Source organism: Agrobacterium radiobacter, assembly GCF_040801995.1.
In the GTDB taxonomy this organism is placed as follows: Bacteria; Pseudomonadota; Alphaproteobacteria; order Rhizobiales; family Rhizobiaceae; genus Agrobacterium; species Agrobacterium radiobacter.
Window position 1 is genome coordinate 1 of record NZ_JBEGHX010000001.1, and the last position, 55,324, is coordinate 55,324.

A 55,324-nucleotide genomic window follows, 5' to 3' on the forward strand; every position below is an offset into this window, starting at 1 on the left:
ATGATTGGCAATTTGAAAGGCGGCAATATGCAATTGAATTTGGCGATGGGTGCGGTGGCTGATGGGGACCGCGCACCAAAGACGCGTGATGCAGCTTGCTCAGATGCGGCAGGGGACAAATCGGCTATGACGCACGATGCGCTGTTTGAACGTTTTAGCGCGCGGCTCAAGGCACAGGTTGGTCCGGAGGTCTATGCAAGCTGGTTCGCACGGCTCAAACTCCATACCGTTTCGAAAAGCGTCGTCCGTTTTACCGTTCCGACGACCTTTCTGAAGTCCTGGATCAACAACCGTTACATGGACCTGATCACCAACCTCGTCCAGAGCGAGGATCCGGATGTGCTGAAGGTGGAGATTCTGGTCCGCTCGGCCAGCCGCCCGATCCGTCCGGCTCAGACCGAGGAGAGGGTGCAGCCCGTTGCGGAGGTTGGTGCGGCTCCGCGGAACAAGTCCTTTATACCGTCGCAGCCCGCCACGCCTGCCGCGCAGCCCGCGGCTTCGCAGGCGACCCTGCGTCAGGGCGGTTCCGGGCCGTTGTTCGGCTCGCCGCTCGACACACGTTTCACCTTCGATACCTTTGTTGAAGGCTCATCTAACCGCGTCGCGCTTGCGGCGGCAAAGACGATCGCCGAAGCCGGTGCCGGCGCCGTGCGCTTCAACCCGCTGTTCATCCATGCGGGTGTTGGTCTCGGCAAGACGCATCTTCTGCAGGCAATCGCCAATGCCGCCATCGACAGCCCGCGCAATCCACGCGTGGTCTATCTGACAGCTGAATATTTCATGTGGCGTTTTGCGACCGCAATCCGCGACAACGATGCCCTGACGCTGAAGGACACGCTACGCAATATCGACCTGCTCGTCATCGACGACATGCAGTTCCTGCAGGGCAAGATGATCCAGCATGAATTCTGCCACCTGCTGAACATGCTGCTCGACAGCGCCAAGCAGGTCGTGGTCGCTGCTGACCGTGCGCCATGGGAGCTGGAATCGCTCGATCCGCGTGTCCGTTCCCGTCTTCAGGGCGGCATGGCGATCGAGATTGAAGGTCCCGATTACGACATGCGCTACGAAATGCTCAACCGCCGCCTCGGCTCAGCGCGTCAGGACGATCCGTCTTTCGAGATTTCGGACGAAATCCTGACCCACGTTGCCAAAAGCGTGACGGCGAGCGGACGTGAACTGGAAGGCGCCTTTAACCAGCTGATGTTCCGTCGCTCTTTTGAGCCGAACCTCTCGGTTGACCGTGTCGATGAACTGCTGTCACATCTCGTCGGGACGGGTGAGGCCAAGCGCGTGCGCATCGAGGATATTCAGCGCATCGTCGCCAAGCACTATAATGTGTCGCGGCAGGAACTGGTGTCCAACCGTCGCACCCGCGTCATCGTCAAGCCGCGCCAGATCGCCATGTATCTGGCCAAGATGCTGACGCCGCGTTCTTTCCCCGAGATCGGTCGCCGTTTCGGCGGTCGCGATCACACCACGGTTCTGCATGCCGTGCGCAAGATCGAGGAACTGATTTCCGGTGACACCAAGCTTGGCCATGAGGTTGAGCTGCTGAAGCGCCTGATCAACGAAAACAACGCATAAAAAGAAGCGGCCTTCGGGCCGCTTCAGTCCGTTGGCAAGCCGCTCTCGTATTCGACGTCGTCCTCGGGACTGTCCCGAGGATCCAATCACGTATGGTAAAATCAATAGGTTGCAGATGCTCGGGATTGGCCAGAGCATGATGAAGGCAAGTTTTCAGACTTCGTCATCACCCTCAAGCGGCTTTCGGGCCGCTTTTTTTATTGGTGTTTCGAGGCGTGTCGATGCTGTGGATCAGCAGGCGAGGTCGGCCACCACGGCATCCAGAATAAGCATGCCTGAAGGGGTGCAGCGCAGGCGGGAATTGCCGAGCCTTTCCACGAAACCATGCTGCAGAAGGAATTCCTCCTTCTCCGGGTCGAGATCGCGGCCGGAAAGGTCGCTCCAGCGGGCGAGATCGATGCCCTCGCGCAGGCGAAGGCCCATCAGCAGCAATTCGTCGGCCTGTTCGTCGACGCCGAGCAGTTCCTGATCGACCATGCCGTGGCCTTCCCGCTCAACGGTTTCGAGCCAGTTTTCCGGGTGGCGTTCGGTGGCGGTGGCGAGCTTGGAAGCGCCTCTCGTCAGGCGTCCATGCGCGCCGGGGCCAATGCCGGCGTAGTCACCATAACGCCAGTAGGTAAGGTTGTGGCGGCTTTCGGCGCCGGGCCGGGCGTGGTTGGAAACCTCATAGGCCGGCATGCCGTAACGCTCGGTGATTTCCTGGGTTGCCTCATAAAGCACGGCCGAATGCTCGCCATCCGGCACGATGAGCTTGCCGGCCTTGTGCAGGCCGTAGAAAGGCGTGCCTTCCTCGATGGTCAGCTGGTAGAGCGACAGATGGTCGACGGCATAGGAGACAGCCTCCTTCAGCTCCGCGTCCCATTCGGCCACCGTTTGGTTCGGGCGGGCATAGATGAGATCGAAGGACATACGCGGAAAAATCTCCCGCGCCAGCCGAATGGCTTTCAAGGCATCGGCAACATCATGCAGGCGGCCGAGGAACTTCAGGTCCCGGTCGTTGAGCGCCTGCACGCCGAGTGAGACACGATTGACGCCCGCCGCGCGATAACCGCGAAAACGTTCCGCCTCGACGCTGGAAGGATTGGCCTCCATGGTGATCTCGATACCGTCAGGCACATGCCAGAAGCGCGCGACGCCATCGAGAAGTGCGCCGACCGTCTGCGGGTCCATCAGTGATGGCGTGCCGCCGCCCATGAAGATACTGGTCACAACGCGCGGGCCGCTCAGCGTCCGCATATGTTCCATTTCACGGAGAAAGGCAGCCGTAAACCGTTCCTGATCCACCGGCCGGTGGCGGACATGGCTGTTGAAATCGCAATAGGGACATTTGGCCGCGCAGAAGGGCCAATGCAGATAGATCCCGAAACCGGGATCGCCCGTATCCGGCAGAAGCGATGCGCCGGGGGCAGAAAGTTGATGCTCCCCGACCATCGGGTTCATGCCTCCAGGCAGGTTTCTACGAATTTCTTGAAGGCACGGGCACGGTGCGACAGCGCAAAGGCATCGCCGTGTTTCCAGCCGTGTTTTTCATCCGAGCTCATCTCGCCGAATGTAGTGTCATAACCTTCGGGCTTAAAGATGGGATCATAACCGAAGCCGCTCGTTCCGCGCGGCGGCCAAACGACAGCGCCCTCCACCTCGCCACGGAAATATTCGACATGCCCGTCCGGCCAGGCAAGGCACAGCACGCTGACAAAGCGGCCGGTGCGGTCTTCCAGCTTCGATGCGCCACGCTCGGCAAGCGCATCCTCGACCTTCTGCATGGCCATGGCGAAGTCGCGGGTGCCGTCGGCCGTCTCCGCCCAATTGGCGGTATAGACGCCAGGCGCACCGTCAAGCGCGTCGATGACCAGACCGGAATCGTCGGACAAAGCCGGAAGACCGGATGCCTTTGCGGAGGCAAGCGCCTTGATGGCGGCATTTTCCTCGAAGGTGGTGCCCGTCTCGTCCGGTTCTGAGAAATTCAGCTCCGCCGCCGATTTGGCGGAAAAGCCGAAAGGCCCGATCAGATCGGCGATTTCGGCGATCTTGCCCTTGTTGTGGCTGGCGACGACGATCGTTCTGGTATCGAGCTTGCGCATCACGTTTTCCTGTCGGCTCAGGCGATAGCCTGTTTCTGAAGGGCGACCAGTTCGCTGCATCCGGCCTTGGCAAGACCGAGCAACGTCAGGAATTCTTCCTCGGAGAAGGGCGCGCCTTCCGCCGTTCCCTGAACCTCGACGATGCCGCCGGAACCGGTGATGACGAAATTTGCATCGGTCTCGGCGGAGGAATCCTCGAGATAGTCGAGATCGATCACCGGCTGGTTGGCGAAGATACCGCAGGAGATCGCCGCGATATGGTCCTTCAGAACCTTCTCGACCTTGATCATGTTGCGGGTTTCCATCCACTTCAGGCAATCGTGGAGCGCAATCCATGCGCCGGTGATGGAGGCAGTGCGGGTGCCGCCATCGGCCTGGATGACATCGCAGTCAATGCTGATCTGTCGTTCGCCGAGTGCCTGCAGATCAACAACGGCGCGCAGCGAGCGGCCGATGAGACGCTGGATTTCCTGGGTGCGGCCGCCCTGCTTGCCGGAAGCGGCCTCGCGCTTCATGCGCTCATGGGTGGAGCGCGGCAGCATGCCGTATTCGGCGGTGACCCAGCCCTTGCCGCTGTTGCGCAGCCATGGCGGCGTCTTTTCTTCCAGGCTTGCGGTGACGAGCACATGCGTGTCGCCGAATTTTACCAGACAGGAACCTTCGGCATGTTTCGAGAAATTGCGCTCGAAGGAAACCTTGCGCATCTGGTCGGTTTTTCTGCCTGAAGGCCGCATATGATCCACTCTCCATGTTGGTTCCTGCCTTCTAAGGCGCGCCCCGGGCTTTTGCAAAGCCAATTTCCATTTTGCCGCGGCGTTGCAACGCATTATATTGATGCGAGCTGGTTTGAACGACAAAGAACGGACGAAATGGGTTTTTCCGCACCGCTATCAAAAGATCAGGCATCATTGCTGGATGAACGGTCTCGGGAAATTTTCCGGCGCATCGTTGAAGGCTATCTCGATACGGGTGAGCCGCTCGGATCCCGCAGCCTGTCGCGGCTGTTGCCGATGTCGCTTTCGCCCGCCTCCGTCCGCAATGTCATGAGCGATCTTGAGGAACTCGGCCTCATCTATTCGCCGCATATCAGCGCTGGGCGCCTGCCCACCCAGACGGGGCTGCGCTTTTTCGTCGACGCCTTCATGCAGGTGGGTGATCTGCCCGCGGAAGAAAGGGCGAATATCGACCGTCAGATCGGGCCGGTCGCCGGCCACGAGCAGTCGTTGGAAGGGTTGTTGACCGAGGCAAGCCGCATGCTGTCAGGCATGTCGCGCGGCGCCGGCCTGGTGCTGACCGCCAAGAATGATGTCATCCTCAAACATGTGGAATTCATAAGGCTGGAGACCACCAAGGCGCTCGCCGTGCTAGTCGGCGATCACAATCAGGTCGAAAACCGCATCATTGAATTGCCCGCCGGCATTTCGTCATCGCAATTAATCGAGGCGGCGAATTTCATCAATGCCCATCTGTCCGGCCAGACGCTGCAGGAATTGCGGACACAGTTCCAGAAGCAGCAGGCGGAACTGCAATCGGAACTCGGCACGCTGGCGCAGGATCTCATCGAGCGCGGTCTGGCCGTCTGGGCGGGTGATAACGAGGAGGGCAAGCTTGGCCGCCTCATCGTTCGCGGACGCTCCAACCTGCTGGAGGGTCTCGCCGGTGAAGAAGATATCGATCGGGTGCGCCTGCTGTTCGATGATCTGGAGCGCAAGGAAAACCTCATCGAAATCCTCAATCTCGCGGAAAGCGGCTCCGGGGTCAGGATTTTCATCGGCTCTGAAAACAAGCTGTTTTCGCTCTCCGGTTCTTCTCTGATCGTCGCGCCCTATCGCGATGAGGACAATCGCGTCGTGGGCGCGGTCGGCGTTATCGGCCCCACCAGGCTGAATTATGCCCGTATCGTGCCGATGGTGGATTATACCGCGCAGATCATGGCGCGCCTTTCCCGCAAGCAAAGATAGGACAAGCCCGCAAAGGTCAGAGAATGCGGCAAGCTTTTCGCCGCAAGCCTTGATTTTTGCCCGTCAAAGCTCGATATCGGGCGCAACCAACAATATTCAAATCTGGAGAACGTCATGACCGACGATACAAAAAAGCCCGGACCTGACGCGGACGTCGCGGAAGATTTTGTCGATCTTGCCCAGGCAGGTGAAGAACAGGCCGAAACGGCAGAACCCGATCCGGTCGAGCTGCTCAAGGCTGAGAACGCCGATCTGCGCGATAAATTCCTGCGACTTGCGGCCGAGATGGACAATCTTCGCCGTCGCACTGAACGCGATGTCAAGGATGCCAAGGCCTATTCCCTGGCCGGTTTTGCACGCGATATGCTTGCCGTTTCCGATAATCTTCGCCGTGCGCTCGAAGCCATTCCCGATGAGCTCAAGACCAATGGTGAAGCCGGTCTCAACGGCCTCATCGAAGGCGTCGAGATGACGGAACGTTCGATGCTGTCGACGCTGGAACGCCACGGCGTGAAGAAGATCGATGCCGAGGGCCAGAAGTTCGACCCGAATTTCCATCAGGCCATGTTCGAAATTCCGAATACGGCGGTTCCGAACAATACGGTGCTGCAGGTGGTCCAGGCTGGTTTCACCATCGGCGATCGCGTGCTGCGCCCCGCCATGGTCGGTGTCGCCAAGGGTGGCCCGAAGGTGGAGACAGCCGCCTCTGCCGAGCCGGGCACCTCGTCTCTCAATGAAAAAGATGCGTAAGGCATCTGTCTTTACGTCATAAAAAACGCGCCTTCAGGGCGCGTTTTTTATTGCCGTTAAACTGAGGGGGCGGGTTGCGATCAAGCCGCCGTCGCCTGTTCCTGATTGAGGAAGGCGTAGATTGCTGTGTCGGAATCGGTCGCACGCAGCTTGGCCACCAGTTCAGGGTCGCGCAGGGCGCGTGCAATTCTGGACAAAGCCTTCAGATGATCCGCGCCGGCGCCCTCGGGCGCAAGCAGCAGGAAAACCAGATCGACCGGCTGGTCGTCCAGCGCTTCGAAATCGACCGGCGTTTCAAGGCGTGCGAAAACGCCGGTGATCTGGTGAATACTGTTGAGCTTGCCATGCGGAATGGCAATGCCGTGGCCCACACCGGTGGAGCCGAGCTTCTCGCGCTGGAGGATGACGTCGAAAACTTCCCGTTCCGAGACTCCGGTAATTCTGGCTGCCTTTGCAGCCAGCTCCTGAAGCAATTGCTTTTTGGAATTCACCTTGAGGGCGGGAATAATCGCATCTTGTTGCAGCAAATCTGCCAACGCCATTCTCTTTTTCCTTCATGCCATCGAGACGATGCAGGAGGCAGATGCATTTTCGCGCTCTGCCTCCCACGTCTTGTCAGACTGTTCAGCTCTTGATCGTTTCCGCGTCGATCCAGCCAATATTGCCGTCATGACGCCGATAAACGATGTTGAGATATTCTTTGCCGGGGCTGCGGAAGAGCAGAACCGGTTCGTCGGTCATGTCGAGCGCCATCACGGCGCTGGCGACTGACATGGTCTTAATCTGCTTCGAACTCTCCGCCACAATGGTGGGTGCGTAATCTTCAGGAACCTCGTGGTCCTCATCGGGAACAGCATCCATCACCGTATAGGCGATTTCCTGCGACACGCCATTCAAACCACTGTGGTGGTCCTTCAGCTTGCGCTTGTAGCGACGCAGGCGCTTCTCGATCCGCTCGGCGGCGGCGTCGAAGCTGGCTTGCGGATCATTTGCCTGACCCGCCGCATGCAATACAACGCCCGTATCGAGATGCAGCTTGCAGTCGGCGGCAAAACGCGATCCGGACTTCTCCACGGTCACTTGGCCTGAATACCCCCCATCGAAGTATTTGGTAACTGCCAGACCTATATTGTCCTCGATCCGCTGACGGAAAGATTCACCGATCTCCATATGTTTACCAGATACACGCACACTCATGGAAATTTTCCTTTTTGTAGTGATTTGCGAGTACCAGCTTACGTCAAGCCGCGCGCGCATCCAAGCGTTTCGAAGACCTTAAAAAGCCTCCATTTGAATTTTACGCCCATGGACGGTGGAGATGAATCCGTTACAAATGACCTTGCTTACGTGTGCGGCGGGCTTCTAGCCCCTGGCGTGGCAAGAGTCAATGGTGCGGCAAAAAACCGCCATAAACGTGAATGGGCTCGTTGCTCAGAAGGCGGAAAGCTTGGCCTGCGCCTTCTTTTCCCGACGCCTCTGCACGGAGGAGGGGATGTTCATCGCCTCGCGATATTTGGCGACCGTGCGGCGGGCGATATCGATGCCGCTCTTTTTCAGATTGTCGACGATGTCGTCGTCGGAAAGGACTGCCTCGGCGGCCTCCTGCGCGATCATGGCCTTGATGCGGTGACGCACCGCTTCCGCCGAATGGCTGTCTCCGCCTTCCACGGCGCTGATTGAGACGCTGAAGAAATATTTGAGCTCAAACAGACCGCGTGGCGTCAGCATGTATTTTTTGGACGTTACCCGGCTGACGGTGGATTCATGCATTTTGATGGCGTCGGCCACCGTCTTGAGGTTCAGCGGGCGTAGCTGGTCGACACCATTGACGAGGAAGGCATCCTGCTGGCGCACGATTTCCGTCGCCACCTTCATGATTGTCCGGGCGCGCTGGTCTAGGCTGCGGGTCAGCCAATGGGCCGTCTGCATGCATTCGGCCAGAAAATCCTGATCCTCGCCCGCGCGCGCCTTATGTTTCGATACCTCGGCGAAGTAACTCTGGTTGATGAGCACGCGCGGCAGGGTCTCGGGGTTGATTTCCACCAGCCAGCCGCCGGTGGAGGAGGGGCGAACGATAATGTCGGGAACGATGGTCTCCGAAACCATCGAGTCGTAACCTGCGCCGGGGCGGGGGTTGAGCGTGCGGATTTCCGCCAGCATATCGAGGAGGTCTTCCTCATCGACGCCGCAGATTTTTTTCAAGGAGGCGAAGTCGCGTTTCGCCAGAAGTTCCAGATTATCGACGAAAGCCCGCATGGCCGGGTCTAGCCGATCCTTCTGGGCCAGCTGGATCGCCAGACATTCGCTCAGGGAACGGGAAAATACACCCGGTGGGTCGAAGCCCTGAAGCGTCTTCAGGACGTGCTCGACCGCCGACGGCGGCGCTCCCAGCCGTTCGGCGACATCATCGACGGCATCAGCCGCAATATAGCCGGTTTCATCGAGCTGGCCGATCAGCGCATCGGCGATCATCCGGTCCTCGGCGGCTGATATGGCGAGCGGCAATTGCTGATTAAGGTGGTCGCCGAGGCTCTGTCTGGCCGCGACGAAATCATCGAGGTCATAACTTTCCCCGGACTCCTGGCCGGGCATGGATTTCCATTGGCCGGCCAGTTCGGGCGCATCGGCTTTTCTGGGCTCCGCATCGTCGGGAAAGACGTTTTCGAAGCTGGTATCCAGTTGCTCGCCGAGATTTGCGGCGCGATCGCCATACCAGTCGTCACTGTCTGATGTCACCGTGGCGGATCTCTCCGAGCCTTCGCTGTCCGCGTCGCCGAAACTCTCCGCCTCTACCGGGGCATCGCTGCTCAAATCGCCATCGTTTGCCGCAATTTCCAGCAATGGATTGCGCTCCACCTCCTGCGCGATGAACTGCGTCAGCTCGAAATGCGTCATCTGAAGCAGCTGGATGGACTGCATCAGTTGCGGTGTCATTACAAGAGACTGGTTTTGACGCAGCAAAAGGCTGGCAGACAATGCCATGGCGGACGCGAAACTCCCCTTACAGCTTCTCCATGGCCACAGTTTTCATAAATTTTGCGGAGGCGATGGAACTTGGCCCAAAAATTGCTTTTTTATCTTGTTTGGTCAAGCGTCAGGGCGGGGCGCGATGAAGAATCTTTCGCGCGCCGATCATGATGATTTTAGGTCGAAACGACCTAAAATCTTAAATCATGATCTAGATCATATAATTAGAGCGGGATTTCAAGCGAAAACCGCACACACTTTTCGCTATCCCGCTCTGGGTTCAAAGGCTAAAATTGTTGCCGAGATAGAGACGGCGTACATCCGGATTGTTGACGATATCGTCTGGACGCCCATGCGTCAGAACCTCGCCGGCATGGATGATGTAGGCGCGGTCGATGAGACCGAGCGTTTCACGGACATTGTGGTCGGTCACGAGAACGCCGATGCCGCGCGCTGTCAGGTGTCTCACCAGATTCTGGATATCGCTGACAGAAATCGGATCAACGCCCGCGAAAGGTTCGTCGAGCAGCATGAAAGTCGGATCGGTCGCAAGAGCGCGCGCGATTTCCAGACGCCGCCGCTCGCCGCCCGAAAGCGCCACGGCAGGGGATTTGCGCAACTGCGCGATGTGAAATTCTTCCAGCAGCTCATCAAGCTTGTGGTTGCGCTTGGCTGCGTCCGGCTCATGCACTTCCAGCACGGCGCGGATGTTTTCCTCAACCGTGAGGCCGCGGAAAATCGATGCTTCCTGCGGCAGATAACCGACGCCGAGACGGGCGCGACGATACATCGGCATGGTGGTGACATCATTGCCGTTGATGGCGATCTTGCCGGTATCGACGGGTACCAGGCCCGTGATCATGTAAAAACAGGTGGTCTTTCCGGCGCCGTTCGGGCCGAGCAGTCCCACGGCCTCGCCACGGCGCACGACCAGCGAAACGCCGTTGACGACACGACGCGTATTATAGGTCTTCGTCAGGCCATGCGCGATCAGCGTGCCCTGATAGGGGGTCTTGTCCGCCGGTGGGACCGCGTCCGCGGATCGGCTGCGTCCGCCGCCGAATATCTTTGAGATCGAGGGTATCTTCACGAGGAAAGACTACTGTTTTTTCTGGGATTTCGGATCAAGCATGATCCGAACAGGGCCGCCGCAGCTTTCGAGCTTGGCCTGTCCCGTATTCATCAGGACGGTCAGCTTGCAGCCGGTGAAGACATTCGTGCCCTCGGACAGCACGACCTGCTTGCCCGTGAGGATGAAGGTCTGCGCCGCCATGTCGAATTCGCCGTGATCGGCCGTCGCCTTCTGGGTCTCGGACGTCAGATAGACATTATTGTCGACGAAGATTTTTTCGATATTGGCGTCGCCGCTGGTGAGCGATGAACCCTCGCCCTTGTAGTTCACCGTCATCTTGCCGGCCTGAAGGGTGGTCGTTCCCTGCACCACCTTCACATTGCCGGTGAAATAGGCCTTGCGCTCCTGATCGCGAATCTCGAGCTGATCGCTTTCAATTGCGATCGGCTGGTCGCCGGAGAGCTTGACGCCCTGCATGTTGCTGGTGGTGTTCTGGGCGAAAGCCACAGTTGCAAGACACGAAAAAACAAGACCTGCGGCTGCGAGGCCGGCGGATTTGCCAAGGGAAACGGGACGGGAAATTTGCATCATCTGGACCGGGCTCTCACTTGCCTTCATTCTTGATATTGGATGCAGCGATACGTGCCCGTACCTGCCCCGAAAATGTAATTGTCTTGCCATTATCGGCGATGTCAATCGATTGCGCAACAATCGAGCCGTCGTTTGTTTTGATCGAAACCGGCTCCTGGCTGCTCATTTTCCCGGCCTTCAGATCGACATCCGCAGACTGGAACTTCGCTTGTATGCCATTGCTGAGATTGATGTCAAAAGGGGCGGTCATCTTCAGCTTGTTGGTGGCCCGGTCAAAAATGCCTTCATGGGCGATCACCTGGGCGATACCGTCATTCACCGGCACTGCGGCCAGAACCTTCTCAAGCGTCATCAGGTTGGGGTTGGCGATGTCCTGCAACGCACGGTCGGCGTTCATGGAATAATCGATCCCCTTCTCGTTGCGGCCCGCAACGGCAGGTTTTTCCATCACGATCTTGCCGTCTTCAATTCGCGCGCTCTCAAGCGAGACCTCATCGGGCGCCCAGGTTCGGATAACCGAGACGGCGATGAAGGCGAGCGAAACGATGGCTGCGCCGAGCGGCAGAATGATTTTCAGCCGTTTCACGCGCGCAGAATGCCTCAGCGCGGTGTCATAGGCACCGTTCTGGTCATTGGGCAGCGAGAATGCTGGCGCGGGTTCGCGGAGTCTTTCGAGCATAAGAGTGGGTCCGGAATGCTTCCCCGGCGCCATTCTGGCGCACAATCGAAGCTTGTGTCTCTATCTAAATGTCTTTGGCATGAGTGCTTTGTCCTGCCAATATGGTTTTTGTCTGGAGAGGTGCAAGGGAAATGCGAATTTTATCGTAATTCTGGTTTCCTTATTGTTTCCTTGCGGCTTCGCGTTAGAAGAACCATATGGCCTGAAACGCAAAAGCGCATGACAGAGGTTTCTATGGACAATATGGCGATAGCGGATCGCAGGCGGTTGCGCCGCAAGCTGACTTTCTGGCGGATTGCCGCCGTTCTCCTGCTCGTCGCCGGCGCTTTCGGTCTTTACCGGTTTTTATGGGATGGACCGCAGCAAAGTGCGAAGCCCCATATTGCCCGCGTGGAGGTCTCCGGCCTGATCACCGACAATACCGAACTTCTCGAGCGGCTCGACAAGATCGCCAAGAGCGACAATGTCAAAGGGTTGATCGTGTCGATTTCCTCGCCAGGCGGCACCACCTATGGCGGTGAGCGCATCTTCAAGGCCATTCGAGGCGTGGCGGAAAAGAAGCCGGTTGTCTCGGATGTGCGCACGCTCGCCGCTTCCGCAGGTTACATGATCGCGTCCGCGGGTGATGTCATCGTTGCCGGCGAAACCTCGATCACCGGCTCGATCGGCGTGATCTTCCAGTATCCCCAGCTTGGCCAGCTGATGGAAAAGCTCGGCGTTTCGTTGCAGGAAATCAAGTCGTCGCCGATGAAGGCGGAGCCTTCGCCGTTCCACGAGGCGCCGGAAGAGGCAAAGTCGATGATCCGCGCCATGGTGATGGACAGCTATGGCTGGTTTGTCGACCTTGTGGCTGATCGCCGCAAGCTGCCGCGCGAAGACGTGCTGACACTGGCGGATGGATCGATTTTCACCGGCAGACAGGCGCTCGCCAACAAGCTGGTCGATACGCTGGGCGGCGAAAAGGAAATTCGCAGCTATTTCGAAACACGCGGTGTTGCCAAGGATTTGCCGATCGTCGAATGGCGCGCGCCATCGTCCCGTTCGCCTTTTTCGCTTTTCAGTGTTGCGCAAATAGCGAAGTTTCTGGGATATGACGATTTAATTCCCTTCGCAGGCCCCGGCCAGCTCGGTGCGGACAAGTTGTTTCTTGACGGTCTTGTTTCCGTTTGGCAGGTTGAGCCGCGTTAAAAATCCAATTCTTTCAGGGGGCAACCGTGATCAAGTCTGAACTGGTGCAGATCGTTGCTGCGCGTAACCCGCACCTTTATCACCGTGACGTGGAAAACATCGTCAATGCGGTGCTGGATGAAATCACCGACGCCCTGGCGGCAGGAAATCGTGTCGAGCTTCGTGGTTTCGGCGCATTTTCGGTGAAAAACCGTCCTTCGCGTTCCGGCCGGAACCCGCGCACGGGTGAGTCGGTTTTCGTCGAGGAAAAATGGGTGCCTTTCTTCAAGACGGGCAAGGAACTGCGTGAGCGCCTGAACCCCGGTATGGGCGACGAAGAGGACGATTGATCGTCCCTGCCGCCTGGCGACTGAAAAGGAGCCGGTGGAACGCCCGCTGCGATGGAGTATTGTCGGATGTCGAAAAAAATCATCAATCTCATCATCCTGCTTCCGCTGGCGGTCATCCTCGTCATTCTGTGCGTGGCCAACCGCCAGTCCGTGACGCTGGCGCTCAATCCGTTCCGGCCGGAAGACGACGTTCTTTCCTTCACCGCGCCGTTTTTCGTCTTCCTGTTCCTGGCGGTGATTTTCGGCGTGCTGCTGGGATCGGCGGCCACCTGGTTTGCGCAGGGCAAACATCGCAAGCGTGCCCGTATCGAAGCCAAGGAGGCTGTGCGCTGGCATGATGAGGCGAACCGCCAGAAGGCGGCCGCCGCCGGACAGCTGCCGCAGGCGGGCCAACTCCCGGCAAAGTGATGGCGCCGACATTCGTTCCGGCTCTAGGCGAGCGGCGCGTGGAATGCTATTTGCTGGCGCAATAAGACGCGGGCAAAAGCGGAAAGATTTCCATTGAAGAAAAAAGACAGCCGGCCGGGCAATCGTGTGCGAGCCGGGAACGAGAAAAAACAGGTTCATGCCGCAAAGCCGGCGCGTCGCGCGGATGCCGCGCCGAAAAAGCGCGAGCCGGATGCCGTGCGCAGCGTGCAGAAGGCCGCGCCGAAGGAAAAACCCGTCGTAGCGACCGCCGTTGAACAGGTCCCTGCGCGCGCACTTATGCAGCGCACCGGGGCGCTTCCCGCGGAACAGGTTCCGGTCATTCTGGAATCGAGCGGCGCGGGTGATTTTCATCTGATCGATAGCGGCAACGGCCTGAAGCTTGAACAATATGGCGATTACCGCATCGTCCGTCCCGAAGCGCAGGCTCTCTGGAAGCCTTCGATCCCGGACCGCGTATGGCAGAATGCGGATGCCGTCTTTACCGGCGATACCGATGAGGACGGCATGGGCCGCTGGCGCTTTCCGAAGGAAGCGCTCGGCGAGACATGGCCGTTGTCCTTGCTCGGGGTCGAATTTCTCGGCCGCTTCACGGCCTTCCGGCATGTTGGCGTCTTTCCCGAACAGATCGTGCATTGGGAATGGCTGAAACATGCCGTCGAAACGGCCGACCGGCCGCTGAAAGTGCTGAACCTCTTCGGTTACACCGGCGTCGCCTCGCTGGTTGCGGCCGCAGCGGGCGCGGAAGTGACCCATGTCGACGCCTCCAAGAAAGCGATTGGCTGGGCGAAGGAGAACCAGGCGCTTGCCGGGCTCGAACAGGCACCGATCCGCTGGATTTGCGAAGACGCCATGAAGTTCATCCAGCGTGAGGAGCGCCGCGGCAACAACTACGATATCATCCTCACCGACCCGCCGAAATTCGGCCGCGGCACCCATGGTGAAGTCTGGCAATTGTTCGACCATCTGCCGCTGATGCTGGATATCTGCCGCGAAATCCTCTCGCCCAAGGCGCTCGGCCTTGTGCTGACGGCCTATTCGATCCGGGCGAGCTTCTATTCGATGCATGAACTGATGCGCGAAACCATGCGCGGCGCCGGTGGCGTCGTCGCGTCAGGCGAGCTTGTCATTCGTGAAGCCGGGCTCGACGGCAAGACGCCGGGCCGCGTGCTTTCCACATCGCTGTTCAGCCGCTGGGAGCCGAAATGATGAAGGATATGCGTGAAAACACCGCGCGCCGGGTTGGCCAGGTCAAGGAAGTGACCAGCCTTGCCAATCCCATCATCAAGGATATCAAGGCACTCACCCAGAAAAAGGGCAGGGAAGAGACCGGCACCTTCATGGCTGAAGGCCTGAAGCTGGTCATCGACGCGCTCGAACTCGGCTGGACGATCAAGACGCTGGTTTATGCCAAGGCCGCCAAGGGCAAGCCGCTGGTGGAGCAGGCGGCGGTGAAGACGGTCGCCACGGGCGGGCTGGTGCTCGAAGTCAGCGAAAAGGTCATCGCCTCTATCACCCGCCGCGATAATCCGCAGATGGTTGTCGGCATTTTCGAACAGAAATGGAAGCCGCTGAAGGATATCCGCCCGGAAAAGGGCGAAACCTATATCGCGCTCGACCGGGTGCGTGATCCCGGCAATCTCGGCACCATTATCCGCACGGCGGATGCGGCGGGCGCTTCAGGCGTCATTCTCGTGGGTGATTGCACGGATCCGTTTTCGCTGGAAACGGTGCGCGCCACCATGGGTTCGGTCTTCGCCACGCCCGTTGCCCGCGCTTCGGTCGAAGAATTCCTGTCCTGGAAAAAATCGGCGCAGGTCAGCGTCGTCGCCACCCATCTGGCGGGTTCGGTTGATTATCGAAAGATCGATTATGCCGGCAAGCCGGTCGTGATCTTAATGGGTAACGAACAATCCGGCCTGCCGCCGGAACTCGCCGGGAAGGCCGACCAGCTGGCGCGCATTCCCCAACAGGGCCGCGCCGACAGCCTCAATCTCGCCATCGCAACCGCCGTCATGCTGTTTGAAGCACGGCGGCATCTCCTCGAACTCGCACCGGTGACGTAATGGCCAAAGCGGCATTGTTCTCGAAATTCGGTCCGGCCTTTGCGCTGATCGTTGCCGCACTGGTGCTGGACCAGATCGTCAAGCAGCTGGTCGAAGCCTATCTGCCGCTGCAGGAGATGGTTCCGGTTGCTCCATTCCTGGCGCTTTACCGCACCTACAATCTCGGCGTGGCCTTTTCGATGCTGGAGGATATGCACGGCTGGTTCATCGTCAGCATGCGGCTCGTCATCGTGGTCTTCGTTCTGTGGCTGTGGCGCAAGACGGCGGCGGACCGCACCTTTGCCCATCTTGGTTTCGCCTTCATCATCGCAGGTGCTGCCGGCAATCTTCTCGACCGCTTTTTCTACGGTCACGTCATCGACTATATCCTGTTTTACACGCAGACATGGTCCTTCGCGGTTTTCAATCTGGCCGACAGTTTCATAACCATCGGCGCAGCCTGCGTCATTCTCGACGAGTTTTTGCACGCCCGGGCGGCTAAAAAGTAAAATTTTAAGGTTTCAGCCAAACATATCAAAACCGCTGCCGTGGTAGCGGTTGCCTATGAGCGAACTGGCAAGACTTCGACAGAAAGTTTCAGATGGCCTGGCCGCCACGGCGGCGCAGCCGGCGGATCGTGTCGATACGACAACGCACCATGGGGATGAAGAACATGCGACCGATGCCAGATCGATTGCGCTTTATGTCGCCGTTTCACTATCAGTTGGGGCTTTTTCCGCAGCCCTGATCGCGCTTGCGGTGCCCTATGCGGTTACCGTCGCGCTGGCAACCTTCTTTGGCGCAGTGCTTGTCGGTGTCCTCCTCTACGCGCTCTTCGGCGAATCCTCCCGGCATCCCGGCGCACTGGTTGCAGATTCCGATCTCCGGATGCGGCAAACGCAAAACCGCTCGCTGATTGCCGAAATGCAGGAATTCATGGGCGATATCGTCGTGATCCGCGACATGAACCGGCGCATCGTTGAGGCGAACCGGGTCTTTCGTGAAATGACCGGCTGTGCGGCCCCCGAAGGGCTGAGCTGCGAGGAAATCGGCATCGCTTTCCGCCCGGGTGACAAGGTCCACGCCTATGATGTCGAGATCGCGACCCCGTTCGGTCAGCGCATCTTTTCCTGGCATGATGTCGTGACCCGCGATCTGGCAAGCAGCCGGCTTCTCATCAGCAGTATCGCCAGAGATGTGACCGAAGAGCGGCTTGCGCTCGGTGAGCGGGAAGATGCCCGGTTGCGGGCCGAAAAGGCCGATGCCGAAAAAGCAAGGCTGCTTGCCACCGTAAGCCACGAAATCCGCCTGCCGCTTTCCGGCATGCTCGGCATGAACCATCTTCTGTCGCAGACGAAGCTCAATGAGGAGCAGCGCAATTATCTCGATGGCATGAAGCAGTCCGGCCAGTCGCTGGTGCAGCTTGTCGAGGATCTGCTGGATTATTCGACGATGGAAGCGGGTCGCTTCAGGCTCAATCCGCGCGCGGAAAACCTGCGGCGGATGATCGAGAGCGTCGTTGAGATGCTGGCCCATCGGGCCCATGAAAAAGGCATAGAAATCACCTCCTTCGTTACGCCTGACGTGCCTGATCATCTCGATTTCGATCCGGCAAGGCTGCGTCAGGTCCTCTTCAATCTCCTCGGCAATGCCGTCAAATTCACGCGGGAAGGCGGCGTCGTCATCCGGGCGCGCATGGTCGACAGCGAATTGCACATCACTGTCGAAGATACCGGTCCGGGCATGAGCCAGGCCGAGCAGGCCCGTATTTTCGGTGAATTCGAACAGGCAGGCCCGCTGTCGCAGCGAAGCGCAGGCACAGGTCTCGGCCTTGCGATTTCCGCCCGTATCGTGCGGGAATTCGGCGGCAGCCTCACGGTTTCCAGCCGAAAGGGCAAGGGCAGCACTTTCAAACTGACGTTCCGGCCGGGCGGCGCACCCGCCGAAATGGCGGATCCCGGACGGCGTCATTGCCTGCGGCATACAAATGTCCTGCTCATCGCGCCAAAGGGCGTGGCGGCGGCGGTGACGATGGAGGCTATCGAAGCCTTCGGCGGTCAATGTACTCTCATCCACCAGTCTGAAGATCTTGAAAAGCTGCGGAAGGAGTCTGCCACCCGGGCGGATGATCTCACCGATATCATTGTCGACCGACGCATTTCGGCGCTGTTCAGGGACGCGCTCAAGGATTGGCCGCAACAGAATGTTCGCCGCACGCTGCTGGTCAGCCCGGAAGAACGGCCGTCGACGATGCATGTTTCCTTCGATGCCTGGTTGATCCGGCCGCTGCGCGAAAAATCGCTGATCGACGTCCTGTGCGGCCGTCTGCGCGGCATAGAGCGACGGGACGCGATCAACGACAACCATCCGGATGTGGGATTTTCGGCGCGGGTGGCGGAGGGTGCGAGCGGTATCGAGATACTCGTGGCCGAAGACGATGCCGTCAATCAGCGCATCGTCCGCGCCGTTCTGGAGAAAACCGGTTTTATCGTCCGTGTTGTCGAGAACTTTGAGGCGTTGCGGCAATCGTTGGAGCCAGGCGCATCCCGTTTGCCTGACCTCATCGTCTCCGATCTCAACATGCCGGGCGGCGAGGGGCTGGACGTGCTTCCCGACCTGCTCCATACGCTGAAGGGGGAAAGGAATATTCCCGTCATCGTGCTCAGCGGAGATACGAGTGACGCGACCGCCGAAATCCTGCTGAAGGCCGGTGCCGGCGCAGTTTTGACCAAGCCTGCCGACCCGCGACGGCTGGTAGAGGAAATCCGTCGGCTGCTCGAGGCGAAACGCCTGTTGCCATCATAACTTGACAGACTCGCGCTGGTGACATTTTGTCACTATTCTGTCGTCAATTAGTGATTTATGACAGGAAAATTCTTTGGTGGCGGAGCGATTCCCCATGGTTGCCGAAATCCTCAATCACGACATTTGTGAAAGCAATGTTGTCATTAGTCCTCGTCCCGAGACAGCTCAGGACAATGAGGGTCTTTTCGGTCGTATAGGCACGCTGGAAACACGGCTCGCCAGAAATGAACGCGAAATTGATGCCGCGCAATCCGTGCGTTACCGGGTTTTCGTCGAGGAAATGAAGGCGCGCCTTCCCGCAGATGCGATGCGCCGCAAGCGCGACATCGATGCCTGGGACAGCGTCTGCGATCATCTGCTGGTGCTCGACAAGGCGATCGAAGGCGACAGCGAAGACCAGATCGTCGGCACCTATCGTTTGCTGCGGCAGGAAACGGCGCTCGCCAATAACGGCTTCTATTCCGCAAGCGAGTTCGACATTGCCGGGCTCGTTGCGCGCCATCCGGGCAAGCGCTTCATGGAGCTTGGCCGCTCCTGCGTGCTGCCGGAATATCGCACCAAGCGTACCGTCGAGCTTCTTTGGCAGGGCAACTGGGCCTATGCCGTGAAACACCGCATGGATGCCATGATCGGCTGCGCTTCCTTCCCCGGCGTGCAGCCGGAGGCCCATGCGCTTGCCTTGTCCTTCCTGCATCATAATTGCGTGGCCAAGGGCGAGTGGGCAGCTTCCGCCCTTCCCGAGCTTTATCATGAGATGGACCTCGTGCCGGCCGAGGCGCTCAACGCCCGCAAGGCGCTGAACGCCATGCCGCCGCTGATCAAGGGCTATATGCGTCTTGGCGCCATGTTCGGCTCCGGCGCGGTTGTTGACCATGCCTTCAACACGACGGACGTTCTCGTGGTCCTGCCGGTATCGTCCATCGCCGGCCGCTACATCAGCTATTATGGCGGTGAGACCGAGCGCATCAACGGCTGACCGGTTTTTGATCGGAACCTTTCGGGATGTTCCTGTGGGCAGCTGTTCGGTGCGTGTTGTGCAGGGGCGGGCATTGCCGCTAGTGTCGGCGCTCCTTTTCCGCAACACGATATGACATCGGCAGGCCATTGACGGACGTTCTGACAACCGCTTCCCTGATCTCGGAAGAGAGCCGCGCGACGGCCACTCCGATGATGGAGCAATATATCGAGATCAAGGCGAACAATCCCGGTTCGCTGCTGTTCTACCGCATGGGCGATTTTTACGAATTGTTCTTTGACGATGCGGTCGAAGCCTCCCGTTCGCTCGGCATCACGCTGACGAAACGCGGCCAGCACATGGGGCACGATATTCCCATGTGCGGCGTTCCCGTCCATGCGGCGGATGACTACCTGCAGAAGCTCATCCTGCGCGGCTATCGCGTCGCCGTCTGCGAACAGGTGGAAGACCCGGCCGAGGCGAAGAAGCGCGGATCGAAATCCGTGGTCAAACGTGATGTCGTGCGGCTCGTCACCCCCGGCACGCTGACCGAAGAAAAACTGCTGTCGCCGACGGAATCCAACTATCTGATGGCGCTCGCCCGTATTCGCGGCAGTGCCGAGGCGCAGTTTGCACTCGCCTGGATCGATATTTCCACCGGCGTCTTCCGTCTGGCGGAAACCACGCTGACGAGGCTTCTCGCCGATATCTGGCGCATTGATCCGCGGGAGTTGATTGTCGCCGACAGCCTGTTCCATGACGAGGAATTGCGACCGGTGTTTGATGTGCTCGGTCGTGTGGTGGTGCCGCAACCGGCGATTCTTTTCGACAGCGCTACTGCGGAAGGGCGCATCGCCCGTTATTTCAACGTCTCGACGCTCGATGGTTTCGGCACGTTTTCGCGGGTGGAAATGGCCGCTGCCGCTGCGGCCGTCGCTTATGTCGAAAAAACCCAGATCGCCGAACGTCCGCCGCTTGGCGCGCCGGAGCGTGAAAGTGCGGCCTCCACCCTTTTCATCGATCCCGCCACCCGCGCCAATCTGGAACTGGTGAAGACGCTGTCGGGCGAAAGGGACGGATCGCTGCTGCATGCGCTTAACCGTACCGTCACGGGCGGCGGCGCACGGCTTCTGGCCGAGCGGCTGATGTCACCCTTGACAGATCCGGAGAAGATCAATGCCCGCCTCGATGCGGTGGCCTATCTCATCGATGACGTGTCGCTCAGCGATGGCCTGCGCGATGCGCTGAAACAGGTTGCGGATATGCCGCGTGCGCTTTCGCGCCTTGCGCTGGAGCGCGGCGGCCCGCGCGATCTCGGCGCCATCAGGCAGGGGCTGGCTTCGGCCGAAAGGATAGCCGCGATTCTCGATCAGGGATTGTTGCCGGATGAGCTGGCGACGGCGCTCGCGGATTTGAAAGCGCTGCCGAGTGGGCTGGAAGCCATGCTTGGCTCGATGCTGGCCGACGACCTGCCGCTTTTGAAGCGGGACGGCGGTTTCCTGCGCGATGGTGCCAATCCCGAACTGGATGAGGTGCGGGCGCTGCGCGACCAGTCGCGCCGTGTGATTGCCGGGCTGCAGCTGAAATATGCCGATGAGACCGGCATCAAGTCGCTCAAGATCAAGCACAACAATGTGCTTGGCTACTTCATCGAGGTCACGGCCGGCAACGCAGATGTGATGATGGCGACGGATGAGGCCAAGGCGCGCTTCATCCACCGTCAGACCATGGCAGGCGCCATGCGCTTCACCACCACCGAGCTTGCCGATCTTGAAAGCCGCATCGCCAACGCCGCAGCGCAGGCTCTGACCATGGAGCTGGAAGCCTTCGCGCGCATGGTCGAGGCTGTGGTGCAGCAGGCGGAAGCGATCAAGGCCGGTGCTTTCGCGCTCGCGACTATCGACGTCGCCTCAAGCCTTGCTTATCTCGCAACCGAACAGGCCTATTGCCGTCCGATCGTCGATGCCTCCATGACCTTCGCGATCAAGGGCGGGCGTCATCCGGTGGTGGAGCAGGCATTACGGCGGCAGTCGGCTGGACCGTTCATCGCCAACAATTGCGATCTGTCGGCCGTGAACGGCGGCAAGAATGGTGCGATCTGGCTGCTCACCGGCCCGAACATGGGCGGTAAATCGACCTTCCTGCGCCAGAATGCGCTGATCACCATCCTCGCGCAGATCGGCTCCTTCGTTCCGGCGGAGGCCGCCCATATCGGCGTCGTCGACCGGCTGTTTTCCCGCGTTGGTGCGTCAGACGATCTGGCGCGCGGCCGCTCGACCTTCATGGTGGAAATGGTGGAGACCGCCGCCATTCTCAATCAGGCGACGGATCGTTCTCTGGTCATTCTGGATGAAATCGGCCGTGGCACGGCGACCTTCGATGGACTCTCGATCGCCTGGGCGGCGGTGGAACATCTGCACGAGGTCAATCGTTGCCGTGGCCTCTTCGCCACCCATTTCCACGAGCTGACGGTGCTGTCGGAAAAGCTCGGCCGCCTTTCCAATGCCACGATGCGGGTGAAGGAGTGGGAAGGTGATGTCATCTTCCTGCACGAAGTCGGGCCGGGCGCTGCGGATCGTTCCTACGGTATTCAGGTGGCGCGGCTTGCGGGACTGCCGGCATCGGTGGTGGAGCGCGCCCGCGAGGTGCTGACGAAGCTCGAAGATGCCGACCGCAAGAACCCGGCCAGCCAGCTGATCGATGATCTGCCGCTGTTCCAGATCGCGGTTCGCCGCGAGGAAACCCGCAAGGCCGGATCATCGAAGGTGGAGGAGGCTCTGAAGGGCTTCAACCCCGACGAAATGACGCCGCGAGAGGCATTGGACGCGCTCTATGCGTTGAAGAAAGAACTTGGCAAGGCGTAAGGGATAGATTGCCTGTCCATCGCCTTTAAAACTCGCTATAGGACACTCCCATCGCAAGCGGTGGGATTATCCCACAGGACATGGATACCGGCATAGATGGCCATCAAGGACCTGGATTTTTCCGACATTCTCGATGTATCGGCGCTGAAGCGCGAATGCGACATCATCTTTAAGGAAGACGGCAAACGCACCGCCGATATCAGGTCCGACCTGTTGCCGATTTTCCGCAAGGCCAGCGCGGAAGGCCGGGAAAAGGCTAGAGAACTGCTGAAGGCCGATGGCAGCGGCATTGATTGCGCCCGGCGCATCTCCTGGCTTCAGGACCGATTGATCGAAATCCTCTATGATCTCGCCTGCCAATATGTCTATCCCAAGGATGCGCCGCAGATCGCGGTCGCGGCAGTCGGCGGTTACGGTCGCGGCACGCTGGCGCCTGGATCGGACATCGATCTCCTGTTCCTGCTGCCGGCCAAGAACACGCCTGACATGCACAAGGCCGTGGAGTTTGTGCTCTATCTCCTCTGGGACCTCGGCTTTAAGGTCGGCCACGCCACCCGCACGGTGGATGAATGCATCCGCCTGTCCAAATCCGACATGACCATTCGCACCGCCATTCTGGAAGTGCGGGCGATTTGCGGCAAGAAATCCCTGACCGATGATCTCGAAAAGCGTTTCGAGTCGGAAGTCGTCACCGGCACCGGCCCGGAATTCATCGCCGCCAAGCTCGCCGAGCGTGACCAGCGCCACCGCAAGGCGGGCGATACGCGTTATCTGGTGGAACCGAACGTCAAGGAAGGCAAGGGTGGGTTGCGCGACCTGCACACGCTGTTCTGGATCGCCAAATATTATTACCACGTCCGCGATACGGCCGATCTGGTCAAGCTTGGCGTCCTGTCACGGCCGGAACTCCGGCTGTTCGAAAAGGCCGATGATTTTCTCTGGGCTGTCCGTTGCCAGATGCACTTCATCACCGGCAAGGCGGAAGAGCGCCTTTCTTTCGACATTCAGCGCGAAATCGCCGATGCGCTGGGTTACCAGCCGCGCCCGGGCCTTTCCGCCGTCGAGCGTTTCATGAAGCACTATTTCCTCGTGGCGAAAGATGTGGGCGACCTGACCCGCATTGTCTGCGCAGCACTTGAGGATCGCCAGGCGAAAGACGTGCCGGGCCTTTCCGGCGTTCTCAGCCGCTTCGCCCATCGTGTGCGCAAGATTCCCGGCTCGGTGGAATTTGTCGAGGACCGGGGGCGCATTGCGCTCGCCAAGCCTGATGTTTTCAAGAACGACCCGGTCAATCTGATCCGGCTCTTCCACATCGCCGATATCAATAATCTCGAACTGCACCCGGATGCGTTGCGCGTCGTCACCCGCTCGCTGTCGCTCATCAATGATGAGCTTCGCGAAAGCGAGGAGGCGAACCGGCTTTTCCTGTCGATCCTTACCTCGCGACGCGATCCGGCGCTGACGCTGCGGCGCATGAACGAGGCCGGCGTGCTCGGCAAGTTCATCCCCGAATTCGGCAAGATCGTCGCGATGATGCAGTTCAACATGTATCATCACTATACGGTGGACGAGCATCTGATCCGCTCCGTCGGCGTGTTGTCGGAAGTGGACAAGGGAACGGCTGTCGACGCCCACCCGCTCGCCAACCAGCTGATGCCGAGCGTGGAGGAACGCGAGGCGCTTTATGTGGCCGTGCTGCTGCACGATGTCGCCAAGGGCCGGCAGGAGGATCACTCGATTGCTGGCGCGCGCGTGGCCCGCAAGCTTTGCCAGCGCTTCCGGCTGACCGGCAAGCAGACCGAAATGGTCGTCTGGCTGATCGAGCAGCATCTTCTGATGTCCATGGTCGCCCAGACGCGCGACCTGCATGACCGCAAGACCATCACCGATTTCGCCGACAAGGTGCAGTCCATGGAGCGGCTGAAGATGCTGCTCATCCTAACGGTCTGCGATATTCGCGCTGTTGGTCCAGGGGTCTGGAACGGCTGGAAGGGGCAGCTGCTGCGCTCGCTCTATTATGAGACCGAGTTGCTTCTGTCAGGCGGCTTCTCGGAAGTCTCCCGCAAGGAACGCGCGCAGATCGCCCGGCAGGCGCTTTACGACGCCCTTGACGACTGGGGCCAGAAGGCGCGGCGCAAATACACCAAGCTGCATTACGAGCCCTATCTGCTGACGGTGGCGCTGGAAGACCAGGTGCGACACACCCGCTTCATCCGCGAGGCCGACAAGCAGGAAAAGGCGCTGTCGACCATGGTGCGCACCCATTCCTTCCATGCCATCACGGAAATCACCGTACTGGCGCCGGACCATCCGCGCCTGCTTTCGATCATCACCGGTGCCTGTGCGGCGGCTGGCGCCAATATCGCGGATGCGCAGATTTTCACCACCTCCGACGGGCGGGCGCTGGATACGATCCTGATCAATCGCGAATTTCCGATCGACGAGGATGAGACCCGGCGCGGCAACAATGTCGGCAAGCTCATCGAGGAGGTTCTCTCCGGCAAGCAGCGTCTTCCGGAAATGATCGCCACGCGGACCAAGAGCCGCAGGAAGAAAAGCGCTTTCACCATTCCGCCCTCGGTCATCATTTCCAACGGGCTGTCGAACAAGTTCACCGTCATCGAGGTCGAGTGCCTCGACCGGCCGGGACTTCTGGCTGATATGACGGCTGTCATTGCCGATCTGTCGCTCGATATTCACTCCGCCCGCATCACCACCTTCGGCGAAAAGGTCATCGACACCTTTTATGTGACCGATCTCTTCGGCCAGAAGGTGACGAACGACAACCGCCAGGCCAGCATTGCGCAGCGCCTGAAGGCCGTGATGAGCGAACAGGAAGACGAATTGCGTGACCGCATGCCGAACGGCATCATCGCCCATCCAGACGTGGCGGCCCTGCCTGCCGCGCGCACGGCAAAGGCTTGAAGCGCCCATGAGTCTGATCGGCAAGTTCGCCACCGTCGGCACCGCCACGCTCGGCAGCCGCATCTTCGGTTTCCTCCGCGAAACCCTGATGGCCGCCGCCGTCGGCACAGGCCCCGTGGCCGATGCCTTCAACGCCGCCTTTCGTTTTCCGAACACCTTCCGGCGACTTTTTGCCGAAGGCGCGTTCAATTCGGCCTTCGTGCCGCTTTTCGCCAAGGAAATCGAGGCGAATGGCATGGAGGGCGCAAGGCGCTTTTCCGAGGAGGTCTTCGGTGTTCTCTTCACCGTGCTCCTGGCGCTGACGATCCTGATGGAACTGTCGATGCCGTTCATCGTGCGCACCGTGATTGCACCGGGCTTCCTGGAAGATCCGGTAAAATTCGACAACACCGTCCGGCTCGCGACCATCATGTTCCCCTATCTCGCCTGCATGTCTCTGGCGGCGATGATGGGCGGCATGCTGAACTCGCTGCACCGTTATTTTGCGGCCGCGATCGCGCCTGTGTTCCTCAACATCATCCTCATCGGCGTTCTCGCTCTGGCGTGGTGGAAGAATTACGATCCTCTGCAGGTGGGTTACGCCCTGTCCTGGGGTGTTATGGTGGCAGGGGTGGTGCAACTTGCCATCGTCTGGATCGCCGTGCGCAATGCCGGCATGCGCATAGGCTTCCGCAGGCCGCGGATGACCAAAAATGTGCAGCGGCTTCTGGTTCTTGCCCTGCCCGCCGCGATCACCGGCGGCATTACCCAGATCAATCTGCTGATCAACACCAATATCGCTTCTGCTGGTGAAGGGGTGATCTCCTCGCTTGCCTATGCGGACCGGATTTACCAGCTGCCGCTCGGCGTCGTCGGCATTGCGGTGGCCACCGTGCTCTTGCCGGAACTGGCGCGGGCTTTGCGCGGCGGCCATATGGTCGAGGCGGGAAGCCTGCAGAACCGCTCGGTGGAATTCGTGCTGTTTCTGACCTTGCCCGCCGCCGCGGCCCTTCTCGTCATGGCGGAGCCCATCGTGCGTTTTCTTTACGAGCGCGGCAACTTCTCGCCCTCGGCCACCATCACCGTTGCGCAAATTCTCGGCATTTACGGTCTGGGCCTGCCGGCTTTCGTTCTGATCAAGGCCTTTATTCCCGGTTTCTTCGCTCGTGAGGATACCCGCACGCCGATGATCTTCGCGGCGATTTCCGTTGTCGTGAATGTCTCGCTGGCGCTGACGCTCTTCCCGCGCCTTGGCGGTCCCGGCATCGCCATTGCAGAAATCACTGCCGGCTGGGTCAATGCCGCTCTGCTGTTCGGCATGTTGTTGTGGCGCGGTCACTGGCATGTGGATATTCCACTGCTGACCCGCATTCCGCGTTTGCTGTTGGCCGCGGCCCTGATGGCCGGTTTCGTGTACTATGCGCTGACCTGGCTGACATTCGAGCTGTCTTCCGCCTCGTCCATTTTCATCCGGGCCGGCACCATCATGGCTCTCGTCTTCGCGGCCATGCTGGTTTATTTCGTGCTGGCTTTCGTTTCGGGTGGGGCCGATATCGGCATGGTGAAGAGAGCCATTCGCAAGCGCGGCAAAAAGAACGTCGAGACGGAGGCGGGCTGATGTCCTTTGCTAAAAACCGCCGCATCGCGCTCACCACGCTTGTCGTGGATGACTACGACCGGGCGAAGGCGTTTTATTGCGACGTTCTCGGGTTTGAATGCCTTTCCGATCAGCCGCTTGGCGACGGCAAACGGTGGCTGGTGGTGAAGCCGCAAGGGACCGAGGGCGGCGCCCTGCTGCTTGCCGAGGCGGATGGCGAGCAGCAAAGGCTTGCCATTGGCAACCAGACGGGTGGGCGCGTCGGGTTTTTCCTGCATACCGACAATTTCCGGCGCGATTACGAGACCATGCTTGCCCGCGGTGTGGGCTTTCTGGAGGAGCCGCGCCATGAGGTTTACGGCTCCGTTGCGGTCTTTGTTGACCCTTACGGAAATCGTTGGGATCTTCTGGAATCGCGCGGCTGACAAGCCCTGAAACCGCTTGATTGCTGGGGGCTGCGGGTGCATAAGCGCGCGTGCAATTCCAACCATGGGGCGGGGCCCTCCACAAGCCTTTTCGAGGACGACAATGAACGCATTCAAGCCGCTGGTTTTCTCGGGCGTCCAGCCGACCGGCAATCTGCATCTCGGCAACTATCTCGGCGCGATCCGCAAGTTCGTGGCGCTGCAGGAAGATAACGACTGCATCTATTGCGTCGTCGACATGCATGCCATCACCGCCCAGCTCGTTCACTCCGACCTGAAGGCGCAGACTCGCTCGATTGCGGCCGCCTTCATCGCAGCCGGTATCGACCCCGTGAAGCACATCGTCTTCAACCAGTCGGCCGTGCCGCAACATGCGGAACTGGCATGGGTGTTCAACTGCGTGGCGCGCATCGGCTGGATGGAGCGTATGACGCAGTTCAAGGACAAGTCCGGCAAGAATGCCGAGCAGGTCTCGCTCGGTCTGCTCGCCTATCCGAGCCTGATGGCCGCCGACATTCTCGTCTATCGCGCCACCCATGTTCCGGTCGGCGACGACCAGAAGCAGCATCTGGAACTCGCACGCGACATCGCCCAGAAATTCAACATCGATTTCAGCGATCATATCCGCAAGGCGGGGCTTGGGCTCGATATCACGGTCGGCGATGAGCCGGTGCACGCCTATTTCCCGATGGTGGCACCCCTGATCGGCGGTCCGGCACCGCGTGTGATGTCGTTGAAGGACGGCACCAAGAAGATGTCGAAGTCCGATCCCTCCGATCTGTCGCGCATTAACCTCATGGATGATGTCGATGCGATTTCGAAGAAGATCAGGAAGGCAAAGACCGATCCGGACGCGCTGCCGAGCGAAGTGGAAGGCCTGAAAGGCCGTGCCGAAGCCGAAAACCTCGTCGGCATCTATGCCGCCCTGTCCGACAGGACCAAGGCCGATGTGCTCTCGGAATTCGGCGGACAGCAGTTCTCGGCCTTCAAGCCGGCCCTCGTCGAGCTTGCCGTCAATGTCCTGGCACCGGTCAATAATGAGATGCGCCGTCTTCTCGATGACCCGACCCATATCGACGCCATCCTCAGCCAAGGTGGCGAGCGGGCGCGTGCCATCGCCGAAAAGACGATGAACGAGGTGCGCGATATCATCGGCTTCCTGCGCTGACAGGTCGCTGCTGCGCGGATGCGGTGGGCGGTTTGCGCCTGCCGTGATTTGATATAATCTCCGCCCGAACCGTCGGGCGGTTTCTCGGATCACGGCGGACCTAGGGAGTGCAGAATGGTTTCAAAACGGCTGTCGCGTCTGGAAGGGCATCGTCGCAAGTTTCTCGCTGTTATCGATGACACACCGGAATGCGAAAGGGCCGTGCACTATGCCGGTCGTCGCGCCAAGAATTCCAATGGCGGGCTTGTGCTGCTTTACATGATCCCGGAAGGCGACTTCCAGCAATGGCTTGGTGTCGAGCAGATCATGCGGGCGGAAGCGCGGGAGGAGGCGGAAGCCACACTCGCCAAGATCGCCCAGAAGGTTCGTGAGACCATCGGCATCGAGCCCGAAGCTGTCATTCGTGAAGGCAGCGCCACCGAGCAGATCCACGGGCTGATCGAGGAAGACCGCGATATCGCGATTCTCGTTCTGGCGGCGGGATCGACTAAAGAAGGGCCGGGACCGCTCGTTTCCTCCATTGCCGGGCGAGGGGCAGCCTTCCCGATCCCCGTCACCGTGCTGCCGGATACGTTATCGGACGAGGAAATCGACGCACTCTGCTGACCCCGGGGCTCAGGCAAGATTTAGGGGCTGACGATTTCTTGAATGTAATTATCATGTCAGGGCTTGAAGTGAAGCTTCGCCGGGCGTATTTTTTGGAAGAATTCTAAATTACGGGGCGTGAACGGCGACCTCGAAGGAGAAGACGATGTTCATTCAGACGGAAGCCACGCCGAACCCCACCACGCTGAAGTTCCTGCCGGGCAAGGTGGTGCTGGAAAGCGGGACGGTGGAGTTTCTCAATCCTTCGCAGGCGCAGGCTTCGCCCCTGGCGGAGCGCCTCTTCACCATTCCGGGGGTTACCGGCGTTTATTTCGGTTTCGATTTCATCACCGTCACCAAGGACGGCGCGGAATGGCAGCACCTGAAGCCGGCCATTCTGGGCGCGATCATGGAGCACTTCATGTCTGGCCGCCCGATCATGGGTACGGCTATTGCGGCCGAAGTGTCGGATGAAGAAGGCGAGTTCTTCGAAGAGGGTGACGAAACCATCGTCGCGACCATCAAGGAACTGCTGGATACCCGCGTTCGCCCCGCCGTGGCGCAGGATGGCGGCGACATCACCTTCCGTGGTTTCCGCGACGGGACGGTGTTCCTGAACATGAAGGGCGCCTGCTCGGGCTGCCCGTCCTCCACCGCCACGCTGAAGCATGGCGTTCAGAACCTGCTTCGCCATTTCGTGCCGGAAGTGCGCGAAGTCGAAGCGGTATAATGCTGTAAAGCCAGGTCATGATTGTTCTCGCACTCGACACCTCAGGTGTGGATTGTTCCGCCTGCATCTATGACAGCATCTCAGACAGGGTGCTCGGAGAGGTCTGCGAAACGATCGGCAAGGGCCATGCCGAAAGACTAATGGCCGTGATCGACGGGGCTCTGGAGCAGGCGCAACTGTCGCTCCGGAATGTCGAACGCATTGCCGTGACGATCGGGCCGGGGTCTTTCACCGGTATCCGTGTCGGTGTTGCTGCTGCGCGTGGTTTTGCCCTGTCGCTCGGCATTGAAGCAATGGGCGTGACCACGCTCGAGACGCTTGCCCTGCATCACCTGCTGGAAAACCCCGACCGGCCCGTGGCTGTCGGGCTGGATGCCAAGCGCGGCGAAACCTATCTCCAGACATTTTCGGCTGACGGATCGCCGCTTCGCGATGCCGGCCTCCTGTCGCTTGAAGAAGCCAGGCTGGTCATCGACAGTTTCGATGGCGCCGTCATCGGTTCCGCTGCACCCCTTTTCGCGGGCGCGGAGACCGGTTCGGGGCCGGATCATTTCCCGATTGCCTCGGTGGCGCGCGCGGCCGCACGCAAGCCGGCGGGCCAGCCGAAACCCGCGCCGCTTTATCTGCGCGGGCCGGACGCCCGGCCACAGACTGGTTTTGCGCTGGCACGTCAGGGCGTTGCCTGATAGGGCAAGCCTTGATGCATGCCGTTGATTCCCGTGATGCCCGATTTTTGTGATGCCTGATTTTTGTGATGTTTGACGACTATCTGACCTGGAAACCCTATTTCGAGATCGTGCCGATGCAGCATGAGGATTGCGCCGCGGTGTCGGATTTGCATGCCTTGCGCTTCCCGCGCCCGTGGAACGACGGGGAGTTCTCCGGACTATTGACGCAAGGGTCGGTTTTCGGCGCCGTCGCACGCCAGACCAACGCATTTTTCAGCAAGCCGCTTGGCGGTTTCGTGCTGGCGCGGGAAGTGGCGGGCGAGGCGGAAATCCTCACCGTTGCCGTGGCCGACAAGTTCGCACGCGCGGGTCTCGGCTGGCGTCTGATGCAGTCGGCGATCCGCGAGGCGATGATGCGTGGCGCTGAAACCATGTTTCTCGAGGTGGACAATAAGAATGTTTCCGCTCTCGGGCTCTACAGGAAGCTCGGCTTCAAAACCGTCGCGGAACGCAAGGCCTATTACACCGCCAAGGATGGAACGAAGTCGACGGCGCTTGTCATGCGTCGCGATCTTCGCTAGTTCCCTGCGACAGGCATTTTTTCGGCGAAAGCCGCAAACCGGAATTCTCAAAAGGCCAGAAGACGTGACAGACCTTTCGAAAACGCTGGAGGAGCTTTGTGCCGAGCGCGGCATGCGGATGACCGACCAACGCCGCGTCATCGCCCGTGTCCTTCAGGAATCTGCGGACCACCCCGATGTCGAGGAGCTTTACCGCCGTTCCTCCGCCGTCGATCCGCGCATCTCGATTTCCACCGTTTATAGAACGGTGAAGCTGTTCGAGGATGCCGGCATCATCGAGCGTCACGATTTTCGCGATGGCCGCTCGCGTTATGAAACCGTGCCCGAAGAGCATCACGATCATCTGATCGACCTGAAGAACGGTGTGGTCATCGAATTTCATTCGGCCGAGATCGAGGCCCTGCAGGAAAAGATCGCCCGCGAACACGGCTTCAAGCTCGTGGATCACCGGCTGGAACTTTACGGCGTGCCATTGAAGCCCGGCGAACACTGAGACGCCGGTGAACAAGCGGGCGTTCCCATCATGATGTGGCTGCGGACAGCCTATATTGCGGTCGTTCTCCTGATCGTCACGCTCGTCTTGCTGCCGCTGCAATTGCTGGGCCTTGCCTTCGACTGGCGGCTTCGCCGCCGCATTCCGCGCCTCTGGCACCGCATCGCCTGCCATGTTCTCGGCATCCGCGTTCACGTCCACGGGGATGTGGAGCGCGCGAAACCGTTGATGCTGGCGGTCAATCACGCCTCGTGGAAAGACATCCTCGTTTTGGGCAGCATTGCCGACGTGGTATTCATCGCCAAGACGGAGGTGCGTGACTGGCCGGTTTTCGGCTGGCTTGCCCGGCTGCAGAAAAGCATCTTCGTGCAGCGCGAGCAGAAGCGCAGCACCGGCGCGCAGGTGAGCGAGATCGCCAGCCGCATGGCCGATGGCGAGATTGTCGTCCTGTTCCCCGAAGGGACCACCTCGGATGGCAACCGCATGCTCGCCGTCAAATCCTCGTTGTTCGGCGCGGCTTCCACTGCGGCTGAACAGGTTCCGGGCAAGCTGGTGTATGTGCAGCCGGTCGCTATCGCCTATACGCGGGTGCATGGCATGGCCATGGGTCGTTACCACCGCGTCATTGCCGCCTGGCCGGGCAGCATCACGCTCGTGCCGCATCTGCTCGGCATCATCAGGGCCGGTGCCATTGATGTCGACGTGACATTCGGTGACAGCGTTGCGTTTCACAGCGCTGACAACCGCAAGCGACTGGCGACCGATGTTGCCGCCGCTATCCGCTCCATGCTGGCCTTCAGCCTGCGCGGCGGCTGGCGGAATTCGTGAGATCGTAGCTTTTCCGGCATTTTTCTGTTTAATCTGGCCGGGAAAAACACTAGATAGCCGCCATGACCCAGGAAACGCTTGGCCTTGACGCCACACCCATGATCGCCCCCGAGGGCTCGAACAACCGCAAGGTTTTCATCAAGACCTATGGCTGTCAGATGAATGTCTACGATTCCGTCCGCATGAGCGATGCGCTTGCGAAGGATGGTTACGTTCAGACGGAGGATATGGGCGAGGCGGATCTGGTTCTACTGAACACCTGTCATATCCGCGAAAAGGCGGCTGAAAAGGTCTATTCGGCGCTCGGCCGCCTGCGTGACATGAAAAAATCCCGCGAAGAGCAGGGCCGCGAATTCATGATTGGCGTTGCCGGTTGCGTGGCACAGGCGGAAGGCGAGGAAATCCTGCGCCGTGCGCCTGCCGTCGATGTCGTCATCGGCCCGCAGACCTATCATCGCCTGCCGGATGCGCTGAAGCGCGTACGCGGCGGCGAGCGCGTCATCGAAACCGAATACGCCGTCGAAGACAAGTTCGAGCATCTTCCGGTCGCCGAAAAGGCGACGCTGCGCACGCGCGGTGTCACGGCGTTTCTGACGGTGCAGGAAGGCTGCGACAAGTTCTGCACCTTCTGTGTCGTGCCCTATACGCGCGGTTCGGAAGTCTCGCGCCCCGTGCGCCAGATCGTCGATGAAGCGATGAAGCTCGTCGATGCCGGCGTGCGCGAAATCACACTGCTCGGCCAGAACGTGAATGCCTGGCAGGGCGAAGGCCCGAAGGGCGAGAAATGGGGCCTTGCCGAATTGCTGTATCGGCTGGCGGAAATTCCCGGGCTTGCGCGGCTTCGCTATACCACCAGCCATCCGCGCGACATGGATGACCGCCTGATCGGCGCGCATCGCGATCTGCGTATCCTCATGCCCTATCTACACCTGCCGGTGCAGTCCGGTTCAGACCGCATTCTGAAAGCGATGAACCGCCGCCATACGGGTGAGGAATATATCCAGCTTATCGAAAAAATCCGCGCCGCCCGCCCTGATATTGCCATGTCGGGGGACTTTATTGTCGGTTTCCCCGGTGAGACGGATCGCGATTTCGAAGATACGATGGCGATGGTCGAGACGGTAAAATACGCGCAGGCCTTCTCGTTCAAATATTCCACCCGTCCCGGCACGCCGGGTGCCGATCTCACGGATCAGGTTGCGGAAGACGTGAAGGCTGAGCGGCTGGAGAGATTGCAGGCGCTGTTGCTGCGGCAGCAGAAGGAATTTGCGGAATCGCTGGTCGGAAAAACCATGGATGTGCTGCTGGAAAAGCCCGGCCGCATGCATGAGCAGTTGATAGGTCGCTCTCCTTGGCTGCAATCCGTGAATCTTGATGCAAAGACGTTGAAAATCGGTGACATTGTTAATGTACGAATCACCGCAACGGGTCCAAACAGCTTGTTTGCCGAGGTGGCAGGGAGTTAGAGTGGGGAGCCGACACTGATTGGGACAGGAGCCTGACCGCTTGAACGCACACGAATTGGTATCAAATTCATCGCGCCAGCCACGCCAAGCCGCGACCGACGCCAATCACTTCGTCCTCACGTTCGAGAATAACAGGATAGCGGGAGAGCTATTCGGTCAGTTCGATCAGAACCTGAAGCTCCTGGAGCAGCGCCTCAATATCGACGCCCGCCCGCGCGGCAATTCCGTTGCCATCACCGGCGATATGGTTGCTACCAACCAGGCCCGCCGGGCGCTGGATTTCCTTTACGAGCGCCTGCTCAAGGGCGGCACCGCCGAGGTTTCCGACGTGGAAGGCGCGATCCGCATGGCCATGGCCGCAGACGACCAGCTGACCTTGCCGACCATGGAGCGCAAGGCGAAGATTTCCATGGCGCAGATTTCCACCCGCAAGAAGACCATTGCTGCCCGCACCCCGACGCAGGATGTCTATATGCGGGCACTGGAACAGTCCGAGCTGGTTTTCGGCGTCGGTCCCGCCGGCACCGGCAAGACCTATCTGGCAGTGGCGCATGCGGCGCAGCTGCTGGAGCGCGGCGCGGTCGACCGCATCATCCTCTCACGCCCCGCCGTCGAGGCAGGCGAGCGTCTGGGCTTCCTGCCCGGCGACATGAAGGAAAAGGTCGATCCGTATCTGCGCCCGCTTTATGACGCGCTTTATGACATGATGCCGGGTGACAAGGTGGAGCGCGCCATTCAGGCGGGCGTCATCGAAATCGCGCCGCTGGCCTTCATGCGCGGACGCACGCTCGCCAACGCCGCCGTCATTCTGGACGAAGCCCAAAACACCACGACGATGCAGATGAAGATGTTCCTGACCCGTCTTGGCGAAAACGGCCGCATGATCGTGACCGGTGACCCGAGCCAGGTGGATTTGCCGCGCGGCGTGAAATCCGGTCTTGTCGAGGCCCTGCAAATCCTCACCGATGTCGAAGGCGTGTCCGTCGTCCGCTTCAAGGATGTCGACGTCGTGCGTCATCCGATGGTGGCGCGCATCGTCCGGGCTTACGAATCCCACACGGCCGTGCCGGACGAAAGCCTCGTGAAGGGCGACTGACGCAAAGACAATGACAGCTCTGGATATTCAAATCAGCGTCGCGGCCGAAGGCTGGTCCTCGGAAGAGGACCTGCTTGCCTTTGCAACCAAAGTGCTGGATGCGGCGGTTGAGTTTTTGAAGCGGGAAGAGGAGCAACCCTTCCCGAAAATGCCCGTGGAACTTTCGCTGGTCTTCACCGACGATGAAAATATCCGGGAAATCAACGCCGAGTGGCGCGACAAGGACAAGGCGACCAATGTCTTGTCTTTCCCCGCTTTTCCGCTGGAACCGGGCGGAATGCCGGGCCCGATGCTGGGCGATATCGTCATCGCGCGCGAGACGGTTGAACGCGAGGCTCTTGAACTTGAGAAGAGTTTCGAGGATCATCTGACCCATCTTCTCGTCCACGGGTTCCTCCATTTGTTCGGTTATGACCACATGGACGAGGAAGAAGCGGAAGAAATGGAGTCGCTTGAGACTCGCATTTTGGCGGTGCTTGGCCTATCTGATCCCTACGCGGGTCAGGAACCGCTTTAAATATTGTCTGGAGCCATGAACGAACATTCTGCACGACCTGCCAATGAGGGCAGAGAAAACGGCGAGCAGTCCTCTTCGGAGGAGGGCAGTAGTCACTTACGTCACGACTACAATGCCAAGCCGAAATCAACCATCTGGTCACGCATCGCACGGTTGCTGAAACCATCCCAGGGTGAACGCCTGCGCGAGGATCTGACCGATGCACTGATGGACGACACCGAAATCGGTGCGGCCTTTTCGCCTGAAGAACGGGCGATGCTGAACAATATCCTCCGTTTCCGTGAGATCAGGGTCGAAGATATCATGATCCCGCGGGTCGATATCGATGGTCTCGACCAGAACATGACGATCGGCGACGCGCTGATCCTCTTCGAGGAAACCGGGCGCTCCCGCATGCCGGTCTACGATGAGACGCTGGATAACCCGAAGGGTATGATCCACATTCGCGATCTGCTGGCCTATGTCGCCAAGCAGGCGCGCAACAAGCGCCGCGCCGGATCGCGAAGCGTCGCTTATGGCGAGGTGAAGGCGCCGCGCTCACCGCGGCCGAATTTCGATCTGGCTCGGGTGGATCTTGAGCAGACGGTCGCCGATGCCGGGCTGGTGCGCAAAATTCTATTCGCACCGCCCTCGATGCTCGCTTCCGATCTCTTGAAGACGATGCAGGCGCAGAGAACACAGCTTGCACTTGTTATCGACGAATATGGCGGCACGGACGGCCTCGTCAGCCACGAGGATATCGTCGAGATGGTCGTAGGTGATATCGACGACGAGCACGACAAGGACGAGGCGATGTTCTCGCGCCTTTCCGCCGATGTGCTTGTTGCCGATGCGCGCGCGGAACTTACCGAACTTGCCGAGGTGATCGGGCCGGAATTCGACGTGCGCGAACATCTCGAAGAAATCGACACGCTTGGCGGCCTCATCTTCTTCGCACTCGGCCGCATTCCGGCCAAGGGCGAGGTGGTTCGGGCAGTGCCCGGTTTCGAGTTCCAGATTCTCGATGCGGATAGCCGGCGCATCAAGGGCGTTCGTATCGCCCGGGATCATGGCTCCGAAGGTGAGGATGACCGCGCTCCGGGCGAAGCCAACGGGGTCATTGCGCTGCCCGCGCCGGATGTTCGCCTCATCACGCACCAGCACAACGCCGATTAGGAAAGGTGACGGGGATGCCCCGTCACCTCCGCCACGCAGCAATTTGACAGGCCGGAGCGGCCAAAAGGCCGCACGGCGTTCCGGTCGTCATCCCTCCTGTGGACTGCGAATCTTTTTTCCTTTACGTCGAGTCTGAGGGGAAATTCCGTGGCTGCGGGCTTTTCCACACGCGCATAAACGGAGATGGCATGGAGCGTCTTGCAGGCAAGGTAATGCTGGCCGGCGGCATGAGCCGCGCAGTGATGGCGATTGCTGCAGGTGCGGTCGGGGCGCTTGCCTTGCCTCCATTCGGCTTTTTCGCGGCGCTATTTCTGTCTTTTACCCTGCTCGTCTGGCTCGTGGACGGCTGCACGGGAAAGCCCGGCGGCGGCCTCTTCAGCCGTATTCTGCCGGCTTTCGGCATAGGCTGGTGTTTCGGGCTTGGTTATTTCGTGGCCGGCCTGTGGTGGCTGGGCAATGCGCTTCTGCTGGAGGCTGATGAATTCGCCTGGGCACTGCCACTTGCCATCCTCGGTCTGCCGGCGTTTCTGGCGCTGTTTTACGGTTTTGCGGTTGCCGCCGCCAATCTCCTCTGGTCGGATGGCCTTGGCCGCATCGCGGCGCTTGCCGCCGCCTTCGGCCTTTCGGAATGGCTGCGCAGTTTTCTGGCGACCGGCTTTCCCTGGAACGCCATCGGTTACGGCATCATGCCCATCCCGATCATGATGCAGTCAGCGCATCTGCTCGGTCTTTTCAGTATCACGACGCTGGCGGTTTTCATCTTCGCTGCACCGGCGCTGATCGGTACGAAAAAAGGCATGGGACCGGGGCTGGCGCTGGCGGGTCTGCTGCTGGCCGCCCACTTCGGTTATGGCTTTTATCGCTTGCAGACGCCGGCGGAGATCCCGGCGGACGCCCTGACGGTGAGGATCGTTCAGCCTTCCATCGATCAGTCCCGCAAGATGTTGAACGACGACCGCGCCGAGATTTTCAGCGAGCATCTGCGGCTGACGGCCCTGCCGCCGGGCGCAGGGAAAAAACGCCCTGATATCATCGTCTGGCCGGAAACCTCCGTCCCGTTCATCCTGACGCAAAACCCGGATGCTCTGGCGGAAATCGCCAGAACGCTGGAGGATGGACAGGTGCTGTTCACCGGCGCTGTCAGAATGGAAGATCAGGGGGCCGGCCGACCGCCGCGTTATTATAATTCGGTCTATGCGATCGACAGCCAGGGCGAGATCATCGGTGCGACCGACAAGGTGCATCTGACCCCCTTCGGCGAATATGTCCCCTTTGAAGGCATCCTGCGGGAATTCGGTATCGACAATGTCATTGCCCTGCCGGGAGGTTTTTCCGCGGCCTCTTCGCGTACGCCGCTCACGCTGCCTTCGGGCAAGACCTTCTATCCATTGATCTGTTACGAGATCATTTTCCCGGGCGAGATGACGCCCGGGCTGGCCGGCTCGGCCGCCATCCTGAACGTGACGAATGATGGCTGGTTCGGTGATACGCCCGGCCCCTATCAGCATTTTCTGCAGGCGAGAGTACGGGCCGTTGAGACGGGCGTGCCGGTGATTCGCGGCGCCAATACCGGAATTTCTGCCGTCATCGATCCCTATGGCCGCATTATTGCAGGGCTGGACTACGGTCGGGTCGGAATTGTTGACGCCACTTTGAGTGGTGGGTCAAACGACGCATTTACCTACGACACACATCGGACGTATTTCTGGTTGATTTTTTCCATCTTGATAATCGTCGCGGTATTGCCTGCGTGGAGTTTTGCGCGGCGCCAGAATTGACCGCGAACCCCCACAATTGCATAGTGAATACGTCAGTCGTAAAACAAGTTTAGCCGTTGTCGAAATACCGGCTCATTTCTTCGAATAGTACTGAAGCGAGATATCAACCCTTTCCGAGTGTCAGGACCGCATGATGACCGAGAATAAGAAAAAGCCTAACCCCATCGACATTCATGTCGGAAGCCGAATTCGCCTTCGCAGAACCATGCTCGGAATGAGTCAGGAGAAGCTGGGTGAAAGTCTTGGAATTACCTTTCAGCAAATCCAGAAATATGAAAAAGGCACCAACCGCGTCGGCGCCAGCCGCCTGCAGAATATTTCCGGGATCCTCAATGTACCGGTTTCCTTTTTTTTCGAAGATGCGCCCGGCGATCAGGTCGGCGGTACGACCGGCATGGCGGAAGCGTCGAGCTCCAATTACGTGGTCGACTTTCTGTCCTCGGCTGAAGGTTTGCAGCTGAACCGCGCATTCGTGAAGATCGCCGACCCCAAGGTTCGCCGTCGCCTCGTTGATCTCGTCAAGGCGCTCGCCGCCGAGGGCGATGCCGAGTAGAGCCTGGTCCGCACAGCGCAGAAAATTTCCGGCATGGGATGCCGGGCACTCAACGGTCCGCAAGGACCGTTTTTTTGTACGGGATTGGAAAGGAATTCTCACATAAAGATATATTTATGTGGTTGTGTCCTTGTTTTTCGCGGCTGAAATGACTAACAAACTCCAAGACCGTTCTTTGAGGGGAATCCCGCATGCGTGCCAATTACCTGTTCACCAGCGAGTCCGTGGCCGAGGGTCATCCGGACAAGGTTTGTGATCGTATTTCTGATGAAATCGTGGATCTTATTTATCGTGAAGCGTCCAAGACGGGTGTCGATCCCTGGACCGTGCGCATCGCATGTGAAACGCTTGCGACGACCAACCGCGTTATTATTGCCGGTGAGGTTCGGGTTCCCGATACGCTTCTGAAAAAGGACAAGGACGGCAAGATCATCAAGGACGCCGCCGGCCATCCGGTCATCAACCCTTCGAAGTTCAAGTCCGCCGCCCGCAAGGCGATCCGTGACATCGGCTACGAGCAGGATGGTTTCCACTGGAAGACCGCCAAGATCGACGTTCTCCTGCACCCGCAGTCGGCAGATATCGCACAGGGCGTGGACAACGCCTCTGACAAGCAGGGCGACGAGGGCGCCGGCGACCAGGGCATCATGTTCGGTTACGCCTGCAAGGAAACGCCGGATCTGATGCCGGCGCCGATCTATTATTCTCACCGTATCCTCCAGCTGCTCGCCACCGCCCGCAAGAGCGGCGAAGGCGAAGCGGCGAAACTTGGCCCCGACGCCAAGAGCCAGGTGACGGTTCGTTACGTCGACGGCAAGGCTTCGGAAGCCGTATCCATCGTTCTGTCCACGCAGCATCTCGATGCAAGCTGGGATTCGAAGAAGGTTCGCGCCGTTGTCGAGCCCTATATCCGCGAAGCTCTGGGCGACCTGAAGATCGCCGACGATTGCCAGTGGTATATCAATCCGACTGGTAAGTTCGTCATCGGCGGTCCCGATGGTGATGCGGGCCTCACCGGCCGCAAGATCATCGTCGATACCTATGGCGGCGCTGCCCCCCATGGTGGTGGTGCATTCTCCGGCAAGGACACGACCAAGGTTGACCGTTCCGCCGCCTATGCCGCCCGCTATCTTGCCAAGAACGTCGTGGCTGCCGGCCTTGCCGAGCGTTGCACAATCCAGATTTCCTACGCGATCGGCATCGCCCAGCCCCTGTCGATCTATGTCGATCTGCATGGCACCGGCAAGGTCAGCGAAGATCAGGTCGAGAACGCGATCCGTAAGGTCATGGACCTTTCGCCGTCGGGTATCCGCCGTCATCTCGATCTCAACAAGCCGATCTACGCCAAGACGTCCTCATACGGCCATTTCGGCCGCAAGGCGGGCCGTGACGGCTCTTTCTCCTGGGAGAAGCTCGATCTGGTGAAGCCGCTTAAGGAAGCTTTGAGCGCCTAACACTTGTTATTTGACGGCGATTGAGAGATACCGTCACCAACTTTTGTAACCCGCACAATGCCTCATGTGGCGCTGTGCGGGTTAAATCTATTTGTTCTTGAGAGTATGAGATGACGGAAGAACGGCGTTCGCGCGCAACGGAAGCGTTTTTTGGCAGACGCAAGGGCAAGCCCCTGCGCAATCAGCAAGTCGATACGATCGAGAACCTGCTGCCTTTGCTGAAAATCGATCTGGAAAGCGCTCCGCCGCAAAATCTCGCCGCTCTTTTTCCGGCGGATGTGCGATCGATCCGTCTGGAGATCGGTTTCGGCGGCGGCGAACATCTCGCCCACCGCGCGGTTGAGAACCCAGAGACGGGTTTCATTGGGGTCGAGCCCTTCGTTAACTCCATGGCCAAACTGCTTGCCACCGTGCGCGAACGCGAGCTGATGAATATCCGGCTCTATGACGATGACGCGACGCAGCTGCTCGACTGGCTGCCAGAGGGGTCGATCGATCACATCGATCTGCTTTATCCCGATCCGTGGCCAAAGAAGAAACACTGGAAGCGCCGCTTTGTCTCGGACGTCAATCTCGCCCGTTTCCATCGCGTGTTGAAACCCGGCGGCAAATTCTGCTTTGCGTCGGATATCGATACATACGTCAACTGGACGCTGCAGCATTGCGCCCGGCATGGCGGTTTTGAATGGACGGCGACGAGCGCTGACGACTGGCGCACGCCCTACGCCAACTGGCCGGGCACGCGTTACGAAAACAAGGCGAAAAGAGAAGGCCGCAGCTCGGCCTATCTCACCTTCATCCGTCGCTGAGCGGTTGATCCCTCAGAGGGCCGCATCCACTTCCGCTGCCAGCGGAATGGAAGGCTGGGCACCGGCGCGCGTGCAGGCGAGCGAGCCTGCAACGGCGGCACGCTTCAGCGCCCTTTCGAAATCCATCCCCTGATCGAGGCTGGCAGCGAGATAACCGCAGAAGGTATCGCCCGCACCAACCGTATCGACCGGCTCGATCTTGAGGCCGGAAGCCCTGTAGACCTTGCCGTTGCGCATGGCGATCACGCCGTCCGCCCCAAGCGTCACGATCAATGTCTGGCCGGTCCTGTCGTGAAGGGTCTTGAGTTCGTTTTCCCGCTCGACGCTGGAGAGGCCATTCTTGCCGATCAGCAGCTCGAACTCGGTTTCATTGGCGATGACGATATCGGCAAGGCCAGCAAGACGCGGACCGTCTGCGGTCAGCGGCGCTGTGTTGATGACGGTGGTGATGCGCTTTGCCTTGGCGGCCGTTAACGCCGCTTCGATGGCTGCAGCCGGTATCTCGAACTGCAGCATCAGAATATCACCCGCGGCCATGTCGGATACGGTCTTTGCGGCATCGGAGGCGGAGACCTCGCCATTGGCGGCGGGAATGACCGAAATCATGTTCTCTCCGCCTTCACCGATCAGGATCACCGCCGTTCCCGTCGGGCCGGGCGCAGTCTTGACCAGAGACAGGTCGGTGCCAGCATCACGCAGTAATGTCAGCGCCGGTGCGGCAAAAGTATCATCGCCCGCAGCCCCTGCCATCTTGACTGCGGCGCCTGCACGCCGTGCGGCCAGCGCCTGATTGGCTCCCTTGCCGCCGGCGGCCGTGGAGAATGTCTCTCCCGTTACGGTTTCACCGGGCTTGGGCAGGCGTTTGGCGGTCGCGACGAGGTCCATGTTGATGGAGCCGAAAACAGTAATCATGGGGCGCTGGGTCCATATGAAATTTGAGCAAGGCGGCGACTTTGCCCGAGACGATCACTCGTCGTCAACTACCCGCAATTTGGCCGCACCGGCTCTGTTTTCGGCAAAGCGGCGCGCCTGCTCGATTTCACCATGCGGGGCGTCTTTTTCCGTTGGCGAGAAATCAAGTCCTTCGATCTTCTGGCCGCGTGCCAGCACCTTGTCCGAGGAGATGAGCATCATGTCGACGTCCTTCTGCGCCAGCCCGAAATGGGCCTGCAGCTTGCGCGTCCGGTCGTCCAGCCGCCGCACATCGTCCATCAGAAGGGCAACTTCACCCTGGATGAGATGCGCCTGCTCCCGCATGCGCTGATCCTTCAGCACGGACTGGATGACCTGCACCGACAGCATCAGAAGCGATGGCGAAACGATGACGACACGGGCGCGGTGAGCGCGCTGCACCAGATATTCGAAATGCTGGTGGATATCGGCGAAGATCGATTCGGACGGCACGAAGATGAAGGCGGTATCCTGTGTTTCGCCACGGATGAGGTATTTCTCGGCCACATCGCGAATATGCACTTCCATATCACGGCGGAACTGCTGAACGGCGGCACGTTTGGTTTCCGGTGTCTCATCCGCCTTGATGGCGTTCCATGCCTCCAGCGGAAATTTCGCGTCGATGACGAGCGGCGGCGCATTGTTCGGCATCTTGATGGTGCAGTCCGGCCGGTAACCGTTCGAAAGCGTCGGCTGAAGCTGGAAAGCGCCGGCGGGAAGGGCATCGGCGATCAGAATTTCCATGCGTGCCTGTCCAAAGGCGCCGCGCGTCTGCTTGTTGGAAAGGATGGCCTGCAGTCCGACCACGTCCTTGGCCAGATCCTGAATATTGCCCTGCGCGGCGTCGATGACCGCGAGGCGCTCCTGCAGTCGGCTCAGATTTTCATGGGTCGACCGGGTCTGTTCCGTCAGTGTTTCGCCAATGCGCTGCGACATGCCGTCGAGGCGCTGGTTGAGCGTCTGGCTCATCTCGGTCTGGCGGGTGCCGAGCGTTTCCGCCATGGCCGCGATACGGCCATGCAGTTCGGACTGTGTTTTCAGAAGATCGGAGATTTCACCGTCGGCTCCCGCTTTTTTCACGCGGTTTGTCGTGACCAGCCAGGTTGTGACCAGACCGAAAACCAGAGCCGCGAGCAGCGCGCCGAAGCTGATATCGACGGAGCCGGCCCGCAGCGCGGGATCAAGGAGAACGGAGAAATCTATACTCATGATTAAATCTAGCAGATTTCCAGTGATTCGGAAGATCAAAACAAGAACATTCCTGTGGCGGAAATGAGTCGGGCGGGGTGGATGCCCGAGGCGATTTGAACCTCGTGTTTTTTATTTCCTCCGCGCAAGAGATACGTTATGGGAAGCCATGACCATCAAACCGCTTATCATTTTGCCCGATCCCGTGCTGCGCCAGCAATCGAAGCCCATCGAAAAGGTGGATGCAGAGGTTCTGCGTCTTGCCGACGACATGCTCGAAACCATGTATGACGCGCCGGGTATCGGTCTTGCCGCTATCCAGATCGGCGTGGCGCGCCGCATGCTGGTGATCGACGTTGCGCGTGAAGGCGAGGAAAAGACCCCGATCGTCTTCATCAACCCGGAAATCCTCAAGGTGTCGGACGATGTCTCGACCTATGAGGAAGGCTGCCTCTCCATTCCCGACTACTACGCCGAGGTCGAGCGTCCCGCCTCGCTCACGGTGCAATATGTCGGCCGTGACGGCAAGCAGCAGACGGTCGAGGCGGATGGTCTGCTCGCGACCTGCCTGCAGCACGAGATCGATCACCTCAATGGTGTTCTGTTCATCGACCATATTTCGCGGCTGAAGCGCGACATGGTCATCAAGAAATTCACGAAAGCGGCCCGCGCAAAGATCTGATCCGTCCTCTCTGGACCGGAATGGACGACAGGGCAGGGGGCGACAATGGCTCTTCGCATCATATTTATGGGCACACCGGATTTTTCCGTTCCCACATTGCGTGCATTGGTGGAGGCGGGCCACGAGGTTGTCGCTGTCTACACCCAGCCGCCGCGTCCCGGCGGCCGCCGTGGTCTCGATCTGCAGAAGTCACCGGTGCATCAGGCTGCCGAATTGCTGGGGCTCCCGGTGTTTACGCCCGTGAATTTCAAGGCTGAGGAAGATCGTCAGCAGTTCCGGGAATTCAATGCTGATGTGGCGGTTGTCGTGGCTTACGGGCTGCTGCTGCCCGAAGCGATCCTCTCCGGTACGCGTCTCGGCTGTTACAATGGTCATGCCTCGCTACTGCCGCGCTGGCGCGGTGCTGCTCCCATCCAGCGGGCGATCATGGCCGGCGACCCCGAAACCGGCATGATGGTCATGAAAATGGAAAAGGGGCTCGATACCGGTCCCGTCGCGCTGACCGCGAAAGTCGCGATCGGCGATAACATGACGGCCGGCGAGCTGCATGACAGTCTGATGCTAACAGGCGCGCGGTTGATGCGGCAGGCGATGGAAAAGCTGGAAGCAGATGACCTGCCGCTCGTCACACAGGCGGAAGAGGGTGTTCTCTATGCCGCGAAGATCGACAAGGGCGAGACTCGCGTCGATTTTTCTCGGCCCTCGCAGGATGTGCATAATCACATTCGCGGCCTTTCGCCGTTTCCCGGCGCATGGCTGGAAATGGACATCGGCGGCAAGACGGAGCGCGTGAAGGTTCTCGCCTCCGAACTGGCAAGCGGCATGGGAGAAGCGGGCGCAGCGCTCGACGATGCTCTGACCATTGCCTGCGGCAGCGGGGCCGTGCGGCTCACCCGCCTGCAAAAGGCGGGCGGCAAACCGATGTCGGCGGCTGATTTCGTTCGTGGCACCCCCGTTCCGGCCACAACGAGGCTCGGCTGATGCCGCGTTTCCGCATGACCGTCGAATATGACGGCACGCCCTATTATGGCTGGCAGAGACAGGATAACGGCCCCTCGGTTCAGGGTGCGCTGGAGGCTGCGGTTCGCTCGCTGACGGGAGAGAGCGTCTCCATTCGCGGCGCCGGCCGCACCGATTCCGGTGTGCATGCCGTCGGGCAGGTTGTCCATGTCGATCTTTTGCGCGACTGGGAGCCCTACAAGCTTCGCAACGCGCTCAATGCGCATCTCGCCATGGCGGGCGAAGCCGTGGCCGTTCTCGACGCCGCTTCCGTGACCGAGGATTTCGACGCCCGTTTTTCCGCCCTTCGTCGGCACTATCTCTACCGCATCATTTGCCGCAAGGCCCGGCTGGCGCTGGAGCACAAGCGGGCATGGTGGGTGTCGAAGGATCTCGACCATGAGCGCATGCATGAAGCCGCCCAGATGCTCGTCGGCCGGCATGATTTCACCACCTTCCGCTCGGTCCATTGCCAGGCGAACAGCCCCGTGCGCACGCTCGACCGGCTGGATGTGACGCGCAATGGCGATCTCATCGAGATACGCGCGACGGCGCAGAGCTTCCTTCATAACCAGATCCGCTCTTTCGCCGGCACGCTGAAACTGGCGGGCGAGGGCACGATGACGCCGCAGGACGTGCGTGCCGCACTGGAGGCACGGGACCGCAAGGCCTGCGGCCCTGTCGCACCGCCGGACGGTCTTTATTTCATGCAGGTCGATTATCCCGACGTCATTCCGCCGCGCCGGCGCCCCGAAGTCGACATGACCGAGGATGCGGACTGACGTTTAAGCTGTGCCAGTTCTCAGGCGGGATAGACACCGAGAAAACGCTGCAGCGCTTCCGATAGAAGCATGCCCGGCACCAGCAGCGTCATGACGATGGCCGAGACGAGCAGCGACTGATCGCGGATGAAGAACCGCACGATCCGCGAGAAGGCGAAGACCAGCGATAGAAGCAGTGCCAGCCAGAGAACGGCGATCAGTCCTTGCAGCGGCGGCAGGAAGAACGCGATCAGGATCAGAACCGCATAGGCATAGGAAAATGGCAGCGACAGCCAGTTCATGGTGGTGACGAGCGGCGCGAATTTTTCCCGAGCGCCGAAGGCGTATAGTAGCATGCCGATCAAAAGCAGCGGCACGATCCAGCAGATGGCCTCAACCATCGCCAGACGGAAGAAGAAGATGAACCCCGTTCCGGTGCCGGGCGGATAGCTGGCGAGGAAGGCAGCACGCAGCCACAGCCAGGAAACCAGCATGGCGGGCAGGCACCAGAGGGCGGAATAGAAGGATCGCCACATGCCGCGCTCGGAGAGATCAAGATAACGCGCACCATTGTGGTCACCCAGCAGCAGAAGCCACAGGCCGGTCAGATAGAGCCTTATTTCACTTGCCGTCGGCATGGGCGAACCAGCGTTCGATAAAGGTCTCGTAAATGCGCGTCAGCGTTTCGAGATCGGCAACGGCCACGCGTTCATCGACCATATGCATGGTCTGCCCGACGAGGCCGAATTCCACGACAGGGCAATAATCCTTGATGAAGCGTGCATCGGATGTGCCGCCGGTGGTCGAAAGCTTCGGTTCCCTGCCGGTAACGGCTTCAACCGCGCCTGAGAGCGACGAGATAAGCGCATTGTTCCGCGTCAGGAAGACATGCGACGGGCGGTCGGCCCAGACGATCTCATATTTCACCGGTGCGCGGTCGGGGCGAAGCTCACCTTCGGCCGCGGCGGCGTCGAGGCGGCGGATGATCTCCGCGCGCAGGCTTTCTGCTGTCCAGGTGTCGTTGAAACGGATGTTGAAGGCCGCTGTCGCCCGCGCCGGGATCACATTGGTGGCGGCGTTGCCGGTGTCGACGGTCGTCACTTCCAGATTGGATGGCTGGAAATCATCCGTGCCGTGATCGAAGGGTGGATGCATCAGCGCATGGGTAAGCTGCAGCAGGCCGCGAATGGGGTTGTCGGCGAGATGCGGATAAGCGGCATGGCCCTGAACGCCATGGACGGTGATGCGGCCGGAAAGCGAACCCCGGCGACCGATCTTGATCATGTCGCCAAGCTGGTCGGGATTGGTCGGCTCGCCCACCACACAGGCGTCCCACGTCTCGCCCCTGGCGGCGGCCCATTCCAGCAGCTTGGAGGTGCCGTTGATCGACGGGCCTTCCTCGTCTCCGGTGATCAGGAAGGAAACGGAACCCTGCGGCTCGCCGTGTTTTTCGACATGGCGGGCGATGGCGGCGACGAAACAGGCGATGCCGCCTTTCATGTCCACTGCACCGCGACCGAACATTTCGCCACCGGCGATTTCAGCCGAAAAGGGCGGATGGCTCCACGCCGCCTCGTCGCCCACGGGAACGACATCCGTATGGCCCGCAAACATCAGATGCGGACCCTCGGTGCCGAGCCGGGCATAGAGGTTTTCCACGTCAGGCGTTCCCGCCTCGCTCGCCACCATCCTGTCCACCGCAAAGCCGAGCGGTGAAAGCAGGCTATCGAGCAGGGAAAGCGCGCCGCCTTCGGCAGGCGTCACCGAAGGGCAACGGATGAGGGCGGCGAGATTGGCAACGGGATCGGTCGTGGTCATGGCAGTCGCTTTATATCAGTCGCGCAGAAGCTCGTTGATGCCGGTCTTGGAGCGGGTCTTTTCATCGACGCGCTTGACGATCACGGCGCAATAGAGGCTCGGGCCCGGCTCGCCGTTGGGGAAAGGCTTGCCCGGCATGGTGCCGGCAACGACGACGGAATAGGGCGGCACTTCGCCATAGGTGATCTCGCCGGTGGCGCGATCGACGATCTTGGTGGACTTGCCGATGAAGACGCCCATGCCGAGAACCGCGCCTTCGCGCACGATGCAGCCTTCCACGACTTCCGAACGGGCGCCGATGAAGCAATTATCCTCGATGATCGTCGGGCCCGCCTGCAGCGGTTCCAGAACGCCGCCAATGCCGACGCCGCCGGAGAGATGCACGTTCTTGCCGATCTGTGCGCAGGAGCCGACAGTCGCCCAGGTGTCGACCATCGTGCCTTCATCGACATAGGCGCCGAGATTGACGAAGGAGGGCATCAGCACCACGTTCTTGGCCACATAGGCGGAGCGGCGGACGACGGCGTTCGGCACGGCGCGGAAACCGGCGGCGCGGAACTGGTTTTCACCCCAGTTTTCGAACTTCGACGGCACCTTGTCCCACCAGGTGGATTCGCCCGGTCCGCCGGTCACGATCTCCATGTCGTTCAGACGGAAGGAGAGGAGCACGGCCTTTTTCAGCCACTGGTTCACCTTCCAGTTTCCATCCGCCTGCTTCTCAGCAACGCGTGCCTTGCCGCTATCGAGAAGTTGAAGAGATGTGTCCACGGCGTCGCGAACCTCGCCCTTCGTCGATACGTTCACGCTATCGCGGTTGTCGAACGCCGTTTCGATGATGGTTTCGAGGGAGGTGAGATCCGTAAGGCTCATGGAAAATTCCTTAAAGTCGCGTGGTGTTCATGGTCACGGATGGTACCGCGCCGCTGGAAGGCTTTGGTCATTTGATCTAAGGGAGTGTTGGAAAGGCGTCAATGTGATTTGGGTGATTTGGCGCGTCAGACGAAAGGCATGGAAATGACACGACTGAAAAACGGCAAGTTGCGGCGCAAGGACGGGGTATGGGACCCGTTGAAGCGCAGTGCTGTGGACAAGCAGCAGGCCGAGGTCGTTCAAAAAACACCGCAGTCGGACTCCCCGTCCTATCGCCTCGCCTATGTGGACATGGATTTTCTCTGCCGCGAGGAATTGCGCCCCGTCAGGTTGCAGCTTGAGCTTCTGAAGACGGAAATGGCACTCACCGAGCGCGGCATAAAATCCACCGTCGTCATGTTCGGCGGCGCGCGCATTCCCGAACCCGGCGGCGAAGCCTGGGCGGCGCGCAACGAGACGCAAAAGCGCAATCTGGAACAATCCTCCGTCTATTACGATGAGGCGCGCAAGTTTGCCCGTCTTTGCACCGCCTATGCCGCAAAATCGGATCACCTCGAATATGTCGTGGTCACCGGCGGCGGTCCGGGCGTCATGGAAGCGGGCAATCGTGGTGCGGCCGATGCGGGTGGCCCGTCCATCGGCCTCAATATCGTCCTGCCGCACGAGCAGGCGCCGAACCCCTATGTGACACCGGAGCTGAGCTTCAACTTCCACTATTTCGCCATTCGCAAGATGCATTTTCTGATGCGGGCGAAGGCCGTGGTGATCTTCCCCGGCGGCTTCGGCACGCTGGACGAATTGTTTGAAGCGTTGACCCTGATCCAGACGAAGCGCATGGAGCCAATTCCTCTCATCCTGTTCGGTGAGAAATTCTGGCGATCGGTGATCAATTTCGAGTTCCTGGCGGACTTCGGCACTATTGCGCCTGAAGATATGAATCTTCTGCATTTTGCTGAAACGGCTGACGATGCATGGAGAATCATCTCGGCCCACTACGAACACTGATTATGCTTGGCGCGACGAAGTAATTTTAGGGCTTAATTAGCAATCTTCTTCTAATTTTGCCCCGTCGCGCTGCAGCGCACTGTCCCAAGGGGACGGGCCTCCATGACGGAGATTTATCATCCGTTGAAGTCAGCCTTTTCAGGCGGGCGATTTGATCGAGGCCAAAATGTTCAATTTCCAAGTGAAGTCGCTTGCGACCAAGCTGATCCTCGTAACCGGCTGCGCTATCACCACGGTTCTCGTTGCATCGAATTCCTTCCTCATTTCCCAGACGAGTGAGCGCGTGCACGCGCTGACCATGGATCAGGCCAATACCGAAGCGCGCGCCATCGCCAACGTCATCGCCGCTGATGTGGGTGAACTCGGCAGCGCCGCACGCTCCATGGCCGGTGTCATCGGCCGTGCGCATCAGGCGAAATCAATGGATCGCCCCGGCATCGTCAACATCCTGAAGGCCAATGTCGAGCAGAACGCCTTTGCCTTTGGCAGCTGGTTCTGTGAGCAGCTCGGCCTTTTTGACGGCCAGACGACGGAGATCGCCAACAGGCTCGATCTTGGCACCAATGCCACCGGCGCCTTCGCTCCTTACTGGTCGAAAACCCAGAAGGGCGAAATCCAGTTCTCCACGTTCAAGAATGATTATGCGGCGGAGTGGTATGCGCTTGCCGCCAAATCCGGCAAAGGCGCGATCACGCAGCCCTATCTCGCCGAAGGCACGGAAGTGCCGACGACGATGACGTCACTTGCCTATCCCGTCATGTCCGATGGCAAGATGATCGGTGTGGCTGGTGTCGATATCTCGTTGGCCTCGCTGTCGCAGAAGCTGCAGGCGCTGCATCCTTTCGAGACCGGCCGCGTGACGCTCGTTTCGCAGGGCGGCCAGTGGCTGGTGCCGCCGACACCCGAGCAGAACATGAAAGCCTATGACGGAGACGGTGCAAGCACCGTTCAGGCGGCAATCACGTCAGGCAAGCAGGGCCTCATTGAAAATCTCGGCGTTGATACGGACGCGCCCTATAACCGTCTCGTTTATCCCTTCGCCGTTCCCGGCCTCAACGCGACCTGGGTGGTGCTGGTGGATATTCCCCATCAGGCCCTGAACGCACCGGTTCAGGAACAGACCTACATGATGATCATCGGCGCGATCGTCATTCTCGCCGCCGTCATCACCGCGCTTTATTTCGCCGTGCGTTATTTCGTCCGTAATCCGCTTGCTTCGCTGGTTTCCGATGTCAGGACGCTGAGCGACGGCCGCTACGATGTGCCGGTTTCCGGACAGGAGCGCCGGGATGAGACGGGCGCCGTCGCTACCGCGCTGGAAGGTTTCCGTGCGAAGCTTGCCGGCATTCGCGAGATGGAGGCTGAAGCCGACGCCCAGCGTGGTCACGCCGAGACGGAGCGCCAGCGATCCGAATTCGAGCGCAATGAGAACAGCCGCATGCAGCAGCACATTGTCGGCGTGCTGGGTGCTGGCCTCAATGCGCTCTCGCAGGGCAATCTCACCTACCGCATCGAGGACGAATTCCCGGGCGAATATGCGAAGCTGCGCGAGGATTTCAACTCGGCGCTTGCGAGCCTCGAGGAAACGGTTTCCACCGTCAATGCAACCGTCGTCAGCATCGGCAACGGTACGGGTGAGATCACCCGCGCCGCCAGCGATCTTTCGCACCGCACGGAACAGCAGGCCGCAAGCCTCGAAGAAACCGCTGCCGCCCTCAATCAGCTGACCGCACAGGTCAATTCCAGCGCGGAAAATGCTGCACAGGCGGCTGGCGCCGTCAGCCATGCCTGCGATGACGCCGGCAAGTCAGGCGAGGTTGTGCAGCAGGCCGTGAATTCCATGGAAGGCATCGCGCAATCCTCGGCCGAAATCTCGCGCATCATCGGTGTTATCGACGAGATTGCCTTCCAGACTAATCTTCTGGCGCTGAATGCGGGCGTCGAAGCCGCCCGCGCGGGTGATGCCGGCAAGGGCTTTGCCGTCGTCGCACAGGAAGTCCGCGAACTGGCGCAGCGGTCCGCAACCGCCGCCAAGGAGATCAAGGGCCTCATCAACACTTCGGCTACCCAGGTGGGCGAGGGCGTCCAGCTGGTCGGCAAGGCCGGTGAGACGATGAAAAAGATCGCCGATCAGGTTCTGCAGATCAACCAGCTGATACGGCAGATCTCCGCCTCCGCCAGCGAACAGGCAGTGGGTCTGAAGGAGATCAATTCCGCCGTTACCCAGATGGATCAGGTTACCCAGCAGAATGCGGCGATGGTGGAAGAAACTACCGCGGCGAGTGTAACGCTGAACAGCGAGGCGGAAACGCTGAAATCGCTCGTTGCCGGTTTCTCCGTTTCCGGTGGTCATTCCAGCCAGCAATTGCGCGCCACTGCCGCGGCGATGCGCGCACCCGCCGCTCCGGCGCAGGCATCGGGCCGCCCGGCCGCGCAACGCGCCCGTCCGAGAACCAGCGGCGCAAACGCGCTGGCGCAGGATGACTGGACGGAGTTCTGACGCGCCATTTCCGCCTCAAATAAAAAGGGCCGCTGGTATCGCCAGCGGCCCTTTTTTCATGTCCGCTTCCGTCAGAGACGGGCGAAACGTTCCGTCAGCAACTCGAAGAAGCCGTCGGCATCCACATTGCGCATCACGCGGGCATTGGCGGGCCGTTCGGTAACATTCCACCAGTCCACCACGGTCATGCCCATGGTCAGTTCGGAATGGACCTCGATTTCGACGTTGCACTCGCGACCCTGAAACAGTTCGGGTTTGACGAGATAGGCAATGACGCTCGGATCATGCAGCGGGCCGCCATCCGAACCGTATTTCTCGATGTCGAAGCGTTCGAAGAATTCCAGCATTTCCGCCATGGCGATGGCCGGCCGTGTGCCGATCTCGCGAATGCGGCCGACCCGGGCCTTGGTCGTCAGCAACTGATGGGTGACGTCGAGCGGCATCATGACAACAGGCATGCCGGATCGGAAGACGATGTCGGCGGCCTGTGGGTCGACATAGATGTTGAATTCCGCCGCCGGTGTGATGTTGCCGCCCTCGAAGAAGCCGCCGCCCATCATCACCAGTTCCTTGACGCGGTCGGCGATCTCAGGCGCCTTCAGGAGCGCCAGCGCCACATTGGTCAGCGCGCCGAGCGTGCAGAGCGTTACGGTGCCGGCGGGTTCCCGCATCAGTGTTTCGATGATGAAATCGACCGCGTGCTGCTTTTGCGCCTCCATGGACGGTTCGTCGAGAACCGGGCCATCGAGGCCGGTGCTGCCGTGAACATGTTCGGCGGTGATGGGCTTGCGCACCAGCGGCTTCTCGGCGCCCTCATAGACTGGAATATCGGTGCGCCCGCACAATTCGCAGATGATGCGGATGTTGCGGCTCGTCAGCTTCAGCGGAACGTTGCCGGCGACGGCGCACAATCCGAGAATGTCGATTTCCTCCGGGCTTGCGAAAGCGAGCATGATTGCCGCTGCGTCGTCCTGGCCGGGATCGGTGTCGATGATGATTTTTCTGCGTTCTGCCATGTCTTGCCCGCCGTTGAGATGAGCGCTTTTTTCGAGCGGCGGGTGCTCACTTGTCAAGTCTCATTCCTGCGGCTTGCCTTTGCCCCGCGTTTCGTCTTGCGCATCGTGGTTCGGCTTCCCATATTGCTGGGGCCGGTGCGATTGACCGGCAAGGTTGCCGGAAGCGGGACCGCGAAACGTCGCTTGGTTGCAAGGACAGAAGAGACATGAGCCGCATGACGCCATTCACCCACCCGCTTCTGCTGGGTTTTGATGCCATGGAAAAAACGCTGGAGCGCATGGCGAAGGCCAATGACGGCTATCCTCCCTACAACATAGAGCGCCTGCCCGGCAGCGAAGATATGCCCGAACGCCTGCGCATCACCATCGCAGTCGCCGGTTTTTCGCAGGACGATCTGGATGTGACGACGGCCGATAACCAGCTCGTCATTCGGGGACGACAGCAGGAACAGGAGAAGCGCGATTTTCTCTATCGCGGCATCGCGGCGCGCCAGTTCCAGCGGGTTTTCGTGCTTGCCGATGGCATGCAGGTCAGGGAAGCGCGCCTGCGCAACGGCCTTCTTTCCATCGATCTGGTCCGGCCGGAAATTTCAAACGTGGTGAAGAAAATTAATATTTCCGTCTCAGAGTAGAACGTGAACGCCAGAATCCGACACGAATCGCTCGGCGTGAAGAAGGAGGCTGAAATATGCTTTTGAAAGAAGCGCATGCGCGTCTCACCCAATCCCAGCTCGCCCATATCGGCGAAGGAGAAGTGGGATATATCCGCAAGATCCGGGCGGAAGACGTCAGCCGCTGTTTCCCGGAAGCGCCTGATCTCGATCCGCAATTGGATCTTTGGGCACTGTTCGGTGCGGATGGTACGCCGATCCTGCTCACGGACAATCGTTCAAGCACGTTTTTCAAGGCTGCCGAAGACGATCTCAAGACCGTCAGCCTGCATTGAATAAAAAAGCCCGCTTTTGAGCGGGCTTTATGCTTAGTGGATCAAAGGAACGGGCGGTCCGGCATGTCGTCGATGGAGATGACGCCGTCCTTGTTCCTGTCCAGCCGTTCGAACATCTTTTCGCCGGCGGCGGTGAATTCGGCCTTGCTGACCTGACCGTTCTCGTCGGTATCGGCCATGCGGAACAGTGCGTAGGCTCCACCCTTGCCGCCATGTTTGCCCCAGCCTTGACGGCCGCCATGCTCGCGCTCGGCGCGCTTGCCCTCGGGACCCTTGCCTTCATCCGCCTTGGCTTCCTCCCGCTCCGGACGCGGATGGGCGGCGCGGAAGGCTTCCATCTTCGCCTGGCGGTATTCGCGGATTTCCTTCGGCGTAATCGAGCCGTCCTTGTCCTTGTCGATCTCTGTGAAGAGCGCGTCCTGACGGGCGGCGAACTCCTCCTTCGAAATCTTGCCGTCCTTGTTGGCGTCGGCCACCTTCAGCAGGTGAACGAAAGCCGCTTCCGGACGGATCGGCATGCGATCCTTGTGACCTTTGCCGGGCGCGGCGAAACTGGCCGTTGCGGCCGTGCTGAGCACAAGGGCTGCGCCAAGAGCAGAGAGGGCGATTTTGCGTGTGGTCATCGTCATTACCTTTCTTTGGTGTCCCTGAAGAAAAGATAGTGACGTCCAGCAAGCCTCACCACTTAAACATCCGTAAGGTGGATGAAGCTTCGGTAATGTTCGCTGCACAGCGGGTGATGGTTTTCGTCAGGAACCCGGTCAGGTCGTCGGTGATGTAGTCGATATGCTCATCCGTCACGGCCGGAATTTCCCAGCGTTCCATGATGACGCCCTCAAGATTTGAAGGCACGAGCAACACGGTCTTCATGCCCAGCGCCTTGGGGGCGGCAAGATTGCGCGGCAGATCCTCGAACATGGCGGCTTTTTTCGTGTCGAGTTTCGCAAGTGCGGCGAATTTCTCATAGGTCGCGCTAGCTGGTTTAGGCAGATAGCCTGCGGCGACGATATCGAAAATATCCTCGAAGTGATCGAGAACACCGAGCGCGCCGGCGGCGGCCTGCGCGTGTTTCACGCTGCCATTGGTGAGGATGAACTTGCGACCGGGCAAAGCCTTGATTGCCTCACCAAGTTCCGGATGCGGTTTCAGTGCCGAATAATCTATGGCATGGGCGCGTTCCAGAAACTCGTCCGGGCTGATGCCGTAATGGATCATCAGGCCCTGCAGCGTCGTGCCGTGGTCGTGATAATACCGTTTCTGCAGCGCCCGGGCTTCCTCGGGGTCAAGCTTCAGAAGCTCCGCCACATAGGCCGTCATGTTTCGATCGATCTGCGAAAACAGATTGATGTGATGCGGATAGAGCGTGTTGTCGAGATCGAAGACCCATTCGCTCACATGGTCGAAATCGGCGGCTTCGGGCAGGTTTTTCGGCTTTGTGTCCATGGGCTGCTTTATGCCCGTTTCGAATGCCGAAGAAAATC

At 59.7% G+C, this 55,324-nt stretch carries 54 protein-coding genes; 37 read left to right on the plus strand and 17 right to left on the minus strand.

Translation table 11 applies throughout. The features are described from left to right. Positions 1–126 precede the first annotated feature (126 nt). Positions 127–1,587, plus strand: a complete 1,461-nt coding sequence (gene dnaA / locus MRBLRC7O_RS00005; RefSeq protein WP_003503801.1) for a chromosomal replication initiator protein DnaA — start codon at positions 127–129, stop codon at positions 1,585–1,587. A gap of 231 nt (positions 1,588–1,818) precedes the next feature. On the opposite strand, the gene hemW is transcribed toward dnaA, so the two are convergent. From hemW to rph, 3 genes are read right to left on the minus strand one after another with little or no spacing between them, the layout of a single operon-like run. Continuing rightward, positions 1,819–3,018, minus strand: coding sequence for a radical SAM family heme chaperone HemW (hemW, locus tag MRBLRC7O_RS00010; RefSeq protein WP_060727139.1), 1,200 nt, complete (start codon positions 3,016–3,018; stop codon positions 1,819–1,821). A gap of 5 nt (positions 3,019–3,023) precedes the next feature. After that, positions 3,024–3,668, minus strand: coding sequence for an RdgB/HAM1 family non-canonical purine NTP pyrophosphatase (gene rdgB / locus MRBLRC7O_RS00015; RefSeq protein ID WP_003503799.1), 645 nt, complete (start codon positions 3,666–3,668; stop codon positions 3,024–3,026). A gap of 17 nt (positions 3,669–3,685) precedes the next feature. Further along, entirely contained in the window at positions 3,686–4,402 is a 717-nt protein-coding gene (rph, locus tag MRBLRC7O_RS00020) for a ribonuclease PH (protein WP_003503798.1), read from the minus strand. A 135-nt stretch (positions 4,403–4,537) separates the two neighbouring features. Between rph and hrcA the strand changes: the two genes are divergently transcribed. Next, complete coding sequence (hrcA, locus tag MRBLRC7O_RS00025) at positions 4,538–5,629, plus strand: heat-inducible transcriptional repressor HrcA (RefSeq protein WP_080865761.1); 1,092 nt, start codon at positions 4,538–4,540, stop codon at positions 5,627–5,629. 114 nt (positions 5,630–5,743) lie between these two features. Next, positions 5,744–6,379, plus strand: a complete 636-nt coding sequence (gene grpE, locus MRBLRC7O_RS00030; protein WP_003503794.1) for a nucleotide exchange factor GrpE — start codon at positions 5,744–5,746, stop codon at positions 6,377–6,379. 80 nt (positions 6,380–6,459) lie between these two features. Here grpE and ptsN read toward each other — a convergent pair whose 3' ends face one another. The 6 genes from ptsN to lptC all read right to left on the minus strand — a co-directional run bounded on the left by ptsN (position 6,460) and on the right by lptC (position 11,688). Then, complete coding sequence (ptsN, locus tag MRBLRC7O_RS00035) at positions 6,460–6,921, minus strand: PTS IIA-like nitrogen regulatory protein PtsN (RefSeq protein WP_003503792.1); 462 nt, start codon at positions 6,919–6,921, stop codon at positions 6,460–6,462. An 82-nt stretch (positions 6,922–7,003) separates the two neighbouring features. Continuing rightward, the gene (gene hpf, locus MRBLRC7O_RS00040; RefSeq protein ID WP_003503790.1) at positions 7,004–7,576 is read right to left on the minus strand and encodes a ribosome hibernation-promoting factor, HPF/YfiA family; all 573 of its coding nucleotides are present in this window, start codon (positions 7,574–7,576) and stop codon (positions 7,004–7,006) included. 234 nt (positions 7,577–7,810) lie between these two features. Next, positions 7,811–9,361, minus strand: a complete 1,551-nt coding sequence (rpoN, locus tag MRBLRC7O_RS00045; protein ID WP_003503788.1) for an RNA polymerase factor sigma-54 — start codon at positions 9,359–9,361, stop codon at positions 7,811–7,813. A 265-nt stretch (positions 9,362–9,626) separates the two neighbouring features. Further along, positions 9,627–10,436, minus strand: coding sequence for an LPS export ABC transporter ATP-binding protein (gene lptB / locus MRBLRC7O_RS00050; protein WP_003503786.1), 810 nt, complete (start codon positions 10,434–10,436; stop codon positions 9,627–9,629). A 9-nt stretch (positions 10,437–10,445) separates the two neighbouring features. Continuing rightward, positions 10,446–11,009, minus strand: a complete 564-nt coding sequence (locus tag MRBLRC7O_RS00055; RefSeq protein WP_003503784.1) for an LptA/OstA family protein — start codon at positions 11,007–11,009, stop codon at positions 10,446–10,448. Between the two features lie 13 nt (positions 11,010–11,022). Continuing rightward, on the minus strand, positions 11,023–11,688 hold the full coding sequence (gene lptC / locus MRBLRC7O_RS00060) for an LPS export ABC transporter periplasmic protein LptC (protein WP_003503782.1): 666 nt from the start codon (positions 11,686–11,688) through the stop codon (positions 11,023–11,025). Positions 11,689–11,922: 234 nt separating this feature from the next. Between lptC and sppA the strand changes: the two genes are divergently transcribed. From sppA to trmB, 27 genes are all read left to right on the plus strand, one after another. Then, positions 11,923–12,876, plus strand: coding sequence for a signal peptide peptidase SppA (sppA, locus tag MRBLRC7O_RS00065; protein ID WP_003503777.1), 954 nt, complete (start codon positions 11,923–11,925; stop codon positions 12,874–12,876). A 2-nt stretch (positions 12,877–12,878) separates the two neighbouring features. Then, positions 12,879–13,205: an integration host factor subunit beta gene (locus MRBLRC7O_RS00070; protein ID WP_219256707.1), complete on the plus strand. Its 327-nt coding sequence runs from the start codon at positions 12,879–12,881 to the stop codon at positions 13,203–13,205. Between the two features lie 66 nt (positions 13,206–13,271). Beyond that, a complete protein-coding gene (locus MRBLRC7O_RS00075; RefSeq protein WP_003503776.1) occupies positions 13,272–13,613 on the plus strand; it encodes a LapA family protein in 342 nt (113 codons plus the stop codon). 93 nt (positions 13,614–13,706) lie between these two features. Next, positions 13,707–14,840 (plus strand): class I SAM-dependent methyltransferase, encoded by a 1,134-nt coding sequence (locus MRBLRC7O_RS00080; RefSeq protein WP_003503775.1) that lies wholly within the window; start codon positions 13,707–13,709, stop codon positions 14,838–14,840. Then, positions 14,837–15,697, plus strand: a complete 861-nt coding sequence (locus tag MRBLRC7O_RS00085; protein WP_020011063.1) for a TrmH family RNA methyltransferase — start codon at positions 14,837–14,839, stop codon at positions 15,695–15,697. The genes MRBLRC7O_RS00080 and MRBLRC7O_RS00085 overlap by 4 nt, the downstream gene beginning before the upstream one ends. After that, complete coding sequence (gene lspA, locus MRBLRC7O_RS00090) at positions 15,697–16,185, plus strand: signal peptidase II (RefSeq protein ID WP_003503773.1); 489 nt, start codon at positions 15,697–15,699, stop codon at positions 16,183–16,185. Before MRBLRC7O_RS00085 ends, lspA begins: the two co-directional genes overlap by 1 nt. 55 nt (positions 16,186–16,240) lie before the next feature. Then, entirely contained in the window at positions 16,241–18,481 is a 2,241-nt protein-coding gene (locus MRBLRC7O_RS00095) for a hybrid sensor histidine kinase/response regulator (protein ID WP_080865763.1), read from the plus strand. Positions 18,482–18,575: 94 nt separating this feature from the next. Continuing rightward, positions 18,576–19,457 carry a l-ornithine N(alpha)-acyltransferase gene (olsB, locus tag MRBLRC7O_RS00100; RefSeq protein ID WP_003503769.1) on the plus strand — a complete coding sequence of 294 codons (882 nt, stop codon included), beginning with the start codon at positions 18,576–18,578 and terminating at the stop codon, positions 19,455–19,457. A gap of 191 nt (positions 19,458–19,648) precedes the next feature. Then, positions 19,649–22,300: a DNA mismatch repair protein MutS gene (gene mutS / locus MRBLRC7O_RS00105; protein WP_080865764.1), complete on the plus strand. Its 2,652-nt coding sequence runs from the start codon at positions 19,649–19,651 to the stop codon at positions 22,298–22,300. 96 nt (positions 22,301–22,396) lie between these two features. Next, positions 22,397–25,225 carry a [protein-PII] uridylyltransferase gene (locus tag MRBLRC7O_RS00110; protein ID WP_003503765.1) on the plus strand — a complete coding sequence of 943 codons (2,829 nt, stop codon included), beginning with the start codon at positions 22,397–22,399 and terminating at the stop codon, positions 25,223–25,225. 7 nt (positions 25,226–25,232) lie between these two features. Then, positions 25,233–26,822, plus strand: a complete 1,590-nt coding sequence (gene murJ, locus MRBLRC7O_RS00115) for a murein biosynthesis integral membrane protein MurJ (RefSeq protein ID WP_003503764.1) — start codon at positions 25,233–25,235, stop codon at positions 26,820–26,822. Further along, a complete protein-coding gene (locus tag MRBLRC7O_RS00120; protein ID WP_003503762.1) occupies positions 26,822–27,226 on the plus strand; it encodes a VOC family protein in 405 nt (134 codons plus the stop codon). The genes murJ and MRBLRC7O_RS00120 overlap by 1 nt, the downstream gene beginning before the upstream one ends. 103 nt (positions 27,227–27,329) lie before the next feature. Continuing rightward, positions 27,330–28,394: a tryptophan--tRNA ligase gene (trpS, locus tag MRBLRC7O_RS00125; protein ID WP_080865765.1), complete on the plus strand. Its 1,065-nt coding sequence runs from the start codon at positions 27,330–27,332 to the stop codon at positions 28,392–28,394. 114 nt (positions 28,395–28,508) lie between these two features. Continuing rightward, positions 28,509–29,000 carry a universal stress protein gene (locus MRBLRC7O_RS00130; protein WP_003503758.1) on the plus strand — a complete coding sequence of 164 codons (492 nt, stop codon included), beginning with the start codon at positions 28,509–28,511 and terminating at the stop codon, positions 28,998–29,000. 145 nt (positions 29,001–29,145) lie between these two features. Next, positions 29,146–29,709, plus strand: a complete 564-nt coding sequence (locus tag MRBLRC7O_RS00135; protein ID WP_003503755.1) for a NifU family protein — start codon at positions 29,146–29,148, stop codon at positions 29,707–29,709. A gap of 17 nt (positions 29,710–29,726) precedes the next feature. Continuing rightward, positions 29,727–30,395, plus strand: a complete 669-nt coding sequence (gene tsaB / locus MRBLRC7O_RS00140) for a tRNA (adenosine(37)-N6)-threonylcarbamoyltransferase complex dimerization subunit type 1 TsaB (RefSeq protein WP_003503753.1) — start codon at positions 29,727–29,729, stop codon at positions 30,393–30,395. A gap of 68 nt (positions 30,396–30,463) precedes the next feature. Beyond that, positions 30,464–30,958 carry a GNAT family N-acetyltransferase gene (locus tag MRBLRC7O_RS00145; protein WP_003503751.1) on the plus strand — a complete coding sequence of 165 codons (495 nt, stop codon included), beginning with the start codon at positions 30,464–30,466 and terminating at the stop codon, positions 30,956–30,958. 64 nt (positions 30,959–31,022) lie between these two features. Then, positions 31,023–31,451 (plus strand): Fur family transcriptional regulator, encoded by a 429-nt coding sequence (locus MRBLRC7O_RS00150; protein WP_003503749.1) that lies wholly within the window; start codon positions 31,023–31,025, stop codon positions 31,449–31,451. A gap of 30 nt (positions 31,452–31,481) precedes the next feature. Further along, positions 31,482–32,279, plus strand: coding sequence for a lyso-ornithine lipid O-acyltransferase (gene olsA / locus MRBLRC7O_RS00155; RefSeq protein WP_003503748.1), 798 nt, complete (start codon positions 31,482–31,484; stop codon positions 32,277–32,279). A 62-nt stretch (positions 32,280–32,341) separates the two neighbouring features. Next, positions 32,342–33,745 (plus strand): tRNA (N6-isopentenyl adenosine(37)-C2)-methylthiotransferase MiaB, encoded by a 1,404-nt coding sequence (miaB, locus tag MRBLRC7O_RS00160; protein WP_003503745.1) that lies wholly within the window; start codon positions 32,342–32,344, stop codon positions 33,743–33,745. Positions 33,746–33,785: 40 nt separating this feature from the next. Continuing rightward, positions 33,786–34,841, plus strand: coding sequence for a PhoH family protein (locus MRBLRC7O_RS00165; RefSeq protein WP_003503744.1), 1,056 nt, complete (start codon positions 33,786–33,788; stop codon positions 34,839–34,841). A 10-nt stretch (positions 34,842–34,851) separates the two neighbouring features. Continuing rightward, positions 34,852–35,358 carry an rRNA maturation RNase YbeY gene (gene ybeY / locus MRBLRC7O_RS00170; protein ID WP_080865767.1) on the plus strand — a complete coding sequence of 169 codons (507 nt, stop codon included), beginning with the start codon at positions 34,852–34,854 and terminating at the stop codon, positions 35,356–35,358. A 15-nt stretch (positions 35,359–35,373) separates the two neighbouring features. Continuing rightward, on the plus strand, positions 35,374–36,513 hold the full coding sequence (locus tag MRBLRC7O_RS00175) for a hemolysin family protein (RefSeq protein WP_035212583.1): 1,140 nt from the start codon (positions 35,374–35,376) through the stop codon (positions 36,511–36,513). A gap of 188 nt (positions 36,514–36,701) precedes the next feature. Further along, entirely contained in the window at positions 36,702–38,291 is a 1,590-nt protein-coding gene (gene lnt / locus MRBLRC7O_RS00180; protein WP_080865768.1) for an apolipoprotein N-acyltransferase, read from the plus strand. Positions 38,292–38,424: 133 nt separating this feature from the next. Next, positions 38,425–38,844, plus strand: coding sequence for a helix-turn-helix domain-containing protein (locus MRBLRC7O_RS00185; protein WP_003503735.1), 420 nt, complete (start codon positions 38,425–38,427; stop codon positions 38,842–38,844). Positions 38,845–39,035: 191 nt separating this feature from the next. Further along, complete coding sequence (metK, locus tag MRBLRC7O_RS00190) at positions 39,036–40,298, plus strand: methionine adenosyltransferase (RefSeq protein ID WP_003503733.1); 1,263 nt, start codon at positions 39,036–39,038, stop codon at positions 40,296–40,298. Positions 40,299–40,408: 110 nt separating this feature from the next. After that, on the plus strand, positions 40,409–41,107 hold the full coding sequence (trmB, locus tag MRBLRC7O_RS00195) for a tRNA (guanosine(46)-N7)-methyltransferase TrmB (protein ID WP_003503731.1): 699 nt from the start codon (positions 40,409–40,411) through the stop codon (positions 41,105–41,107). A 12-nt stretch (positions 41,108–41,119) separates the two neighbouring features. On the opposite strand, the gene MRBLRC7O_RS00200 is transcribed toward trmB, so the two are convergent. Further along, complete coding sequence (locus tag MRBLRC7O_RS00200) at positions 41,120–42,019, minus strand: ribokinase (protein WP_003503729.1); 900 nt, start codon at positions 42,017–42,019, stop codon at positions 41,120–41,122. A gap of 54 nt (positions 42,020–42,073) precedes the next feature. Next, positions 42,074–43,267 carry a DNA recombination protein RmuC gene (locus MRBLRC7O_RS00205; protein WP_003503726.1) on the minus strand — a complete coding sequence of 398 codons (1,194 nt, stop codon included), beginning with the start codon at positions 43,265–43,267 and terminating at the stop codon, positions 42,074–42,076. A gap of 148 nt (positions 43,268–43,415) precedes the next feature. On the opposite strand from MRBLRC7O_RS00205, the gene def reads away from it, so the two are divergent. From def to truA, 3 genes are read left to right on the plus strand one after another with little or no spacing between them, the layout of a single operon-like run. Then, positions 43,416–43,928, plus strand: a complete 513-nt coding sequence (gene def / locus MRBLRC7O_RS00210; protein WP_003503724.1) for a peptide deformylase — start codon at positions 43,416–43,418, stop codon at positions 43,926–43,928. Between the two features lie 45 nt (positions 43,929–43,973). Continuing rightward, on the plus strand, positions 43,974–44,909 hold the full coding sequence (fmt, locus tag MRBLRC7O_RS00215) for a methionyl-tRNA formyltransferase (protein ID WP_020811935.1): 936 nt from the start codon (positions 43,974–43,976) through the stop codon (positions 44,907–44,909). Further along, on the plus strand, positions 44,909–45,709 hold the full coding sequence (gene truA, locus MRBLRC7O_RS00220) for a tRNA pseudouridine(38-40) synthase TruA (protein ID WP_080865770.1): 801 nt from the start codon (positions 44,909–44,911) through the stop codon (positions 45,707–45,709). The genes fmt and truA overlap by 1 nt, the downstream gene beginning before the upstream one ends. Before the next feature lie 20 nt (positions 45,710–45,729). On the opposite strand, the gene MRBLRC7O_RS00225 is transcribed toward truA, so the two are convergent. The 3 genes from MRBLRC7O_RS00225 to dapD are packed head-to-tail and all read right to left on the minus strand — an operon-like array spanning position 45,730 to position 48,376. Next, a complete protein-coding gene (locus MRBLRC7O_RS00225) occupies positions 45,730–46,326 on the minus strand; it encodes a hypothetical protein (RefSeq protein WP_003503718.1) in 597 nt (198 codons plus the stop codon). Further along, the gene (gene dapE, locus MRBLRC7O_RS00230) at positions 46,310–47,506 is read right to left on the minus strand and encodes a succinyl-diaminopimelate desuccinylase (RefSeq protein WP_080865771.1); all 1,197 of its coding nucleotides are present in this window, start codon (positions 47,504–47,506) and stop codon (positions 46,310–46,312) included. Before dapE ends, MRBLRC7O_RS00225 begins: the two co-directional genes overlap by 17 nt. Positions 47,507–47,521: 15 nt before the next feature. After that, positions 47,522–48,376 carry a 2,3,4,5-tetrahydropyridine-2,6-dicarboxylate N-succinyltransferase gene (gene dapD / locus MRBLRC7O_RS00235; RefSeq protein ID WP_003503714.1) on the minus strand — a complete coding sequence of 285 codons (855 nt, stop codon included), beginning with the start codon at positions 48,374–48,376 and terminating at the stop codon, positions 47,522–47,524. Positions 48,377–48,514: 138 nt separating this feature from the next. Here dapD and MRBLRC7O_RS00240 point away from each other — a divergent pair, with 138 nt between their 5' ends. Together MRBLRC7O_RS00240 and MRBLRC7O_RS00245 are read left to right on the plus strand one after the other, a co-directional pair. Continuing rightward, positions 48,515–49,381, plus strand: coding sequence for an LOG family protein (locus tag MRBLRC7O_RS00240; RefSeq protein WP_373426345.1), 867 nt, complete (start codon positions 48,515–48,517; stop codon positions 49,379–49,381). 166 nt (positions 49,382–49,547) lie between these two features. Beyond that, a complete protein-coding gene (locus MRBLRC7O_RS00245; RefSeq protein ID WP_080866514.1) occupies positions 49,548–51,881 on the plus strand; it encodes a methyl-accepting chemotaxis protein in 2,334 nt (777 codons plus the stop codon). Between the two features lie 71 nt (positions 51,882–51,952). Here MRBLRC7O_RS00245 and MRBLRC7O_RS00250 read toward each other — a convergent pair whose 3' ends face one another. Further along, positions 51,953–52,897, minus strand: coding sequence for a nucleoside hydrolase (locus MRBLRC7O_RS00250; RefSeq protein ID WP_080865773.1), 945 nt, complete (start codon positions 52,895–52,897; stop codon positions 51,953–51,955). 206 nt (positions 52,898–53,103) lie between these two features. On the opposite strand from MRBLRC7O_RS00250, the gene MRBLRC7O_RS00255 reads away from it, so the two are divergent. Together MRBLRC7O_RS00255 and MRBLRC7O_RS00260 are read left to right on the plus strand one after the other, a co-directional pair. Beyond that, a complete protein-coding gene (locus MRBLRC7O_RS00255; protein ID WP_003503708.1) occupies positions 53,104–53,529 on the plus strand; it encodes an Hsp20 family protein in 426 nt (141 codons plus the stop codon). 56 nt (positions 53,530–53,585) lie between these two features. Then, positions 53,586–53,843 carry a BQ00720 family protein gene (locus tag MRBLRC7O_RS00260; RefSeq protein ID WP_003503706.1) on the plus strand — a complete coding sequence of 86 codons (258 nt, stop codon included), beginning with the start codon at positions 53,586–53,588 and terminating at the stop codon, positions 53,841–53,843. A gap of 41 nt (positions 53,844–53,884) precedes the next feature. Here MRBLRC7O_RS00260 and MRBLRC7O_RS00265 read toward each other — a convergent pair whose 3' ends face one another. After that, positions 53,885–54,472, minus strand: coding sequence for an EF-hand domain-containing protein (locus MRBLRC7O_RS00265; protein ID WP_003503704.1), 588 nt, complete (start codon positions 54,470–54,472; stop codon positions 53,885–53,887). Positions 54,473–54,521: 49 nt separating this feature from the next. Then, positions 54,522–55,286: a pyrimidine 5'-nucleotidase gene (locus MRBLRC7O_RS00270; RefSeq protein WP_112540220.1), complete on the minus strand. Its 765-nt coding sequence runs from the start codon at positions 55,284–55,286 to the stop codon at positions 54,522–54,524. Positions 55,287–55,324 lie beyond the last annotated feature (38 nt).

What these genes read in the sequence shown, in the direction of transcription:
- dnaA (WP_003503801.1), top strand. Translation starts at nt 127, where the DNA reads ATGACGCACGATGCGCTGTTTGAACGTTTTAGCGCGCGGCTCAAGGCA.
- hemW (WP_060727139.1), bottom strand. Translation starts at nt 3,018, where the DNA reads ATGGTCGGGGAGCATCAACTTTCTGCCCCCGGCGCATCGCTTCTGCCG.
- rdgB (WP_003503799.1), bottom strand. Translation starts at nt 3,668, where the DNA reads ATGCGCAAGCTCGATACCAGAACGATCGTCGTCGCCAGCCACAACAAG.
- rph (WP_003503798.1), bottom strand. Translation starts at nt 4,402, where the DNA reads ATGCGGCCTTCAGGCAGAAAAACCGACCAGATGCGCAAGGTTTCCTTC.
- hrcA (WP_080865761.1), top strand. Translation starts at nt 4,538, where the DNA reads ATGGGTTTTTCCGCACCGCTATCAAAAGATCAGGCATCATTGCTGGAT.
- grpE (WP_003503794.1), top strand. Translation starts at nt 5,744, where the DNA reads ATGACCGACGATACAAAAAAGCCCGGACCTGACGCGGACGTCGCGGAA.
- ptsN (WP_003503792.1), bottom strand. Translation starts at nt 6,921, where the DNA reads ATGGCGTTGGCAGATTTGCTGCAACAAGATGCGATTATTCCCGCCCTC.
- hpf (WP_003503790.1), bottom strand. Translation starts at nt 7,576, where the DNA reads ATGAGTGTGCGTGTATCTGGTAAACATATGGAGATCGGTGAATCTTTC.
- rpoN (WP_003503788.1), bottom strand. Translation starts at nt 9,361, where the DNA reads ATGGCATTGTCTGCCAGCCTTTTGCTGCGTCAAAACCAGTCTCTTGTA.
- MRBLRC7O_RS00055 (WP_003503784.1), bottom strand. Translation starts at nt 11,009, where the DNA reads ATGATGCAAATTTCCCGTCCCGTTTCCCTTGGCAAATCCGCCGGCCTC.
- lptC (WP_003503782.1), bottom strand. Translation starts at nt 11,688, where the DNA reads ATGCTCGAAAGACTCCGCGAACCCGCGCCAGCATTCTCGCTGCCCAAT.
- sppA (WP_003503777.1), top strand. Translation starts at nt 11,923, where the DNA reads ATGGACAATATGGCGATAGCGGATCGCAGGCGGTTGCGCCGCAAGCTG.
- MRBLRC7O_RS00075 (WP_003503776.1), top strand. Translation starts at nt 13,272, where the DNA reads ATGTCGAAAAAAATCATCAATCTCATCATCCTGCTTCCGCTGGCGGTC.
- MRBLRC7O_RS00085 (WP_020011063.1), top strand. Translation starts at nt 14,837, where the DNA reads ATGATGAAGGATATGCGTGAAAACACCGCGCGCCGGGTTGGCCAGGTC.
- lspA (WP_003503773.1), top strand. Translation starts at nt 15,697, where the DNA reads ATGGCCAAAGCGGCATTGTTCTCGAAATTCGGTCCGGCCTTTGCGCTG.
- MRBLRC7O_RS00095 (WP_080865763.1), top strand. Translation starts at nt 16,241, where the DNA reads ATGAGCGAACTGGCAAGACTTCGACAGAAAGTTTCAGATGGCCTGGCC.
- olsB (WP_003503769.1), top strand. Translation starts at nt 18,576, where the DNA reads ATGGTTGCCGAAATCCTCAATCACGACATTTGTGAAAGCAATGTTGTC.
- mutS (WP_080865764.1), top strand. Translation starts at nt 19,649, where the DNA reads ATGATGGAGCAATATATCGAGATCAAGGCGAACAATCCCGGTTCGCTG.
- MRBLRC7O_RS00110 (WP_003503765.1), top strand. Translation starts at nt 22,397, where the DNA reads ATGGCCATCAAGGACCTGGATTTTTCCGACATTCTCGATGTATCGGCG.
- murJ (WP_003503764.1), top strand. Translation starts at nt 25,233, where the DNA reads ATGAGTCTGATCGGCAAGTTCGCCACCGTCGGCACCGCCACGCTCGGC.
- MRBLRC7O_RS00120 (WP_003503762.1), top strand. Translation starts at nt 26,822, where the DNA reads ATGTCCTTTGCTAAAAACCGCCGCATCGCGCTCACCACGCTTGTCGTG.
- trpS (WP_080865765.1), top strand. Translation starts at nt 27,330, where the DNA reads ATGAACGCATTCAAGCCGCTGGTTTTCTCGGGCGTCCAGCCGACCGGC.
- MRBLRC7O_RS00130 (WP_003503758.1), top strand. Translation starts at nt 28,509, where the DNA reads ATGGTTTCAAAACGGCTGTCGCGTCTGGAAGGGCATCGTCGCAAGTTT.
- MRBLRC7O_RS00135 (WP_003503755.1), top strand. Translation starts at nt 29,146, where the DNA reads ATGTTCATTCAGACGGAAGCCACGCCGAACCCCACCACGCTGAAGTTC.
- tsaB (WP_003503753.1), top strand. Translation starts at nt 29,727, where the DNA reads ATGATTGTTCTCGCACTCGACACCTCAGGTGTGGATTGTTCCGCCTGC.
- MRBLRC7O_RS00145 (WP_003503751.1), top strand. Translation starts at nt 30,464, where the DNA reads ATGTTTGACGACTATCTGACCTGGAAACCCTATTTCGAGATCGTGCCG.
- olsA (WP_003503748.1), top strand. Translation starts at nt 31,482, where the DNA reads ATGATGTGGCTGCGGACAGCCTATATTGCGGTCGTTCTCCTGATCGTC.
- miaB (WP_003503745.1), top strand. Translation starts at nt 32,342, where the DNA reads ATGACCCAGGAAACGCTTGGCCTTGACGCCACACCCATGATCGCCCCC.
- ybeY (WP_080865767.1), top strand. Translation starts at nt 34,852, where the DNA reads ATGACAGCTCTGGATATTCAAATCAGCGTCGCGGCCGAAGGCTGGTCC.
- MRBLRC7O_RS00175 (WP_035212583.1), top strand. Translation starts at nt 35,374, where the DNA reads ATGAACGAACATTCTGCACGACCTGCCAATGAGGGCAGAGAAAACGGC.
- lnt (WP_080865768.1), top strand. Translation starts at nt 36,702, where the DNA reads ATGGAGCGTCTTGCAGGCAAGGTAATGCTGGCCGGCGGCATGAGCCGC.
- MRBLRC7O_RS00185 (WP_003503735.1), top strand. Translation starts at nt 38,425, where the DNA reads ATGACCGAGAATAAGAAAAAGCCTAACCCCATCGACATTCATGTCGGA.
- metK (WP_003503733.1), top strand. Translation starts at nt 39,036, where the DNA reads ATGCGTGCCAATTACCTGTTCACCAGCGAGTCCGTGGCCGAGGGTCAT.
- trmB (WP_003503731.1), top strand. Translation starts at nt 40,409, where the DNA reads ATGACGGAAGAACGGCGTTCGCGCGCAACGGAAGCGTTTTTTGGCAGA.
- MRBLRC7O_RS00200 (WP_003503729.1), bottom strand. Translation starts at nt 42,019, where the DNA reads ATGATTACTGTTTTCGGCTCCATCAACATGGACCTCGTCGCGACCGCC.
- MRBLRC7O_RS00205 (WP_003503726.1), bottom strand. Translation starts at nt 43,267, where the DNA reads ATGAGTATAGATTTCTCCGTTCTCCTTGATCCCGCGCTGCGGGCCGGC.
- def (WP_003503724.1), top strand. Translation starts at nt 43,416, where the DNA reads ATGACCATCAAACCGCTTATCATTTTGCCCGATCCCGTGCTGCGCCAG.
- fmt (WP_020811935.1), top strand. Translation starts at nt 43,974, where the DNA reads ATGGCTCTTCGCATCATATTTATGGGCACACCGGATTTTTCCGTTCCC.
- truA (WP_080865770.1), top strand. Translation starts at nt 44,909, where the DNA reads ATGCCGCGTTTCCGCATGACCGTCGAATATGACGGCACGCCCTATTAT.
- MRBLRC7O_RS00225 (WP_003503718.1), bottom strand. Translation starts at nt 46,326, where the DNA reads ATGCCGACGGCAAGTGAAATAAGGCTCTATCTGACCGGCCTGTGGCTT.
- dapE (WP_080865771.1), bottom strand. Translation starts at nt 47,506, where the DNA reads ATGACCACGACCGATCCCGTTGCCAATCTCGCCGCCCTCATCCGTTGC.
- dapD (WP_003503714.1), bottom strand. Translation starts at nt 48,376, where the DNA reads ATGAGCCTTACGGATCTCACCTCCCTCGAAACCATCATCGAAACGGCG.
- MRBLRC7O_RS00240 (WP_373426345.1), top strand. Translation starts at nt 48,515, where the DNA reads ATGGAAATGACACGACTGAAAAACGGCAAGTTGCGGCGCAAGGACGGG.
- MRBLRC7O_RS00245 (WP_080866514.1), top strand. Translation starts at nt 49,548, where the DNA reads ATGTTCAATTTCCAAGTGAAGTCGCTTGCGACCAAGCTGATCCTCGTA.
- MRBLRC7O_RS00250 (WP_080865773.1), bottom strand. Translation starts at nt 52,897, where the DNA reads ATGGCAGAACGCAGAAAAATCATCATCGACACCGATCCCGGCCAGGAC.
- MRBLRC7O_RS00255 (WP_003503708.1), top strand. Translation starts at nt 53,104, where the DNA reads ATGAGCCGCATGACGCCATTCACCCACCCGCTTCTGCTGGGTTTTGAT.
- MRBLRC7O_RS00260 (WP_003503706.1), top strand. Translation starts at nt 53,586, where the DNA reads ATGCTTTTGAAAGAAGCGCATGCGCGTCTCACCCAATCCCAGCTCGCC.
- MRBLRC7O_RS00265 (WP_003503704.1), bottom strand. Translation starts at nt 54,472, where the DNA reads ATGACGATGACCACACGCAAAATCGCCCTCTCTGCTCTTGGCGCAGCC.
- MRBLRC7O_RS00270 (WP_112540220.1), bottom strand. Translation starts at nt 55,286, where the DNA reads ATGGACACAAAGCCGAAAAACCTGCCCGAAGCCGCCGATTTCGACCAT.